Annotated in this window: 56 protein-coding genes, 1 tRNA gene and 1 other RNA gene (2 of these 58 only partly in view); 39 read left to right on the top strand and 19 right to left on the bottom strand. The window is 70.9% G+C overall.

Annotation, left to right across the window (positions count from 1 at the left end):
• From B0I33_RS30580 to B0I33_RS25280, 10 genes are all read left to right on the top strand, one after another.
• Positions 1-192, top strand: partial view of a hypothetical protein gene (locus B0I33_RS30580; protein WP_245901046.1) — the 3' end only. The gene continues 285 nt to the left of window position 1, outside the view; the window shows 192 of its 477 coding nt (coding positions 286-477); the start codon falls outside the window, past its left edge; its stop codon occupies positions 190-192.
• A 27-nt stretch (positions 193-219) separates the two neighbouring features.
• Complete coding sequence (locus tag B0I33_RS25240) at positions 220-555, top strand: hypothetical protein (RefSeq protein WP_106181361.1); 336 nt, start codon at positions 220-222, stop codon at positions 553-555.
• A gap of 373 nt (positions 556-928) precedes the next feature.
• Complete coding sequence (locus tag B0I33_RS25245; RefSeq protein WP_245901048.1) at positions 929-2,107, top strand: GAF domain-containing sensor histidine kinase; 1,179 nt, start codon at positions 929-931, stop codon at positions 2,105-2,107.
• Positions 2,104-2,724, top strand: a complete 621-nt coding sequence (locus B0I33_RS25250; RefSeq protein ID WP_106181362.1) for a response regulator — start codon at positions 2,104-2,106, stop codon at positions 2,722-2,724. The genes B0I33_RS25245 and B0I33_RS25250 overlap by 4 nt, the downstream gene beginning before the upstream one ends.
• Positions 2,725-2,899: 175 nt before the next feature.
• Positions 2,900-3,712, top strand: coding sequence for an ABC transporter ATP-binding protein (locus B0I33_RS25255; RefSeq protein WP_106181363.1), 813 nt, complete (start codon positions 2,900-2,902; stop codon positions 3,710-3,712).
• Positions 3,709-4,491 carry an ABC transporter ATP-binding protein gene (locus B0I33_RS25260; protein ID WP_106181364.1) on the top strand — a complete coding sequence of 261 codons (783 nt, stop codon included), beginning with the start codon at positions 3,709-3,711 and terminating at the stop codon, positions 4,489-4,491. Before B0I33_RS25255 ends, B0I33_RS25260 begins: the two co-directional genes overlap by 4 nt.
• Entirely contained in the window at positions 4,491-5,369 is an 879-nt protein-coding gene (locus B0I33_RS25265) for a branched-chain amino acid ABC transporter permease (protein ID WP_106181365.1), read from the top strand. The genes B0I33_RS25260 and B0I33_RS25265 overlap by 1 nt, the downstream gene beginning before the upstream one ends.
• A gap of 88 nt (positions 5,370-5,457) precedes the next feature.
• Entirely contained in the window at positions 5,458-6,543 is a 1,086-nt protein-coding gene (locus tag B0I33_RS25270; protein WP_106181451.1) for a branched-chain amino acid ABC transporter permease, read from the top strand.
• Between the two features lie 3 nt (positions 6,544-6,546).
• Positions 6,547-7,797 (top strand): ABC transporter substrate-binding protein, encoded by a 1,251-nt coding sequence (locus B0I33_RS25275; RefSeq protein ID WP_106181366.1) that lies wholly within the window; start codon positions 6,547-6,549, stop codon positions 7,795-7,797.
• Between the two features lie 166 nt (positions 7,798-7,963).
• Positions 7,964-9,085, top strand: a complete 1,122-nt coding sequence (locus B0I33_RS25280; protein WP_106181367.1) for a 5-methyltetrahydropteroyltriglutamate--homocysteine S-methyltransferase — start codon at positions 7,964-7,966, stop codon at positions 9,083-9,085.
• 73 nt (positions 9,086-9,158) lie between these two features.
• Here the strand turns inward: B0I33_RS25280 and B0I33_RS25285 are convergent, their stop codons facing one another.
• Positions 9,159-9,797: a potassium channel family protein gene (locus B0I33_RS25285; RefSeq protein WP_106181368.1), complete on the bottom strand. Its 639-nt coding sequence runs from the start codon at positions 9,795-9,797 to the stop codon at positions 9,159-9,161.
• Between the two features lie 19 nt (positions 9,798-9,816).
• Positions 9,817-11,085, bottom strand: a complete 1,269-nt coding sequence (locus B0I33_RS25290; RefSeq protein WP_245901063.1) for a TrkH family potassium uptake protein — start codon at positions 11,083-11,085, stop codon at positions 9,817-9,819.
• 191 nt (positions 11,086-11,276) lie between these two features.
• Between B0I33_RS25290 and B0I33_RS25295 the strand changes: the two genes are divergently transcribed.
• Entirely contained in the window at positions 11,277-12,086 is an 810-nt protein-coding gene (locus tag B0I33_RS25295) for an IclR family transcriptional regulator (RefSeq protein WP_106181370.1), read from the top strand.
• A gap of 101 nt (positions 12,087-12,187) precedes the next feature.
• Positions 12,188-13,372 carry a 4-hydroxybenzoate 3-monooxygenase gene (locus B0I33_RS25300; RefSeq protein ID WP_106181371.1) on the top strand — a complete coding sequence of 395 codons (1,185 nt, stop codon included), beginning with the start codon at positions 12,188-12,190 and terminating at the stop codon, positions 13,370-13,372.
• Between the two features lie 58 nt (positions 13,373-13,430).
• Here B0I33_RS25300 and gndA read toward each other — a convergent pair whose 3' ends face one another.
• A complete protein-coding gene (gndA, locus tag B0I33_RS25305) occupies positions 13,431-14,870 on the bottom strand; it encodes an NADP-dependent phosphogluconate dehydrogenase (RefSeq protein ID WP_106181372.1) in 1,440 nt (479 codons plus the stop codon).
• Between the two features lie 65 nt (positions 14,871-14,935).
• Here gndA and B0I33_RS25310 point away from each other — a divergent pair, with 65 nt between their 5' ends.
• Positions 14,936-15,793 carry a helix-turn-helix domain-containing protein gene (locus B0I33_RS25310; RefSeq protein ID WP_106181373.1) on the top strand — a complete coding sequence of 286 codons (858 nt, stop codon included), beginning with the start codon at positions 14,936-14,938 and terminating at the stop codon, positions 15,791-15,793.
• Between the two features lie 3 nt (positions 15,794-15,796).
• Here B0I33_RS25310 and B0I33_RS30080 read toward each other — a convergent pair whose 3' ends face one another.
• Positions 15,797-16,054 carry a hypothetical protein gene (locus tag B0I33_RS30080; protein WP_181193447.1) on the bottom strand — a complete coding sequence of 86 codons (258 nt, stop codon included), beginning with the start codon at positions 16,052-16,054 and terminating at the stop codon, positions 15,797-15,799.
• A 209-nt stretch (positions 16,055-16,263) separates the two neighbouring features.
• Between B0I33_RS30080 and B0I33_RS25320 the strand changes: the two genes are divergently transcribed.
• The 3 genes from B0I33_RS25320 (at position 16,264) to B0I33_RS25330 (ending at position 18,863) form a co-directional block, all read left to right on the top strand.
• Positions 16,264-16,515 (top strand): DUF397 domain-containing protein, encoded by a 252-nt coding sequence (locus B0I33_RS25320; protein WP_106181375.1) that lies wholly within the window; start codon positions 16,264-16,266, stop codon positions 16,513-16,515.
• A 175-nt stretch (positions 16,516-16,690) separates the two neighbouring features.
• Positions 16,691-16,783, top strand: an RNA gene (gene ffs, locus B0I33_RS25325) — signal recognition particle sRNA small type.
• 55 nt (positions 16,784-16,838) lie between these two features.
• Positions 16,839-18,863: a DNA polymerase III subunit gamma and tau gene (locus B0I33_RS25330; protein WP_106181452.1), complete on the top strand. Its 2,025-nt coding sequence runs from the start codon at positions 16,839-16,841 to the stop codon at positions 18,861-18,863.
• 28 nt (positions 18,864-18,891) lie between these two features.
• On the opposite strand, the gene B0I33_RS25335 is transcribed toward B0I33_RS25330, so the two are convergent.
• Positions 18,892-19,749: an N-acetylmuramoyl-L-alanine amidase gene (locus tag B0I33_RS25335; protein ID WP_245901050.1), complete on the bottom strand. Its 858-nt coding sequence runs from the start codon at positions 19,747-19,749 to the stop codon at positions 18,892-18,894.
• A 76-nt stretch (positions 19,750-19,825) separates the two neighbouring features.
• On the opposite strand from B0I33_RS25335, the gene B0I33_RS25340 reads away from it, so the two are divergent.
• The 7 genes from B0I33_RS25340 (at position 19,826) to B0I33_RS25370 (ending at position 27,722) form a co-directional block, all read left to right on the top strand.
• Positions 19,826-20,185, top strand: coding sequence for a YbaB/EbfC family nucleoid-associated protein (locus tag B0I33_RS25340; protein WP_106181376.1), 360 nt, complete (start codon positions 19,826-19,828; stop codon positions 20,183-20,185).
• A 1-nt stretch (position 20,186) separates the two neighbouring features.
• Complete coding sequence (recR, locus tag B0I33_RS25345; protein WP_106181377.1) at positions 20,187-20,783, top strand: recombination mediator RecR; 597 nt, start codon at positions 20,187-20,189, stop codon at positions 20,781-20,783.
• Positions 20,784-20,790: 7 nt separating this feature from the next.
• On the top strand, positions 20,791-21,348 hold the full coding sequence (locus B0I33_RS25350) for a uridine kinase family protein (protein WP_425440520.1): 558 nt from the start codon (positions 20,791-20,793) through the stop codon (positions 21,346-21,348).
• A 126-nt stretch (positions 21,349-21,474) separates the two neighbouring features.
• A complete protein-coding gene (locus B0I33_RS25355) occupies positions 21,475-23,112 on the top strand; it encodes an ABC transporter substrate-binding protein (protein WP_106181378.1) in 1,638 nt (545 codons plus the stop codon).
• Positions 23,113-23,240: 128 nt separating this feature from the next.
• Complete coding sequence (locus tag B0I33_RS25360) at positions 23,241-24,257, top strand: ABC transporter permease (protein ID WP_281259456.1); 1,017 nt, start codon at positions 23,241-23,243, stop codon at positions 24,255-24,257.
• A 13-nt stretch (positions 24,258-24,270) separates the two neighbouring features.
• Positions 24,271-26,364, top strand: coding sequence for a dipeptide/oligopeptide/nickel ABC transporter permease/ATP-binding protein (locus B0I33_RS25365; RefSeq protein WP_106181379.1), 2,094 nt, complete (start codon positions 24,271-24,273; stop codon positions 26,362-26,364).
• Positions 26,364-27,722, top strand: coding sequence for an ABC transporter ATP-binding protein (locus B0I33_RS25370; RefSeq protein WP_106181380.1), 1,359 nt, complete (start codon positions 26,364-26,366; stop codon positions 27,720-27,722). The genes B0I33_RS25365 and B0I33_RS25370 overlap by 1 nt, the downstream gene beginning before the upstream one ends.
• On the opposite strand, the gene B0I33_RS25375 is transcribed toward B0I33_RS25370, so the two are convergent.
• On the bottom strand, positions 27,709-28,644 hold the full coding sequence (locus B0I33_RS25375; protein WP_106181381.1) for an EamA family transporter: 936 nt from the start codon (positions 28,642-28,644) through the stop codon (positions 27,709-27,711). The genes B0I33_RS25370 and B0I33_RS25375 overlap by 14 nt on opposite strands.
• An 80-nt stretch (positions 28,645-28,724) precedes the next feature.
• Here B0I33_RS25375 and B0I33_RS25380 point away from each other — a divergent pair, with 80 nt between their 5' ends.
• The gene (locus tag B0I33_RS25380) at positions 28,725-29,633 is read left to right on the top strand and encodes a LysR family transcriptional regulator (protein ID WP_106181382.1); all 909 of its coding nucleotides are present in this window, start codon (positions 28,725-28,727) and stop codon (positions 29,631-29,633) included.
• 31 nt (positions 29,634-29,664) lie between these two features.
• Complete coding sequence (locus B0I33_RS25385) at positions 29,665-30,582, top strand: SDR family oxidoreductase (RefSeq protein WP_106181383.1); 918 nt, start codon at positions 29,665-29,667, stop codon at positions 30,580-30,582.
• Positions 30,583-30,646: 64 nt separating this feature from the next.
• Here B0I33_RS25385 and B0I33_RS25390 read toward each other — a convergent pair whose 3' ends face one another.
• The 3 genes from B0I33_RS25390 to leuA all read right to left on the bottom strand — a co-directional run bounded on the left by B0I33_RS25390 (position 30,647) and on the right by leuA (position 34,093).
• Positions 30,647-31,639: a helix-turn-helix transcriptional regulator gene (locus B0I33_RS25390; protein WP_106181384.1), complete on the bottom strand. Its 993-nt coding sequence runs from the start codon at positions 31,637-31,639 to the stop codon at positions 30,647-30,649.
• The gene (locus tag B0I33_RS25395; RefSeq protein WP_106181385.1) at positions 31,587-32,195 is read right to left on the bottom strand and encodes a DedA family protein; all 609 of its coding nucleotides are present in this window, start codon (positions 32,193-32,195) and stop codon (positions 31,587-31,589) included. Before B0I33_RS25395 ends, B0I33_RS25390 begins: the two co-directional genes overlap by 53 nt.
• Before the next feature lie 107 nt (positions 32,196-32,302).
• Positions 32,303-34,093 (bottom strand): 2-isopropylmalate synthase, encoded by a 1,791-nt coding sequence (leuA, locus tag B0I33_RS25400; protein WP_106181386.1) that lies wholly within the window; start codon positions 34,091-34,093, stop codon positions 32,303-32,305.
• Positions 34,094-34,402: 309 nt separating this feature from the next.
• Here leuA and B0I33_RS25405 point away from each other — a divergent pair, with 309 nt between their 5' ends.
• Positions 34,403-34,786, top strand: a complete 384-nt coding sequence (locus B0I33_RS25405; RefSeq protein ID WP_425440521.1) for a hypothetical protein — start codon at positions 34,403-34,405, stop codon at positions 34,784-34,786.
• An 11-nt stretch (positions 34,787-34,797) separates the two neighbouring features.
• On the opposite strand, the gene B0I33_RS25410 is transcribed toward B0I33_RS25405, so the two are convergent.
• Positions 34,798-35,391 carry a nitroreductase family protein gene (locus B0I33_RS25410; RefSeq protein WP_106181388.1) on the bottom strand — a complete coding sequence of 198 codons (594 nt, stop codon included), beginning with the start codon at positions 35,389-35,391 and terminating at the stop codon, positions 34,798-34,800.
• Between the two features lie 179 nt (positions 35,392-35,570).
• Between B0I33_RS25410 and B0I33_RS25415 the strand changes: the two genes are divergently transcribed.
• The 3 genes from B0I33_RS25415 (at position 35,571) to B0I33_RS25425 (ending at position 38,372) form a co-directional block, all read left to right on the top strand.
• Complete coding sequence (locus B0I33_RS25415; protein ID WP_106181389.1) at positions 35,571-36,833, top strand: aspartate kinase; 1,263 nt, start codon at positions 35,571-35,573, stop codon at positions 36,831-36,833.
• A complete protein-coding gene (locus B0I33_RS25420) occupies positions 36,833-37,906 on the top strand; it encodes an aspartate-semialdehyde dehydrogenase (protein ID WP_106181390.1) in 1,074 nt (357 codons plus the stop codon). Before B0I33_RS25415 ends, B0I33_RS25420 begins: the two co-directional genes overlap by 1 nt.
• Before the next feature lie 85 nt (positions 37,907-37,991).
• Positions 37,992-38,372: a hypothetical protein gene (locus tag B0I33_RS25425; protein WP_106181391.1), complete on the top strand. Its 381-nt coding sequence runs from the start codon at positions 37,992-37,994 to the stop codon at positions 38,370-38,372.
• Between the two features lie 61 nt (positions 38,373-38,433).
• On the opposite strand, the gene B0I33_RS25430 is transcribed toward B0I33_RS25425, so the two are convergent.
• Positions 38,434-39,627, bottom strand: coding sequence for an MFS transporter (locus B0I33_RS25430; RefSeq protein WP_106181392.1), 1,194 nt, complete (start codon positions 39,625-39,627; stop codon positions 38,434-38,436).
• Between the two features lie 298 nt (positions 39,628-39,925).
• On the bottom strand, positions 39,926-40,423 hold the full coding sequence (locus B0I33_RS25435; RefSeq protein ID WP_106181393.1) for a DUF6226 family protein: 498 nt from the start codon (positions 40,421-40,423) through the stop codon (positions 39,926-39,928).
• Positions 40,424-40,949: 526 nt separating this feature from the next.
• On the opposite strand from B0I33_RS25435, the gene B0I33_RS25440 reads away from it, so the two are divergent.
• Complete coding sequence (locus B0I33_RS25440) at positions 40,950-41,477, top strand: hypothetical protein (protein ID WP_106181394.1); 528 nt, start codon at positions 40,950-40,952, stop codon at positions 41,475-41,477.
• A gap of 63 nt (positions 41,478-41,540) precedes the next feature.
• Here the strand turns inward: B0I33_RS25440 and B0I33_RS25445 are convergent, their stop codons facing one another.
• Complete coding sequence (locus B0I33_RS25445) at positions 41,541-42,602, bottom strand: alpha/beta hydrolase (protein WP_106181395.1); 1,062 nt, start codon at positions 42,600-42,602, stop codon at positions 41,541-41,543.
• 125 nt (positions 42,603-42,727) lie between these two features.
• Here B0I33_RS25445 and B0I33_RS25450 point away from each other — a divergent pair, with 125 nt between their 5' ends.
• The 3 genes from B0I33_RS25450 to B0I33_RS25460 all read left to right on the top strand — a co-directional run bounded on the left by B0I33_RS25450 (position 42,728) and on the right by B0I33_RS25460 (position 44,305).
• Positions 42,728-43,303: an NADPH-dependent FMN reductase gene (locus B0I33_RS25450; protein WP_106181396.1), complete on the top strand. Its 576-nt coding sequence runs from the start codon at positions 42,728-42,730 to the stop codon at positions 43,301-43,303.
• 61 nt (positions 43,304-43,364) lie between these two features.
• Positions 43,365-43,790 (top strand): organic hydroperoxide resistance protein, encoded by a 426-nt coding sequence (locus B0I33_RS25455; protein ID WP_106181397.1) that lies wholly within the window; start codon positions 43,365-43,367, stop codon positions 43,788-43,790.
• A 32-nt stretch (positions 43,791-43,822) separates the two neighbouring features.
• The gene (locus B0I33_RS25460; protein WP_106181398.1) at positions 43,823-44,305 is read left to right on the top strand and encodes a Dps family protein; all 483 of its coding nucleotides are present in this window, start codon (positions 43,823-43,825) and stop codon (positions 44,303-44,305) included.
• Positions 44,306-44,355: 50 nt separating this feature from the next.
• Here the strand turns inward: B0I33_RS25460 and B0I33_RS25465 are convergent, their stop codons facing one another.
• A complete protein-coding gene (locus B0I33_RS25465; RefSeq protein ID WP_106181399.1) occupies positions 44,356-46,203 on the bottom strand; it encodes a prolyl oligopeptidase family serine peptidase in 1,848 nt (615 codons plus the stop codon).
• Between the two features lie 34 nt (positions 46,204-46,237).
• Here B0I33_RS25465 and B0I33_RS25470 point away from each other — a divergent pair, with 34 nt between their 5' ends.
• Positions 46,238-46,969, top strand: a complete 732-nt coding sequence (locus B0I33_RS25470) for a class I SAM-dependent methyltransferase (protein WP_106181400.1) — start codon at positions 46,238-46,240, stop codon at positions 46,967-46,969.
• Positions 46,970-47,065: 96 nt separating this feature from the next.
• Here B0I33_RS25470 and B0I33_RS25475 read toward each other — a convergent pair.
• From B0I33_RS25475 to B0I33_RS25485, 3 genes are all read right to left on the bottom strand, one after another.
• Positions 47,066-47,139, bottom strand: a tRNA-Pro gene (locus B0I33_RS25475).
• Positions 47,140-47,168: 29 nt separating this feature from the next.
• Positions 47,169-48,107, bottom strand: coding sequence for a metallophosphoesterase (locus tag B0I33_RS25480; protein WP_106181456.1), 939 nt, complete (start codon positions 48,105-48,107; stop codon positions 47,169-47,171).
• A 240-nt stretch (positions 48,108-48,347) separates the two neighbouring features.
• Complete coding sequence (locus B0I33_RS25485; RefSeq protein WP_106181401.1) at positions 48,348-50,504, bottom strand: transglycosylase domain-containing protein; 2,157 nt, start codon at positions 50,502-50,504, stop codon at positions 48,348-48,350.
• Between the two features lie 304 nt (positions 50,505-50,808).
• On the opposite strand from B0I33_RS25485, the gene B0I33_RS25490 reads away from it, so the two are divergent.
• Positions 50,809-51,105: a WhiB family transcriptional regulator gene (locus tag B0I33_RS25490; RefSeq protein ID WP_106181402.1), complete on the top strand. Its 297-nt coding sequence runs from the start codon at positions 50,809-50,811 to the stop codon at positions 51,103-51,105.
• On the opposite strand, the gene bagB is transcribed toward B0I33_RS25490, so the two are convergent.
• Positions 51,078-52,244 (bottom strand): ATPase BagB, encoded by a 1,167-nt coding sequence (gene bagB, locus B0I33_RS25495; RefSeq protein WP_106181403.1) that lies wholly within the window; start codon positions 52,242-52,244, stop codon positions 51,078-51,080. The genes B0I33_RS25490 and bagB overlap by 28 nt on opposite strands.
• Positions 52,241-53,242 carry an ATPase BagA gene (gene bagA, locus B0I33_RS25500; RefSeq protein ID WP_106181404.1) on the bottom strand — a complete coding sequence of 334 codons (1,002 nt, stop codon included), beginning with the start codon at positions 53,240-53,242 and terminating at the stop codon, positions 52,241-52,243. The genes bagB and bagA overlap by 4 nt, the downstream gene beginning before the upstream one ends.
• A 169-nt stretch (positions 53,243-53,411) precedes the next feature.
• On the opposite strand from bagA, the gene sp36 reads away from it, so the two are divergent.
• The 4 genes in view from sp36 to B0I33_RS25520 are tightly spaced (at most 39 nt apart) and all read left to right on the top strand, a layout consistent with a single transcriptional unit that may run on beyond the window.
• On the top strand, positions 53,412-53,573 hold the full coding sequence (sp36, locus tag B0I33_RS25505) for a Sp36 family protein (RefSeq protein WP_003068074.1): 162 nt from the start codon (positions 53,412-53,414) through the stop codon (positions 53,571-53,573).
• A gap of 10 nt (positions 53,574-53,583) precedes the next feature.
• Positions 53,584-54,069 carry a RidA family protein gene (locus tag B0I33_RS25510; protein ID WP_245901052.1) on the top strand — a complete coding sequence of 162 codons (486 nt, stop codon included), beginning with the start codon at positions 53,584-53,586 and terminating at the stop codon, positions 54,067-54,069.
• Positions 54,069-54,701: a hypothetical protein gene (locus B0I33_RS25515; RefSeq protein WP_106181406.1), complete on the top strand. Its 633-nt coding sequence runs from the start codon at positions 54,069-54,071 to the stop codon at positions 54,699-54,701. The genes B0I33_RS25510 and B0I33_RS25515 overlap by 1 nt, the downstream gene beginning before the upstream one ends.
• A 39-nt stretch (positions 54,702-54,740) precedes the next feature.
• A protein-coding gene (locus B0I33_RS25520) for a hypothetical protein (RefSeq protein WP_106181407.1) crosses the window boundary here: on the top strand, positions 54,741-55,506 show its 5' portion. The gene runs 365 nt beyond the window's last position; the window shows 766 of its 1,131 coding nt (coding positions 1-766); its start codon is at positions 54,741-54,743; its stop codon lies beyond the right edge, outside the window.

Genomic DNA, 55,506 nt, shown 5'->3' on the forward strand with positions numbered 1-55,506 from the left:
GTGACTGAGCCGCCGACCGTGCCGCTGCCCGTGTGGCCGCACGATGCCGAACCGACTGAGCGGCTGCCCGCGACCGGGCCGATCTGGCCCGCACAAGACCTTGACGAGCCGGACATGACCTGGCGGCTGCGACCGCCGGAGCGCGAACCCGCGTTCCTGGCCGGAGTGGCACGGGCCCTGAGACGGCTCTGAACAGCACACGCGAGAAAGGAGAGGACAGTGGCAGCGGCCGAGGAGATGGTGCGGCGCGTCAACCACGCGGTGAACGTCGATGCGGAGCGGCTCTACGCCGGCAAGGACGCGGACGAGCAGCATGCGCGGCAGGTGCTGCGTCAGCGGGGTTTCCACCTGCTGGAGCTGGGGCTGTGCGAGGCGGCCGAGGGCGGCGTCGATACTCGCGGTATCGACGCGGCCGTCCGGTCCGCGTTCGGCCTTCCCGCCCGCCTGAGGGCTTCCGGCGGTGACGAACCTGCGGAAGGTGAGACCATGGCCAAGACGTCGGACGACCGCCAGATCTGCACATGCCCGGCTTGCCACGGGTCCGGCACCCAGTAGGTGAAGCGCGCGGGGCATGGAGACCGTCGAGTGGTCGGGTCAGATCGTGGGACGACCATCGTGACCGATGAGCGGGACGACGGGCAGCCGCGCGGGCCGATCAGCACGCTGTGCCACGACTGCGGTGGCGAGGGCCTCAAGTGGGTGCCGACGCTCGTGGTCACGACGGGCAGGCGATGACGAAGATGGCGGCGAAGCCCTGCCCCACCTGCGAACGCTACCGCGGCCGCGGGCGGCTGCCCGGCTTCGCTCCCCCCATTTAGCGCCTGCTGACGGCGCGCGGGGCCGCCGGCCCGGCGGTGTGGCCGCTACCCGCACGGCCCTCTCCAGCAGGGGATACCGCGTGCGGCGCCCGATGTGCCAGAGTTGGCCCGTGGCCGCCGAACAGCGGAGCGCAACGGAGCGAGCCGTCGAGCACGTCAACGCGCTCGACGCGTTGCTGCGCGAGCGCGACGGCCTGCTCACCGTGCTCGACCGGGTGGTCGCCCTGCACGGGACCGCCCGGCTCATCCGCGAGAGTGTCGGCACCGACTCCGGCTTCGTGGCCGACATCGACGGTCCCGAGCAGGCGGTGATCCGCTGGCTGTCCGGTACCAGGACCAGCGAGCTGCAGAACCTCATCGTGCCGGTCGGGCAGGGCATCGGCGGCCGGGTGCTCGCGCTCGGCAAGCCGGTCCGGGTCAGCGACTACGTCAGCTCCCCCGCCATCACGCACCAGTTCGACGCGCAGGTGCGCGGCGAGGGACTGGGCGCGATGCTGGCCGTGCCGATCATCAGCAGGCACGGCGGCGACGAGCGGACGGTCGCCATCGCCTACGCCGCCATGCGGCACACCGCGGACTTCGGCGACGACGCCGTGCGGCGTCTGGAACACATCGCCGAGCAGGCCGCCACCGCGTTGCACATCGCGGGCTGCGCGGAGTCGGCGAGGGAGGACGCGGTCACCGCCGAGCGGCAGCGCATGCAGAGCGCCCTGCACGATTCGGTCGGCGCGCTGCTGTTCTCGATCGGGGTCCAGGTCCGCGACCTGCACGAGGCGATCCGCGACAACCCCGCGCTCGACAGCAGGCTCCGGCGGCTGGAGTCGGACGTGTCCGCCGCCTCCAGCGCGCTGCGGGAGTCCTTGCTCGCGCTGTCCGAGACCACGCCCGAACGCGCGCTGCCGGTGGAGCTCGCCGAGCACACGCGCTCGTTCGAGGCCCGGTGCGGCGTGCCCGCCCGGTTCGTCCAGCTCGCGGACGTGCCGCCGATGGACGTCGAGCGCACCCGGCTGCTCGTCGCCGTCGTCCGGGAGGGACTGCTCAACGTGGAGAAGCACGCCCGCGCCTACTCGGTGGTGGTCAGCCTGGGACCGTGCGACGGCGGGGTGCAGGTGGTCGTCGCCGACGACGGCAACGGCGAGCCGGACGGGACCGGGCCGAGCACGGGGATGGGCGTGCGCACGCTCGCGGAGCGGGCCGCCCGGCTGGGTGGCCGGGTCAGCCTGGTCCGCGACGAGGACGGCGGCTGCACCCTGCGGGCCTGGGTGCCGGATGTCGAGCACCCGGCATGAGTGCGAAGGTCATGGTCGTCGACGACCATCCGGTCGTCCGGGACGGCGTGATGATGCTGCTGCGGTCCGACCCGAACCTGCGCATCATCGGCTCGGTCGAGTCCGGGCGCGCGGCCATCGAGCAGGTGTCGGTCTGGCGGCCCGACATCGTGCTGCTCGACCTGCGACTGCCCGACATGCTCGCGCCCGAGGTGATCTCCGGGCTGCGGCAGGAGTACCCGGCCGCCCGGATCGTCGTCTTCACCGCGCACGGTGACCACCAGGGCGTCGTGGCGGCGCTGGAGGCCGGTGCCAACGGCTGCCTGCTCAAGGACGTCGCGGGCACCGACCTCGTCTCGGCGATGCGAAGGGTGCTGCGCGGGGAGCGGGTGGTGGACCCGCGGATCCTGCCGGACGACGGGCAGCGCTCCGACGCGCTCGCGCGCAGCGGGCTCACCCGGCGCGAGTACGAGGTGCTGCGGCTGGCGGCGCAGGGCAGGACGAATCCCGAGATCGCCGAGGCCACCGGGCTGACCAGGAACACGGTCAAGACCTACCTGCAGTCGGCGCTGCACAAGCTCGGCGCCCGCAACCGGGTCGAGGCGATCGGCAAGGCGAGCGAGGCGGGCCTGCTCTGACCGCGCCGTGACCGGCCAACGCGGTCGGCGCACTGGTCGTCACTCACCGGCTACCTCTCCAAGTGGGGGTGGCCCGCGTGCGTGCGGCGACTCAAGATAGCCGCCACTGGCAGTGACGCCAGTCACACGACCGAGGAGGTTGAGTGCGCACGGTTGGGTCATCCAAGGACACGCTGTGTTGACGGTCCGGAACCTGCACGTACGGTACGGCCGCTCGGTGGCCGCCCTGCACGGCATCGACCTCGACGTTCCCGACGACGGCGTGCTCGCCGTGCTCGGCAGCAACGGCGCGGGAAAGTCCACCCTGCTCCGCACGATCTCGGGCACGCTCCGGCTGCACCGGGGCACCGTCTCCGGCGGCGAGGTGCGCTACGGCGAGCGCCGCATCGACAGGCTGGACCCCGCGGCGATCGTGGGACTCGGCGTGGTCGGCGTGCCCGAAGGCAGGCAGATCTTCGCCAGGATGTCCGTCGACGAGAACCTGCGGGCAGGCGGCATCGGCGCCCGCTCCGCCGAAGACCGGGCGCGGGCGCGGGAGCGGGTGCACGAGCTGTTCCCCGTGCTCGCCGAGCGCGCGAGGCAGCGCGCGGGCCTGCTCTCCGGTGGCGAGCAGCAGATGCTGGCCATCGGCAGGGCCCTGATGGCCGGACCGAAGCTGCTGCTGCTCGACGAACCCTCGCTGGGACTGGCTCCGAAGATCGTCGAGCGCATCGCCGGGATCATCCGGGAGATCCACCAGCAGGGCACCGCCGTGGTCCTCGTCGAGCAGAACGCCGTGATGGCCCTGCAGGTGGCCGACCAGGCGGTGGTGCTGGAGACCGGCACGGTGGCGCTGGCCGGTTCCGCCGCGGAGCTCTCCGCCAGCGAGGAGGTGCAGCGGCTCTACCTCGGCGGCCACGCCGAGTCGGACACCGCGGCCGAGGAGGAGGCCGCCCTCGCCCGCAGGCAGCGGGTCGGTGCCAGGGGCCTGTCGAGGTGGACCGGATGACCCCCGCCGAGCTGCGCGTCGAGAACGTCACCCTGCGCTTCGGCGGCCTGCGGGCGCTCGACTCCGTGTCCTTCGACGTCCAGCCGGGCTCGCTGCACGCGCTGATCGGCCCCAACGGCGCGGGCAAGTCGAGTTGCTTCAACGTGATCTGCGGGCTGTACCGGGCCAGCGAGGGACGGGTGTTCTTCGGCGACGTCGAGCTGACCCGCCAGCGCCCCAACCGGCTCGCCCGGCTCGGCATCGGCCGGTCGTTCCAGAACGCCGCGTTGTCGTCGCATTCGACCGTGCTCGACAACGTCATGCTCGGCAGGTTCGCCCTGACCAGGGGTGGCTTCCTGGAGTGCGGGCTGCGGCTGCCGTGGATCACCCGCACCGAGCGCAGGCACGCCGAGCGGGCCGCCGAGATCTGCGAGTTCCTCGGCATCGGCGACGTGCTGCACACCCCGGTCGGCGCGTTGCCGTACGGCGCGGTGAAGCGGGTCGACATCGCCCGCGCGCTCGCCGTCGAACCCGCGCTGCTGCTGCTGGACGAGCCCGCGGCGGGCATGAACGCGGCCGAGACCGCCGAACTCGCGCACACCATCCACGAGATCCGCGCCGAACTGGGCATCTCGATCCTGCTGGTGGAGCACGACATGGGACTCGTGATGGGCATCGCCGACCGGGTCAGCGTGCTCGACTTCGGCCGGCTGATCGCCGACGGCACGCCCGCCGAGGTGCAGGCCGACCCCGAGGTCGTGCGGGCGTACCTCGGTACCGACCACAAGGAGAACGCGTAGTGGAGACGTTCGTTCAGCTGGTGGTGAACGGCTTCGGCAAGGGCGCCGTGTTCGCGTTGCTGGCACTGGGTTTCGTGGTGATCTTCAAGGCCACGGAGGTGGTGAACTTCGCCCACGGCTCCCTCGTGCTGTTCGGTGGTTACCTCGTCGTGGCCACGCGGGAGACGCTCGGCTGGGCCGGGGCGGCCGTGCTCGGTGTGGTCAGCGCCGGAGTGCTGGCCCTGCTTGTGGAACGGTTGCTGCTGTCGAGATCCCGGCTCGCCGATCCGTTCAGCCTCGCCCTGCTCACCATCGGTGTCGACGTGATCATCACCGAAGAGATCGTGCGCAGGCTCGGTGTCTCGCTGCCGTTCATCGGCGACGCGTGGGACGCGCAGCCGGTGCAGGTGGGCGGGGTGACGCTGTTCCGCACGCACCTGGTGGCGATGGTCGTCGCGACCGTGCTGATCACCGCGTTCTTCATCGCCTTCCGGTACTCCAACTGGGGCGTGGCCATGCGGGCGCAGGCGGAGAACAAGGAGGCGGCCGCCCTCGTGGGCATCCGCAGCTCGCGGGTCACGGCGACCGCGTGGCTCGTCGCGGGCCTGCTCGCGGGCGTGGCGGTGCTGTTCATCGCCACCCAGGACTTCTCGGGTGCCGGGTTGTCCCGGGGCACCCATTCGATCGCGCTGGCTGCCTTCCCCGCGGCGATCCTCGGCGGGCTCGACTCCACCGCGGGCGCGATCGTCGGGGGGCTCACCGTGGGCCTGGTGGACGCCCTCTCCACGCACTACGTGTCGTTCGCCTTCGCCAAGAGCGCCGTGTTCCTCGTGATGCTGGTCGTGCTGGTCGTCCGGCCGTCGGGGTTGTTCGGGACGAGGGAGAGTACCCGTGTCTGAGTCCAGCACGACGAGCGCGACGACCGTCGCGGAGTCCCCACCGGAGCGGCCGGACCCACGCCCGCGACCGGTGCGCGCCCGCGGTCCGATGTGGTGGGTGCGAGCCCTGCTGTGGCTGGCCCTGCTGATCGTCCTGCTCGCGCTGCCGCTGTACCTGGAAGCGCAGTGGTTGCGCGCGGGCGAGTACATGATGGTCGGTGCGGTCGGCGCCATCGGCCTGACCCTGCTCACCGGGCAGGCGGGCCAGCTGTCGCTCGCGCACGCGTTCTTCCTGCTCGCCGGTGGCACCGCGTACACCGTGCTCGCCGGTGGCCAGGAAGGCGAGCGGAACCTGGTGGGGTTCAACCTGCCGCCGCTGCTCGCGCTGCTCGGGGCCGTCGCGATCACCGCGCTGCTCGGCATCGCGTTCGCTCCGGTCGCGGGCCGGTTGCGCGGCATCTACCTCGGCGTGGCCTCGCTGGCACTGGTGTTCCTCGGGCTCTACTTCGGACAGGCCGCGGAAGGCCTCACCGGCGGGACGTCGACCGGCCGTGCCCCCGAGCCGTTCTCCCTGTTCGGTTTCGAGTTCTCGAACGAGGGCGACCTGGAGATCCTCGGCGTCCCGTTCCGGCAGTCGGAGCGGGTCTGGTACCTGTTCCTCGGGCTCCTGCTGATCGCGTTCCTGCTGGCGCTCGGGGCCGTGCGCAGCCGGGTCGGCAGGTCGTGGCGCGCCGTGCGGGACAACGAGGCCGCGGCCGCGGTGATGGGCGTGAGCGTGGCCAGGGCCAAGGCGGGAGCGTTCGCCGTCTCCTCCGCCTACGCGGGTCTCGCCGGGGTGATGACCGTGCTCTGGTTCGACATCCTCAAGCCCGACGAGAGCGAGTTCGGCACCTACGGCATCAACGTCTCCATCGCGTTCCTCGCGATGGTGATCATCGGCGGGCTCGGCTCGGTGCCGGGGGCGCTCGTGGGCGCGGTGGTCGTGAACGGGCTGCCCCAGGTGCTCGCGCTCTACTCGACGAAGCTCGGCTGGTTCACCGGGACCGGCGAGGGTGCCTTCACCCCCGTCTTGATCAGTTCGTTCGTGTACGGCGCGGCGATCATCCTCGTCGTGCTGTTCGAGCCCGGCGGCCTGGCGGCGATCGGCCGCAGGATCGCGGGCCGCCTGAGCAACCCAGCGCGTGGAAGGGAATGAGACATGAGGCGATGGACAGTGGTCGCGTGCGCGTCGGCACTCGTGCTGGCGTCCTGCGGCACCAAGGGCGGGGGCGGAGACGAAGGGGGCGAGGGCGCCGGGGGCGTGCGGACCGGCGTCGGGGTCACGGACTCCACGATCACCCTCGGCGTGATGACCGACCAGACGGGCCCGTTCAAGAACCTGTCGACCGGGATCACCCACGGCAACGAGCTGTGGGTGGAGGACGTCAACGCCCAGGGCGGCGTCTGCGACCGGGAGATCAAGCTGGAGATCGTCGACCACGGCTACAAGGCGGACACCGCGAAGACCCTGTACCCGCAGCTGGAACCGAAGGTGCTCGGCATGGTGCAGCTGGTCGGCTCCCCGGTGACGGCGGCGCTGAACAGTGACCTCGAGGGCGACGAGATGACCACCACGCCCGCGTCGTGGTCGTCCGAACTGCTCGACAACCCGTACCTGATGATCGTCGGCACCACCTACGACGTGGAGATGATCGACGGGCTGTCGTACCTGCAGGAGCAGGGCATGATCGCCGACGGCGACACGGTCGGGCACATCTACATCGACGGCGAGTACGGCTTCAACGGCCTGCGCGGCGCGCGGTACTACGCCAAGCAGCACAACCTGAAGCTGCGCGAGGTCAAGATCACCTCCAGCGACAACGACCTCACCAACGTCGTCACCGGCCTGCGTGGCCAGGGGGTGAAGGCCATCCTGCTGACCACCACCCCGACCCAGACGGGTTCGGTCGCGGCGGCCAACAAGGCACTCGGGCTGAACGTCCCGATCCTCGGCAACAACCCGACGTTCGACCCGCTGCTGCACAACAGCCCGGCCGCGGGCGCGCTCGACAACCTGTACGTCGTGGCGAGCAGCGTGCCGTTCTCCGCCGACATCCCCAAGATGCAGGAGGTGGCCAGGAAGTACGAGGAGGCTGGCTTCACGGAGCCGCCGAACGCCGGTGTCCCGTACGGCTACGCGGTGGCCGAAGTGTGGGGCACGGTGCTGCGGAAGGCGTGTGACAACGGCGACCTCACGCGGTCGGGAGTGCACGAGGCGCTGCAGCAGACGACATCCGCCGAGACCGGTGACCTCGTGGCGCCGCTGGACTTCTCGAAGCCCGGCGCGCCCGCGACGCGGCAGGTCTACGTCGCGCAGCCGGACAAGTCGGTGCCCGGTGGCATGAAGTACGTCAAGGAGCTGTTCGTGTCCGAGGACGCGAAGACCTACCAGGCCCCGCACGAGGGCTGAGCGATCCGCGGGTCACCTGTGGGCAGTGAAGGCCACCTCCAGTGCGTTGAACGCACTGAAGGTGGCCTTCACTGCCGCGGGGCACGAGCGCAAGCCCCTTTTCAGTGTTTGGAAGGATTTCGCCCGCGTATTGATGGTGCTCAGCGCGACATGTGAGTATTCGGCAATGAGTCAGCGTTCGACACCTCCGTTCCGCGCAGACCACGTAGGCAGCCTGCTCCGGCCCGCCGAGCTCCGTGCGGCCAGGGAGAAGGCCGCACAGGGCACGATCACTCCCGGCGAGCTGCGGGAGGTGGAGGACAGGGCCATCCGCGGCGTCGTCGAGCTGCAGCGCAAGGCCGGCCTGCGGTCCGCCACCGACGGCGAGTTCCGCCGGGCGTCGTGGCACATGGACTTCATCTACCAGCTCGGTGGCGTGTCGCAGAGCGACGAGCGGCTGCACGTCAAGTTCCACAACGCCGCGGGCGACCTGGAGTTCAGCCCGCCCGGATTGCAGGTCGACGGGAAGGTGCGGCTGAACAAGACCATCTTCGGCGACCACTTCGCGTACCTGAAGTCCGTTGTGGACAGCGGCGTCACTCCCAAGCAGACGATCCCGTCGCCGAGCATGGTCTACTACCGGGGCGGCCGGGCCGCCGTCGACGAGCAGGTGTATCCCGACCTCGAGGACTTCTTCACCGACCTCGCCGCCGCGTACGCCGACCAGATCAAGGGCATGGGTGCGCTCGGCTGCACCTACCTCCAGCTCGACGACACCAGCCTTGCCTACCTCAACGACCCGAAGCAGCGCGAGCTGGTGGCGCGCATGGGCGGCGACCCGGAGACGCTGCACCTGCGCAACATCAAGACGATGAACGCCGCGATCGAGGCCAAGCCGGAGGGCATGGCGATCACCACGCACCTGTGCCGGGGCAACTTCCGCTCGTCGTGGGCCGCCGAGGGCAGCTACGACTTCGTCGCGGAGGCACTGTTCAACGAGCTGAACGTGGACGGCTTCTTCCTGGAGTTCGACGACGAGCGCTCCGGCGGCTTCGAGCCGCTGCGGTTCGTGCCGAAGGGCAAGTACGTGGTGCTCGGGCTCGTCACCACCAAGCGGGGCGAGCTGGAACCGATGGAGACGCTGGAGCGGCGCATCGAGCAGGCCGCCAAGTACGTCGACATCGACCAGCTGTGCCTCTCCCCGCAGTGCGGGTTCTCCTCGACCGAGGAGGGCAACGACCTCACCGAGGAGCAGCAGGTCCGCAAGCTCGAACGCATCGTCGAGACGGCAGCCAAGGTCTGGGGCTGATCCGCGCACGTCCGCATGTCATGAGTGGCTCGTTACTGACGAATTTCGCCAGTAACGAGCCACGCATGACTCCTCAGGTGAGGTCGGCGAACTCCTCGACGTCCTCGCGACGGCCCGCCACGACGAGGATGTCGTCGGGGTGCACCACGGTCTCCGCGGTGGCGTAGGTGAAGCCCTGTCCGGCGCGCTTGATCCCCACCACCGTGACGCCGTACTTGCCGCGCAACTTCGTCTCGCCGAGTGCCTTGCCGATGGCCTCCACGGGCGCGGTCGTCTTGACGATCGCGTAGTCGTCCTCGAACTCTATGTAGTCCAGCATGCGGCCGGTCACGAGGTGGGCCACCCGCTCACCCATCTCGTGCTCCGGCAGCACGACGTGGTGCGCGCCCACACGCTCCAGGATCCGGCCGTGCTGCCTGCTGACCGCCTTCGCCCAGATGTTGGGCACGCCCAGTTCCGAAAGCAGCGACGTGGTGAGGATGCTCGCCTCGATGTCGCTGCCGATGCCGACCACGGCCCTGCGGAAGTCGGGCACGCCGAGCTGCCGCAGTGCCTCCGGGTCGGTGGTGTCGGCCGCGACCGTGTGCGTGAACGCGTCGGCGAACCGTTGCACCCTCTTGGGATCGCGGTCGATGCCGAGCACCTCGCTGCCACCCCTGGTCAGTTCGGTCGCCAGCGAGCTGCCGAACCGGCCGAGCCCGATCACGACCACGCGATGAGTCCTGTTGCGACTAGCCAACGATCGGCCTCTCTTCCGGTAGTTCGTAACGCCGGGTGCGCTCGCGCAGCGCGAGCGCCGACGCGAGCGTGATGGGGCCGAGCCTGCCGAGGAACATCAGCGCCGTCAGCACGAGCTCGCCCGCCGTCGACACGTTCGCGGTGATCCCTGTGGACAGTCCCACGGTCCCGAACGCCGACACCGCCTCGAACAGGACGGCCTCGAGACCGAACGGGGTGAAGGTCAGCAGGAGCAGCGTTCCCGTCACCACGGCCCCGACGCTGAGCAGGGCCACCGACAACGCCTGTCGCTGGGTGCTCGCGGTCAGCCTGCGCCCCATGACGTGCACGGTCGGCTCGCCGCGGATCTCGGCGAGGATCACGAACGCGAGCAGGGCGAACGTCGTCACCTTGATACCGCCCGCGGTGCCCGCGCTGCCCCCGCCGATGAACATCAGCATGTCGTTGACGAACAGGGCGCCCGACTCCATCTGCCCGATGTCGAGGCTGTTGAAGCCCGCCGTGCGGGGCATCACCCCGTGCGTGAGCCCGGCGAGCAGCTTGCCGCCGATGCCGAGCCCGCCCAGCGTCTCGGGGTTGTTCCACTCGGCGGCCGAGATCGCGACCGTCCCGACCACGAGCAGGGCCGTCGTGGTGAGCAGGGTGATCTTCGCGTGCAGCGACCAGCGCTTGCGGCCCCGGCGCCGCCGCCAGATCTCCACCCACACCGGGAAGCCGAGTCCACCCGCGACTACCGCGACGATGATGGGCAGGCAGATCCAGGCATCGGTGGTGAACCGCATCAGGCTGTCCGGGTACAGCGCGAACCCCGCGTTGTTGAACGCCGAGATCGCGTGGAACACGCCGAAGTAGACGGCCTGCCCGGTGTCGTAGCCGTACGCCAGCCCCAGCCTCGCGGCCAGCACCACGCTCGTGACCGCCTCGAACGCGAGGCTGATCAGCACGACACCGGCGACGACGCGCCGCACCTGGCCGAGGTCCAGCGCCTTCGTCTCGGTCTGCGCGGTCAGTTGCAGGCGCAGCCCGAACCGGCGGGCGACGAGCAACCCGAGCAGGGAGGCGATCGTCATGATGCCGAGGCCGCCGACCTGGATCAGGCCCAGGATCACCAGCTCGCCGAACGTCGACCAGTGCGACGGGGTGTCGACGACGACCAGACCCGTGACGCAGACCGCGGACGTGGCGGTGAACAGCGCCGTGACGAAGCCGGTCTGCGCACCGGGTTCCGCGGCGGCGGGCAGCAGCAACAGCAACGTGCCCATCGCGATCACGGTCGCGAACGCGGTCACCACCACCCGTGCGGGATGCCGCCAGCTGGGCAGGAGCCGACGCAGCACCACCCGCGCGACGTCAGTCGTCACCCGGGTCCCCCTGCGCTCCATGGATCACGGTTCGCCAGCGTATGCCCGTCGCGGGGTTGCGGGCGTCCCCAGCGCACAGTTGGGTGAGTGGTATGCGGCACAACGCGCAGGTGTCACCGTCGGTCACGGGACGCGTGCTCGACGTGCTCGACGCGTTCTCCGCGGACCGCCCTGTGCTCACGCTGTCCGAGCTGAGCAGGCGGGCCGGGCTGCCGTTGTCGACGGCCCACCGGCTCGTCCGCGAGCTCACCGACCGCGGCGCGCTCGAACGGGACGAGCGCGGCGGGTACCGGATCGGCCTGTGGTTGTGGGAGGTCGCCTCGCTCGCTCCGCACGGTCCCGGCCTGCGGGAGAGCGCGATGCCGTTCCTGGAGGACCTGTACGAGGCGACGCACCAGAACGTGCAGCTGGCGGTGATGGACGGCGCCGAGGTGGTCTACCTGGAGCGGATCTCCGGGCGCAACGCCGTGCGGATCCAGTCGCGGGTCGGTGGCAGGCTGCCCGTGCACGCGACGGGCGTCGGCCTGGTACTGCTGGCCTACGCGCGGCCGGAGGTGCAGGAACAGGTGCTCGCCGCGCCGCTGAAGCGGTACTCGCCGGGGACCCTCGCCACGCCGGAGTCACTGCGCAGGGCGCTGGCCGACGTGCGGCGGGACGGCTTCGCGATCAGCGACGGGCAGATCGAGCCGCACGTGATCTCGGTGGCGGCGCCGGTGTACGGGGCCGACGACACGGTGCGCGCCGCGATCTCGATCGTGGTGCCCAAGGAGGGGACCGACGCCCGGTCCCTGGTGCCCGCCGTGCGCGCGGCCGCCAGGGGCATCTCCCGCGTGCTCGGGGCACCGCGAGCCACCCGGGTGGCCCACGACGCGCACCGCGAGACCCACCGACCACGCCGCTGACTGTGGACAAAGGCTTCCATTGGCCGGAAGGGGTGGTGGCCGGGGGACGACCTCGCGACGCACCCTGGCCGGGCAACGGCGCGGACGAACGGGAGGAATCGGTGACCGACACCCAGGTAGGCATCATCGGGGCGGGACCCGCGGGACTGCTGCTGTCGTACCTGCTGCACCTGGAGGGCATCGACGCCGTGGTGCTCGAGACGCGCAGCCGCGAGTACGTCGAGCAGCGGGTCCGGGCCGGGGTGTGCGAGCAACCGACCGTCGAACTGCTCCGCGAGATCGGCGTCGGCGCCCGGCTCGAGGAGGAGGGGATGCCGCACCACGGGCTGTCCCTGCGTTTCGACGGCGAGGACCACCGCATCGCGCTCACCGAGCTCACCGGGAAGTCGATCACCGTCTACGGCCAGCAGGAGATCGTCAAGGACCTGATCGCCGCGCACGTCGGCAAGGGGCTGCCGGTGGAGTTCGAGGTGTCCGGCGTCGCACTGCACGATCTGGACACCGAGCGGCCGAGGGTGACCTACACCGACGCGGGCGGCAACGCGCGGGAGCTGACCTGCGCGGCGATCGCGGGCTGTGACGGCTTCCACGGCGTCAGCAGGCCGTCGATTCCCGGCGACGCCCTGCGCACCTACGACCACCAGTACCCGTACGCCTGGCTCGGCGTGCTCGCGCGCACGCCGCCGTCCCACGAGGAGCTGATCTACACCCGGCACGAGCGCGGGTTCGCGCTGCACAGCATGCGCTCACCCGAGATCACCCGGCTCTACCTCCAGGTCGACCCCGGCGAGCCGATCGAGAACTGGCCGGACGACCGGATCTGGACGGAACTGCGGCACCGCCTGGAGACCAGCTCGGCCGACTTCGTCCTGCGGGACGGGCCGGTCCTGGAGAAGAGCATCACGCCGATGCGCAGCTTCGTCGTCGAGCCGATGCGGTACGGCAGGTTGTTCCTCGCCGGGGACGCCGCCCACATCGTCCCGCCGACCGGCGCCAAGGGGATGAACCTGGCCGTCGCCGACGTCCGCAACCTCGCCCGCGCCCTCGCGCCGCTGGTGCGGCGGAACGACAGCGGCCTCGCCGAGTCCTACTCGGACACCTGCCTGCGGCGGGTGTGGCGGGCCGAGCACTTCTCCTGGTTCATGACGTCGATGCTGCACCGCGATCCCGCTGGCGACGAGTTCGCCGAGCGCCTGCACCTGTCGCAGCTGCGGTACGTGGCCTCGTCCACCGCCGCCGCCACCAGCCTCGCCGAGAACTACGTGGGCCTGCCCTTCGACTGGTAGCCACTCGTGAGTGAGAAACGTTGTTCTAACCACGTTTCTCACTCACGAGGCGGGGCGGTCAGGCGGGGTGCTCGGGACGGCCCTCGGTCGCCCACTCCGTGTGGAAGGTGCCCGCACGGTCGACCCGCCGGTAGGTGTGCGCGCCGAAGTAGTCCCGCTGTCCCTGCACGAGCGCGGCGGGCAGGCGCTCGGCACGCAGCCCGTCGTAGTACGCGAGCGCGGTGGAGAAGCCGGGCGTGGGGATACCGAGCCGGACGGCGGTCGAGATCACCGAGCGCCACGAGTCCTGCGCGTCCTCGACGGCCTTGCGGAAGTCGCCGCTCGTCAGCAACGTCGGCAGCGCGGGCTCGGCCTCGTAGGCCGCGCGGATGTCGTCGAGGAACTTGGCGCGGATGATGCACCCGCCGCGCCAGATCGACGCGACCGCGCCGAGGTCGACGTTCCAGCCGTACTCGGCGCTGCCCGCCTGGATCTGGTTGAAGCCCTGGGCGTAGGCCACCACCTTCGACGCGTACAGCGCGCGTTCCACGTCGTCGGCGAACCGTTCGGCCGCGGCGCCGGACAGCGGGGCGCGCCGGGGCCCGGCGAGCCCTTCCGCGGCGGCCCGGAGACCGGTGTGGCCGGAAAGCGACCGCGCGAACGTCGCCTCGGCGATGCCGGTGATCGGGATGCCGAGGTCCAGGCCGATCTGCACGGTCCAGCGCCCGGTGCCCTTCTGCTCCGCCTGGTCGGCCACCACGTCGACGAACGGCCTGCCCGTCTCGGCGTCGGTGTGTGCCAGCACCTCGGCGGTGATCTCGATGAGGTACGAGTCGAGCCGGCCGGTGTTCCACGTGCGGAACACGTCGGCGATCTGGGCGGGCTCGTAGCCGAGCGCGCCGCGCAGCAGGTCGAACGATTCCGCGATCAGCTGCATGTCGGAGTACTCGATGCCGTTGTGCACCATCTTGACGAAGTGGCCCGCGCCGTCGGGGCCGACGTGGGTGCAGCACGGCGTGCCGTCCACCTTCGCCGCGATGTCCTCGAACAGCGGGCCGAGCGACGCGTAGGACTCCTTCGAGCCGCCGGGCATGATGCTCGGGCCGTGCAATGCGCCCTCCTCGCCGCCGGAGACGCCGGTGCCGACGAAGTGCAGGCCGCGTTCGCGGAGCGCGGCCTCGCGGCGGCGGGTGTCGGCGAAGTGCGCGTTGCCCGCGTCGACGAGGACGTCACCCGGCTCGAGCAGCGGCGCGAACTCCTCGATCACGGCGTCGGTCGGTTCACCGGCCTTGACCATGATCACGATCTGCCTCGGCCGCTCCAGCGCGTCGACGAACTCCCGCGCCGAGGAGGTGGGCAGGAAGGTGCCCTCGGAGCCGAACCGCTCGACGAGATCGCGGGTGCGTTCGGTGGAACGGTTGTGCAGTGCGACCGTGTGCCCGTGCCGGGCAAGGTTCCTGGCCAGGTTCCGCCCCATCACGGCCAGACCCGTGACGCCGATGCTCGCCTTGTTCGTCATGCCCGCACCTTACGCCGAAGAGGCGATTCGAAGTCGGCGGCGGGAAGAGGTAACGTCATCACGCCATGGCCAGCACCGTTACGTCCCGCCGCAAGCAACTCGGCAACGAGTTGCGGCACGCGCGTACCTCGGCGGGCTACACCCAGCAGCAGGTGGCCGACATCCTCGGCTGCACCCAGGGCAAGGTCAACAAGATCGAGTCCGGTGCGGTGGGCGTCAAGCTGGGCGATGTCCGCGCGATGCTGGACACGTTCGGCATCGAGGGTGAGGAGGCCGATGCCTTGCTGAGCCTCGCGCGGGCGGCGGCCGGGCAGCGCGGCCACTGGTCCGGTTACCGGTCGGTCGTGCCGCACTGGTTCCGCACGTTCACCGACCTGGAACCGGCCGCGGCGGAGATCATGACGTGGCACGGAGAGCGCATCCCGGGGCCGCTGCAGTCCGAGCACTACATGCTCAAGCAGTTCACCGAGTTCGGCGCCACGGACGTGACCTCGCTGGTGCGCAACCGGCTCGACCGCAAGGCCGTGTTCGACCAGCAGCAGCCGCCGTACTACCGCTTCATCATCAGCGAGTCGGCGCTGCGGCGGGCGCCGGGCGGCAGAGCGCCCGCCGTGATGCTCGACCAGTTGGAGCACATGCTGGAGCTGGACCGCAGATCCCGCGTCTACATCCACGTGCTGCCGTTCGACGCGAAGCTGGCCGCGGTGCCGAACGACTTCACGATCATGCGCTTCCCCGACCGCACCCGCGACTTCGTCTACATCGAGCATTCCGCGGGCGGCATCTACCTCGACGACATGAAGGACTTCCAGCTGTTCGTCGACGCCTGGGACCGGCTGCGCGGCGCCGCGCTGGAGCGGCAGGAGACCCGGCAGTTCCTCAAGGAGCTCGCGGAGACCTACCGCGAGGAGTTCAACGCCTGACGGTCACGCGCGGCAGAGGGTGCGCAGCGCGAAGTGGTCCTCCAGCAGCACGAGCGGCCGCGCCTGGGACCGGGTGCCCGGACCGCGGCCGCTGCCCGGCTCCGGCTCGCCCGGCCAGCGCCGCCCCGAGCGGCGGGTGGACAGCTTGAGCAGGGCGAGGCCGAAGTTCGACCCGAGCCCTCGGGTGGCGGGCTCCACGTCGGCCGGCTCCGCGACCCCGTGGGTGGTGCTTGCCGGGGTCACGTCGAGTCGTACGGCCATGTGTGAGCTCCATCCCCAGTGATTTGCGTCCGGACCACTCCAGCGGATAGTAATAATCCTACTCTCGGATTAATCACGCTGTCGAGCCAGTTGATCGAAGTTCGCACGGATGGCGGCATCGGTCAGCTGGTTTCGAGTATGGGGCGACGAAAGTGTGCACCAGTGGGGCACGCGGTTCGCGTCCGCCAACCAGGCACGGAGGTACGGCCATGGCCGATTATGCTGCGCAAACGGATTACGACCCGGCCACGGCGGCGAGCATGTTCGACGCCGCGGGCTGGCAGAAGTCCTTTGCGAGCGAGCCCAACGGCGGCAACTGTGTCGAGGTCAACCTGGGTGCGGACAGAGTCGGCGTGCGCGACACGAAGCTCCGCGACAGCCCGGTGTTCGTCTTCGGACGGCAGGAGTGGCAGGCGTTCCTCGTCGCCGTGAAGGCGGGCCAGTTCGATCTTCCCGGGTGATCCCGGACACAGCCCGGCCCGCGTGGGCTGTGAATCGGCTCACGCGGGCCCGGGCCGGCGATCACCTCGCCGCCGCGCACGGCGGCGAGGTGATCGTGACCAGCCATCCGGGGGACGCCGGGTGGACCGGCACCCGCCCGCCGCCACGTGCTCCCGGCGGGTGCGTACACTGGGTGCCGGACCCCCGCGGCGTCCACCCTGTGAACCTCCCCAGGGCCGGAAGGCAGCAAGGATAAGCAGGCTCTGGCGGGTGCGGGGGTCCCCTTTTGCCCGTGTGGCGCTCCCCGCCGATCGGCGTCGGTGCCTGCCGGTACTCTCGCGGCGTGGCACTCGCGCTGTACCGGAAATACCGTCCGGCCACGTTCGCCGAGGTCGTCGGGCAGGAGCACGTCACCGAACCGCTGCGCACCGCACTGGCGGCCGGGCGGATCAACCACGCCTACCTGTTCTCCGGCCCCCGCGGCTGCGGCAAGACGTCCAGCGCGCGGATCATGGCGCGCTCGCTCAACTGCGCCGAGGGGCCGACGCCCGATCCGTGCGGCACGTGCGACTCGTGCCGCGCGCTCGCCCCGGAGGGGCCGGGCAGCGTCGACGTCACCGAGCTCGACGCGGCCAGTCACGGTGGTGTCGACGACGCACGTGAGCTGCGGGACCGGGCGTTCTACGCGCCCGCGGAATCGCGCTACCGCGTCTTCATCATCGACGAGGCCCACATGGTCACCACGCAGGGCTTCAACGCCCTGCTGAAGATCGTCGAGGAACCGCCGGAACACCTCATCTTCATCTTCGCCACCACCGAGCCGGACAAGGTGCTCACCACCATCCGCTCGCGCACCCACCACTACCCGTTCCGGCTGATCCCGCCGAGCGCGATGCGGGAGCTGCTGGAACGCAACGTCGAGGCGGAGGGCGTGCCCGTCGAGCCTGCGGTCTATCCGCTGGTGGTGCGGGCGGGCGGCGGCTCGGCCAGGGACACGCAGTCGGTGCTGGACCAGCTCCTGGCCGGGGCCGGTCCGGACGGCATCACCTACGACCGCGCGGTCGCGCTGCTCGGGGTCACCGACGTCGCGCTGATCGACGACATGGTCGACGCCCTCTCGGCGGACGACGCGAAGGCCGTCTTCGGCACCGTCGAGCGGCTCGCCGAGGCCGGGCACGACCCGCGCCGGTTCGCTTCCGACCTGCTCGACCGGTTGCGTGATCTCGTGCTGCTGCGCTCGGTGCCGGACGCCGCCTCCTCCGGCATGATCGACGTGCCGGACGAGCAGCTGAACCGAATGGTCGCGCAGGCCGAACGCCTCGGACTGGCCACGCTCACCCGCTATGCCGAGATCGTCCACAACGGACTACTGGAGATGCGGGGAGCCACGGCACCGCGGTTGCTGCTCGAACTGCTCTGCGCCCGGATGCTGCTGCCCGCCGTCTCGGACAGCGAGGAAGCGCTGCTGCAGCGGCTCGAGCGGCTGGAGCGCCGGGTCACCGCGGGCGGTCCCGCGCAGGCAGCGGCCGGGTCCACGGCGCCGCCGGAGCGTACCTACGAGCGGCCGAGCCGGGCTCCGCAACCGGCGGCTCCCGCACCGGCGGAGCAGCGCGAGCAGGCCGCCGCGAGTCCTGCCCCGGCTCCGGCCGCGCAGCGCCCCGGGGAGCCCGAGCCACCCGCCGCTCGGGAGGCCGAGCCGCCCGCCGCGGCGTCCTCGGTCCGGCCCGGACCGGAACCCGAACCCGAACCGGAACCCGCCGCCGAGCCCGGTCAGGTGGACGCCGCCGCACTACGCCAGTACTGGCCCCAGCTGCTGGCCACGGTGCGCAAGATCAGCCGCAGCACGGAGGCGATGCTGACCAACGCCACCGTGCACAGTGTCGAGGGCTCCACCGTGGTGCTCACGCACACGGCGGCGCCGCTGGTGCGCAGGCTCTCGGAGCCGCACAACGCGGACCGTATCGCGGCGGCGCTCGGGGAACTGCTCACCGGGGAGTGGCAGGTCCGGTGCGTGCACGCGGGAGCCGAGGGGGAGGCCGCGGCGCAGCGGGCTCGGCAGGCGCCGTCGCGTCCCGCGGCCGCCCCGGCGGCACAGCCAGCCCAGCGGCCGGAGCCGAGGCAGCCCACGCCGGAGCGGCCCCAGTCGGAGTCACCCCCGCAGGCGCAGCCGCAGCGGCGGCCCGTTCCGGCCCAGGGCGAGCCGGACATCCCGCTGCCGCCGGAGCCTGAGGACGAGGACGAGCCGCCGATGGACCAGCCGGCGGCCGAGGGTTCCGCGGCGGTCCCCCGGCCGGAACCGGCCGACCCGCACGAGCGGGCCCACAAGCTGCTGTCCGACCACCTGGGCGCCCGCCCCATCGACTCGTGAGTGTTCTCCGTGGTGAGAACCACGGTTTTCACTCACGAGCCAGGTAGGCCAGGATCCCCGTCGCGATCGCCTCGGCGTAACGCTGCCTGCCTGCCGGGCTGGACATCGCCGCGGCCTCACGGGGGTCCCGCATGTTGCCGCACTCGACCAGTACGGCTGGCCGCTCCGACAGGTTGAGCCCGGCCAGGTCGTCCCTCGGCGCGAGGCCGTCGTCGCCGAGGTAGTTCGAGGCGGGGAAGCCCGCTCCGGTGAACGCGCCGCGCAGCGCTCGGGCGAGCCGCAGGGACGGCTCGCCCTGCGCGGCGTTGAGGGGCGGTGCCGAGTAGGCGATGTGGAAGCCGCGGGCATCCGCGGCCGTGGCGCCGTCGGCGTGGATCGACACGACCGCGTCGGCACCGGCCTCGTTGCCGATCGCCGCCCTCCGGTCGACACACGGCCCCACCCCGTCGTCGCGGTCACGGGTCCGGACCACCCGGACGTCCCGCGCCGCCAGGAGGCGGCCGATCCGCCGGGCGACGTCGAAGTTGAACGCGTGCTCGGCGTATCCGGCTTCGGTGGCGGTGCCCGTGGTGTTGCACGCCTTCGTCCGGCCGCGCCCGGCGGGGACCTGCCTGTTGATCGCGCCGGGTGCGCCCGCGTTGCCGCCGTTGTGTCCGGCGTCGAGCACCACCACCGGCGGGCGGGCGGGGCGCGCCGTGGTCGAGGCGGTCGACGTGACGGCGGTGGTCGCCGCGGTGCTCGTGGCGGTGCCGGGCGCGGCCGTCGTCGTCGGCGCGCGGTCGGCCACCGTGGTGGGGACCGGTCGCGGGGCGGCGGCCGGGTCGGGCGTGCCGCAGCTCAGCAGCGACAGGCCGAGGAGCGACAGCAGGAAGCCTCGACGCAGCACGGCTCACACGGTGCCACATGCGCTGCGGCTACGCTGGGGGCACGTGCACAGGAAGCGATGAGATCGGAAGCCGAACATGGTGCAACCCGGCGGTGGAATGCCCGACATGCAGCAGATCCTGCAGCAGGCCCAGCAGATGCAGGAACAGCTCGTGTCGGCGCAGCAGGAGCTCGCGGCGACCGAGGTCACCGGCACTTCCGGCGGCGGTCTCGTGACCGCGACGGTCACCGGGGGCCTGGAGCTCAAGAACCTCACGATCGATCCCCAGGTCGTGGACCCCGACGACACCGAGACGCTCGCCGACCTCGTGGTCGCGGCCGTCCGGGACGCCACGAGCAACGCGCAGAAGCTCACCGAGGAGAAGCTGGGCCCGCTGGCAGGCGGCCTCGGCGGCGGCATGCCCGACCTCGGCAACTTCGGGCTTCCCGGGCACTAGCTTGTACGAAGGCGTCGTCCAGGACCTCATCGACGAGCTCGGGCGCCTGCCCGGGATCGGTCCGAAGAGCGCCCAGCGCATCGCGTTCCACCTGCTCGCCACCGACCCCGCGGACATCGGCAGGCTGCAGGACGTGCTCGGCAAGGTGCGGGAGGGCGTCCAGTTCTGCGAGATCTGCGGCAACGTCTCCGAGCAGGAGAAATGCCGTATCTGCCGGGACAGCAGGCGCGACACGAGCCTGCTGTGCGTGGTGGAGGAGCCCAAGGACGTCCTCGCGGTGGAGCGCACCCGGGAGTTCCGGGGCCGCTACCACGTGCTCGGCGGTTCGCTCGACCCGCTGTCCGGTGTCGGGCCCGACCAGCTCCGCATGCGGGAGCTGCTCGCCAGGCTCGGCGCGGAGGAGGTGTCCGAGGTGATCATCGCGACCGACCCGAACACCGAGGGTGAGGCCACCGCCACCTACCTCGTCCGCATGCTGCGCGACTTCCCCGGTCTCCGGGTCACCCGGCTCGCCTCCGGCCTGCCGATGGGCGGCGACCTGGAGTTCGCCGACGAGCTCACCCTGGGTCGCGCGCTGTCCGGCCGCCGCGCCCTCTGAGGTGCGAGTGGGCGCGCTGGTGGACGGCGTGCTGGCGGCCGAGCCGCGGCTGGGGGCGGTCCGGGTGCTCGCGATCGACGGGCCCTCGGGGTCGGGCAAGACGACGTTCGCCCGCGAGGTCGTGGCCGAACTCCGCGCCCGAGGTGCCCGCGTGGCGCTGGTCAGCACCGACGACTTCGCCACCTGGGACGATCCGGTGGGCTGGTGGCCCCGGCTCGCCGACGGCGTGCTGCACCCCCTCGCGCACGGCGAGCCCGGCCGGTACCGCCGCATGGACTGGACCGGTGGCCGGCCGCGGCTCGGCGGGTGGGTCGAGGTCGCCGTACCGGACGTGCTCGTGCTGGAGGGCGTCTCGGCGGGCCGCGCCTCCGTCCGGCCGCGGCTGTCCCTGCTCTGCTGGGTCGAGGACCCCGACGAGCGGGCCCGCCTGAACCGTGCCGTCGCGCGTGACGGCGAGGAGTCCCGGCCGTACCTGGCCGACTGGCAGAGGTTCGAACACGGCTGGTTCTCCGCCGACCGCACCCGCGACCATGCCGATGATGTCCGAATCGTGAATTCTCACTGAAGGTGGCGAAACTCGTCGCGCAGCGTCGCGTATCCGGATCGTGATCTCCAGAATTCGGTGTCACGGCCACTACTGACTAGGGTGCGTCCCAACGCATGGGATACGGACAACCCGAGGTGTGTGTAAATGACCAGGACACGATCCACCCGGTCGGTACTGCCGCGGCGGTTGACGCGAGCGGGCATGGCGGGCGGAATCGCCCTCACGATGGTGCTTTCCGCCTGCTCAGGTGACGGCGGCGACCAGGGCGGAGGCGGCGATGGTGGTGGCATCATCGTCGGCACCAATGACGACGTGCCTTCGCTCGACCCCGCCGAGTGCTACAGCTACATGTGCGGCACGATCATCGACAACGTCGGCGCGACGCTGGTCAGCTACAAGCCCGGCGAGACGGACCCGAGTCCGGACCTGGCCGAGTCGGAGCCGGAGATCAGCGAGGACGGCAGGACCTACACCTTCACGCTGCGGGAGGGCGTCAAGTTCCACGACGGCTCGGACCTGACCAGCGAGGACGTGAAGTTCTCGCTCAACCGCGCCAAGTGGATCGCGCACCCGGACGGCGCCAGCTTCCTGCTGGGCGGCATCGAGAGCATCGAGACCCCCGACCCGCGGACCGTGGTGTTCCAGCTCAGCGAGCCGGACATCACCTTCGGGGCCAAGCTGGCGTACAACGTGGCCACCATCGTCCCGTCGGACGGCGCCTACCAGTCGCCGGACGGCCCGCTGCCGGAGGACACCCCGCAGGAGGAGAAGGACTCCTTCCTCAACCAGGACCTGGTCGCCGCGGGCCCGTACACGCTCGAGGAGTTCCGCCAGAACGAGTCCATCCAGCTCAACAAGTTCGCGGATTACTTCGGTGACCCCGCGAGCAACGAGCGGGTTCTGGTGCGGTTCTTCGCCGAGAGTTCCCAGATGCAGGCGGCCCTGCAGTCCGGCGACATCGACGTCGCGTTCCGCCACCTCACTCCTGAGCAGCGGCAGAGCCTGCAGAACAGCGAGAACGTCAAGACCGTCGAGGGCGAGGGTGCCTCGATCAGGTACCTGGTGTTCAACATCGACCCGAAGCACCCGACGATCAGCGACGTCGACGTCCGCAAGGCGATGGCCGCCGCGATCGACCGGCAGCGTCTTGTCGACAACGTGCTCGCCGGTGGCGCCGATCCGCTGTACTCGATGGTCCCGCCGCTGTTCGAGGACGCCCACGTGCCCGCGTTCCAGGATGTCTACGAGGGCAGCGAACCGGGCAACTTCCTGGACGAGCCGGTCACCGTCGACCTGTGGCACGAGTCGAGCGGTCACTACGGCGACACCGAGACCGCGCTCGCCCAGGAGATCGCCAGGATGCTGGAGGAGAGCGGCATGTTCACGGTGAACGTGCAGAACGCCGAGTGGGCGCAGTACTCCGACAACAACGCTCCGGCCGCCACCAGCCCGTACGCGTCCTACCTGCTGGGCTGGTACCCGGACTTCCTGGATCCGGACAACTACATCCAGCCGTTCTACTCCTCGCAGGGGTACACGCAGAACTACAAGAACCAGCGGATGGACCAGCTCATCGCGGACGAGCAGACCGCCGAGCAGTCCGACTCGCCACAGCGGATGGAGACGTTCGAGCAGATCCAGCAACTGGCGGCCGAGGACGCACCGATCATTCCGCTGTACGTCGAGACGCCGTACGCCTTCGCCAGGCAGAACATCAAGGGGCTGGAGGAGACGATGGACGCCTCCCAGGTGTTCCGCTTCTACCTGCTGTCGAAGCAGTAGCGGACGCCGTGGTGTAACCCCTGTCCGGACGGACTCGGCGGCCTGCCCGGCCGCCGGGTCCGTCCCGGTCTGGAGCCCACAGCGCCCATGAGGCCCATAGAGGCCCGTAGAGGAAGGTCCTGGCAGGCGTGAAACCTGGTTCATTGGGCCGCTACATCGTTGTTCGGCTGCTGCTCGCCATTCCGATGGTGCTGATCCTGCTCACCTTGGTTTTCTTGCTGTTACGCGCGATTCCTGGTGACCCGGTGACGGCGACATTGGGCGGGCGCGCGACGCCGGCGCAGATCGAGGCGGCCCGGGAGGCGATGGGTCTGAACGACCCGTTGATCGTGCAGTATCTCGAGTACATGGGCGGCGCGTTGACCGGCGACTTCGGTACTCCGGTCACCGACCCGCGCGGCGTGGTCGAGATCGTGGCCGAGACGGCGCCGGCCACCATCGAGCTGGCCCTGGCCGGGATGCTGGTGGCCGTCACGGTCGGCATCCTGGTCGGCGGCCTCGCCGGACGACTTCGCGACACCCCGTTCGACATCGGGGGGCGGCTGTTCGGCATCATCATCTTCGCGGCCCCGGTGTTCTGGACCGGCCTGCTCGCGCAGCTGTTCTTCGCGGTCAAGCTGGGCTGGCTGCCGAGCAGCGGACGAGCGGGAGGGTTCGACCAACCGGAGTGGATCACCGGGTTCTACGTGCTCGACTCGCTGCTCACCTGGGACATGGCCGCCCTGGAGAGCACGCTCGAGCACCTGATCCTGCCCGCCGTCACCCTCGGGCTGCTCGTCGGTGGCATCTTCATCCGTCTCGTGCGGGTCAACATGATGCAGACCCTGCGCTCGGACTACGTGGAGGCAGCGCGGGCCAGAGGGTTGCGCGAGCGCAACGTGCTCTACCGGTACGGGTTCAAGACCGCGCTGATTCCGATCGTGACCATCATGGGGCTGCAGTTCGCACTGCTGCTCGGCAACGCGGTGCTGACCGAGCGGACGTTCAACTGGCCGGGCCTGGCGCAGGCGCTGGTCGACTTCATCGGGCAGCGCGACTACGCGGCGGTGCAGGGCATCGTCACGTTCATCGCGCTGGTGATCGTGGGCGTCTCGTTGCTCATCGACATCATCACCGGGCTGGTCGACCCGCGAGTGCGGTACTGAGGAGGTTGCCCGCATGAGTACGGAGAATGTGGACGCCGTCGGACCGGTCCGGAACGACCCGACACCGGGTGAGCAGAAGACGGGGGTGCGGGCGCGGCTGTCGCACGCGTGGCGGCCGTTCCGGCGGGCCAGCCGGGTGTCCAGGGTGCTGATCTTCAGCGGCCTCGGCATCGTGGTGCTGTTCCTGCTGATGGCCTTCGTCGGTCCGCTGCTCTACGAGTACGGAGGTACCCAGTACCGCGTCGAGGTGGCGCCGGGCGAGTTCGAGCCCATCAAGGCACTGCAACCGCCGTCGGGTGAGCATCCGCTCGGCACCACGCGTGACCAGTTCGACGTGCTCGCCAGGATCATCGACGGGGCCAGCCTCGCGTTCGCGGTGATGGCGCTCGCGGTGTCCATCGCGATGATCGCCGGCGTGACCCTCGGGCTGCTCAGCGGCTACCGTGGCGGACCGATCGACCGCGCGCTGGTGACCATGATGGACGCCGTCTACGCGTTCCCGGCACTGGTCCTGGCGATCATCACCGCGTTCGCGCTGTCCGCCATCATGAGCCCGGGTGTGGTGCCCGCGGCCGCCGCCGTGGGCGTGGTCTACATCCCCCAGTACTTCCGGGTGGTCCGTAACCACACGCTCTCGGTGAAGCAGGAACCCTTCGTCGAGGCCGCGCGCTCGATGGGCGCGAAGGAGCGCACCGTCCTCGGGCGGTACGTGTTCTTCAACGTGGTGCAGACGGTGCCGGTGATCCTGACCCTCAACGCCGCGGACTCGATCCTGGTCCTGGCCTCACTGGGCTTCCTCGGCTACGGCGTCCCGCCACCCACGGCCGAGTGGGGCTACGACATCTCCCGCGCCATCACTGACGTGCCGGCCGGCATCTGGTGGACGGCGCTGTGGCCGGGTCTCGCCATCGTGATCCTGGTGACGGCACTGACCCTGGTCGGTGAGGGCCTCAACGACGTCATCAACCCGCTGCTGCGCAGCAGGGGCAAGACCGGGCCGAAGATCGAGCCCGCCCCGCGGGAGGACACGCCCGCCGAGGACCACACCGCCGGCGCCGCCACCGGTGCGGCGGGCAGCGCACCGCAGGCCGCACGGCCCTCGGTGGCGGTGCGTGGCCTGCGCGTCGGGTACCGGACACCGGACGGACCACTGTGGGCGGTCGACGACGTCAGCTTCGACATTCACCCCGGCGAAAGCCTCGGCCTGGTCGGTGAGTCCGGCTGCGGCAAGTCGTCGCTCGGCCGGGCGCTGATGCGGCTGATGCCGCCGGGCGGCGTGGTGCGCGGCCGGGTCGAGGTGGCGGGCGAGGACATGGTCGGACTCTCGGAGTCCCGCCTGCGGCGCAAGCGGGGCGAGGACCTCGGCCTCGTCTTCCAGGAGCCGATGACGCGGCTCAACCCGCTGCTGAAGATCAGCGACCACTTCATCGAGATGATCCGCACCCACCAGCCGGACGTGTCGAAGGCGGAGGCACTCGAGCGCGCCCGCGTCGCGCTGTCCCAGATGGGCATCCCCCCGACGCGGGTGGAGTCCTATCCGCACGAGTTCTCCGGCGGTATGCGGCAGCGCGCCATGATCGCCCTGTCCATCGCGCTCGAACCGAAGGTGATCGTGGCCGACGAGCCGACGACCTCGCTGGACGTGATCGTCGAGTCGCAGATCCTGGATCTGTTCGGCCGGTTGCGTTCCGAGCAGCAGATCGGGCTGCTGCTGGTGACCCACAACCTCGGCCTCGTCGCCGAGACCTGCGACCGGGTCGCGGTGATGTACGCCGGCAAGATCGTCGAGATCGGACCGGTGGAAGAGATCTTCAACGATCCCAAGCATCCCTACACGCGAGGGCTGCTGGCTTCCACCATCTCGCTGGAGACGACCGAGCTGCATTCCATCGAGGGTTACCCGCCCAACCTGACCGATCCCCCGCCGGGTTGCCGCTTCGCTCCGCGGTGCCCGTACGTGATGGACCACTGCACCGACGCGGTGCCCCGGCTGACCGAGACCAATCCGGGCCAGCACACCGCCTGCTACCTCTATCCGGGAGCGGGCGCACCGGTCCCGGAGGGTGTGCGTGCCCCGGAAGGCAACCCACAGGAGACGGGAGTCTGATGAGCGAGGACGAGCCCACGGCCGTTGTGTCCGGCTCGGACGGCGACCGTGGCGAGCCACTGCTCTCCGTGCGTGACCTGAAGACCCACTTCGTCCAGGGTGGCAAGCTGTTCGGGCGCGGCGGCGAGACCGTGGTGAAGGCCGTTGACGGCGTCAGCTTCGATGTCCACCCCGGCGAGGTGTTCGGGCTCGTCGGGGAGAGCGGCTCCGGCAAGAGCACGCTGGGGCGGTCGATACTCAAGCTGGTGCAACCGACCTCGGGCGAGGTGCGCTACCGCGGGCGTGACCTCATGCCGTTGCGCGAACGGGAGATGCGCCCGCTGCGCCGCGAGCTCGGCCTGATCTTCCAGGACCCGAATGCCTCGCTGAACCCGGCGATGACGATCGGGCAGGGGGTCGGGCATCCGCTGCACATCCACGAGATGGTCAGCTCGCGGGCGGAGGCGCGCAAGCGGGTGATCGACATGCTGGAGCGGGTGGGCCTGCACCCGGCGGAGAGCTTCCTCGACCGCTACCCGGAGGATCTCTCCGGCGGGCAGAAGCAGCGACTGGTGATCGCGCGGACGTTGATCACCGAGCCGAAGTTCGTCGTGGCCGACGAGCCGGTCGCCGCGCTCGACATGAGCGTGCGGGCCCGGGTGCTCGAGTTGATGCTGGAACTGAAACGGGACCTCGACCTCACCTACGTCTTCATCACCCATGACCTGGCGACGGCGCGGTTCCTGTGCGACCGGATCGGCATCCTCTACCTCGGCGAGTTCGTCGAGCAGGGGCCGTCGGAACTGCTGTTCGACGATCCGCGACACCCGTACACCCGCTCGCTGCTCTCGGCGATCCCGCTGCCCGACACGCGGCGGCGGGACCGGGTCAAGGTGCTGCCGCGCGGTGAGATCCCGGACGCCTCTCGCCCGCCCGCGGGCTGCCGGTTCCATCCCCGCTGCCCCGACGCGTTCGAGGTCTGCGGTTGGCAGGGCCAGGACCTCGTCGACGCGATCGAGGACCGCTGGACGAAGGTGGACCGGGACACGGCTGACCGGGAGCTGGAGTTGCTCGGCAGGCTCGGCGACGCCGAGGTGGCGACCACGTTCGTCCGGTTCCCTTCGCGCGAGCCCGACACTGTCGCCGAATGGCTGCGCTCGGTCGGCCCGGAACTGCCCGCGAACGTGTTCTCGGCCGTCACCGGGGTCGAGGTCGAACCGGGCGGCGTCGTCGTCCGGTTCGGGCCGGGACCGGAACCGGGTGTGCAAAAGGTGGCAGGCCGGGATGTCGCCTGCCACCTGCACGGTGTCGTCGTGCGCCGTGACGGGGTGCATGTCGGCGATCCGGCGGAGGCCGAGGCAGCCGCTACGTCTCGGTGACCACCCGCTCGGCTCGTGAGTGAGAAACATGGTTTGAACCACGTTTCTCACTCACGACCCGGCGCTGGAAGGACCCCAGCAGCACACCGGCCACCACGATGGCGCTGGCCACGAGTTCCACGGCGGTCGGGCGCTCGCCGAGCACCAGGAACGCCAGCGTCATGCCCACCACCGGGACCAGCAGCGAGAACGGTGCCACGACCCCGGCCGGATGGCGTCGCAGCAGCGTGCTCCAGATGCCCGAGCCCGCGATCGTGCCGAGCAGCACGACGTAGGCGAGCCCGGCCAGCGACACCCACGCGCCGGGCTCGCCGAGCGTCGTCAACGCCCGCCACTGCTCGGCCGGGCCCTCGAACACCAGCGACAGAGCGAACATCGGCAGCGGCGGCACGACCGACATCCACAGCGTGAAGTGCAGCGGGTTCTGCGGCCTGGCCTGGCGGGAGCAGAGGTTGCCCGCCGCCCAGCTCAGCGCGCCGAGCAGGGTCAGCACCACCGGCAGCAGCGCCGCGTGCTCGGCCCGCTGCCAGGCGATCGCGCACATCCCGGTGACCGCGAGCGCGATACCCGCGACCTGCCTCGCGGTGGGCCGTTCCCGCAGGAACAGCATGCCGAGCAGCACCGTGAACGGCGCGGAGGCCTGCAGCACCAGCGAAGCCAGGCCGGTCGGCATGCCGACATCGAGACCGACGAACAGGAACGCGAACTGCAGGGTGCCGAACCCGAGGCCGTAGCCGACGAGCCAGCGCAGGCGCACACCGGGCCACGGAACCAGCAGCACCGTGGGGATCGCGATGACGAGGAAGCGGACCATGCCGGCGAACAGCGGGGGAAAGTGCGTGAGCACGGCGTGGATGGCGAGGAAGTTGCAGCCCCACAGCACCGCCGTGAGGGCGGCGAGGAGGCGGTCGCGGACGGGCACGGGTCCACTCTGCGCGAGCCGACTGTGAAGCACCAGCGAGATTGTTTTCAACAACCTTTCAGATGTGCTTCACTGTTGGCGTGGACGTCGGGCGCTTGCGCACGCTGCGGGAGTTCGCCGACCGCGGCAGCGTCACCGCGGCCGCGCGGGCGCTGCACTGCACGCCCTCGGCGGTGTCGCAGCAGTTGCGGGCGCTGCAGCAGGAGGTGGGGCTGGCACTGACCGAGCCCTCCGGCCGGGGCCTGCGGCTCACCGACGCCGGGCGCGCGCTGGTCGCTCGCGCGGACGAGGTGCTCGCGGCGGTCGACCGGGCCGACGCCGAGCTGGACGCCTATCGCAGCGCGCCCCGCGGCAGGGTGCGGCTCGCGTTGTTCCCCTCCGCGGCCCTGATGCTCCTGTCCGGGCTGCTGCACCGGTTCGCCCGGTACGACGGCCTCGACGCCGAGGTCCGCGATGTCGACATGACGCCACCGGAGGTGCCCGGGCTGCTGGCCGACTTCGACCTGGTGGTCGCCCACCGCGACGAGCACGCGGCGCCCTTCGAGGACGAGCGGCTCGAGGTGGTGCACCTGTTGCGGGAGCCGCTCGACCTCGCGCTGCCGCCGGGGCATCCGCTGGGCGCTGCCGACCGGGTCGGGCTCGCGGACGTCGCCGCGGAGCCGTGGATCAGCGTCGACGTGGGGTTTCCGGTGGACGACGTGCTGCTGTCGCTCGCGGTCCGGACCGGCATCCGCCCGAGGGTCGTGCACCGCATCAACGACTTCCGCATCATCGAGTCGCTCGTCGCCGCCGGGCACGGCGTCGCGCTGCTGCCCCGGTACACAGTGGACACCACGCGCGTGCTGCGCAGGCCGCTGGCCGGCATCCGCGCCGCTCGGCACGTGGAGGTCGTGCTCCGGCCTGGCGCGGCCACCCGGCCCGCCGTGGCCGCGGTGCTCGACGCGCTGCGCGCCGAGGTGGCGGAAGTCGGCCGGGAAACCCTGCCGTGACCTGACAGGGTTCACCACGATCGTGACCCGGATGAACCAGAGACTGACAGGCAGGGTGGCACTGGTCGCGGGCGGCACGCGCGGCGCGAGCAGGGCGATCGCGGTGGAGCTGGCCAGGGCGGGAGCGTTCGTCTACGTCACCGGGCGCACCACCGAGGAGAACCGGTCCGAGGTGGGCAGGCCGGAGACGATCGACGGAACCGTGCGGCTCATCGAGCGGGCCGGAGGCAAGGGTGTCGCGATCCGGGTCGACCACCTCCGGCCCGAGCAGGTGCGCGCGCTCGCCGAGCGGATCGACGCCGAGCAGGGCGGGCTGGACATCCTCGTGGACGGCCTCTGGGGCGGCGACGGCTACCTGGAGTGGGCGAAGCCGGTGTGGGAGCACTCGCTGGAGGCGAGCCTGCGGATGATCCGGCTCGGCATCGACGCCCACATCATCACCAGTCACCACCTGCTCCCGTTGCTGATCCGCAGGCCAGGCGGGCTCGTGGTGGAACTGACCGACGGCACCCGGGAGTACAACGCGACCTTCCGGAAGGGCACGTCGCTGGCGTTCTACGTGGCGAAGGCGGCCGCCCACCACGTCGCGCTGGCCGAGGCGGAGGAACTGCGGCCGCACGGCGGCACCGCGGTCGCGGTCACGCCGGGCTGGTTGCGGTCCGAGGCGATGCTCGACGAGTTCGGCGTCACCGAGGAGAACTGGCGGGACGCGCTGCCCGGGCAGCCGCACTTCTGCGTCTCGGAGTCGCCGACGTTCGTCGGCAGGACCGTGGCCGCGCTCGCCGCCGACGAGGACCACGGCCGGTTCACCGGCGAGACGCTGTCCAGTGGCTGGCTGGCGCAGGTGTACGGCATCGACGACGTGGACGGCAGCAGGCCGGACGCCTGGCGGTACCTCGTCGAGGTGGCGGACGCGGGCAAACCGGCCGACGCCACGGGTTACCGCTGACGCGCCCGCGAGTCCCCCGTTCCTGCGCGCGAGTGCTGCATTCGCCGCGATCCGAACGCAGCACTCACGGACCCGGGCGGGGGACTCGCGGGCCGGAGTGGCGGTCGAGCATCCGGCGGGCCAGGTCGGCGAAGGCGGTGCGCACCCGCTCGGGTTCCAGGATCTCCACGTCGGGGCCGAGCCCGAGGAGCTGACCCGCCGCGACGCCGTCACCCTCCAGATACAGTTCCACCTCGGTCCAGCCGTCCGGTCCCGGCTCGCCCGCGCGGTCGAGCGCCGCGACGGCCAGATCCGCGTCGACGACGTGGGGCAGCGTGCGCACCCCCGCGCGGCTCAGCCTGACCAGCACCCGCTCGTTGTACAGCGAACGCTCGAACCGCGCTGAGGACCTTTCCCACCAGCTCGCGAGGTCGAAGCCGGCGGGCCGATCGAACCGCTCGCCGACCTCCTCGACCGCGCGGATCCGCGACACGCGGTACGTGCGGCGGTGCTCCCCGACCGCGGCGACGAGGTACCAGATCCCGGCCTTGAGGACGAGCCCGAGCGGTTCGAGCACCCGCTCGATCGTGCCGTCGCCGCGCGCGTAGGAGACCCGCAGCCGCTGCTGTTCCCAGACCGCGCGGGCGATGTCGGCCAGGTGCTCGGCCTCGTCCTCGCGGCGAAACCAGCCGGGAGCGTCGAGGTGGAACCGTTGCGCGAGGTGCTGGGCCTGTTCCCGCAGCGGCGCGGGCAGGGTCGCCGAAACCTTGGCGTGCGCGGCCGACACGGCCGTGCCGAGCCCCAGCTCGGCCAGCGCCCTCGGCACGCCCATCGCGAAGATCGCCACCGCCTCGCGGGACGTCAGCCCGTCGAGCCGGGTGCGCCAGCCCTCGACCAGGCGCACGCCACCGTGCCTGCCCTGCTCCGTCCACAACGGAACGCCCGCGGCCTGCAGCGCCGCGAGGTCCCGGTGCATCGTCCGCTCCGAAACGCCCAGGGCACCGGCCAGTTCGGCGACGGTGGCGCTACGCCTGCTCTGCAGGGTGAAGAGCAGCGCCACCAGCCGTTCCGCTCGCATGCACCAGATCATGCCCGGTCCGGAGCCGGAACGCCGCGCCGGCCACCGACGCCAGCGCCACGGCCACGCCGAGCGAGACCACCAGGCTGACGAGCGGCTCCTCGACGATCCGGCCGCCGAGGTAGCCGAGGGCCACCGCATAGGCCGACCACAGGGTGACGCCGATCGCCGAGGCGGTGACGAACACGGTCCTCGGCCAGCGCAGGGACCCGGCGAGCAGCGCTCCGGCGGTGCCACCCGCGGGCAGCCAGCGGGCGATGACGAGCACGGGCACCGGGTTGCGCTCGATCCGGTCGGTGAGCCAGCGCAGGCTGGCCGCCGGGCCGGGGCGGGCGCGGACCCGGCGCAGGGCCCAGGCCCCGCCACGCCTGCCCGTGGCATACAGCACGAGGTCGCAGACCAGGCAGCCCACGGCCGCCACGAGCACGACCGGGACGAGCGAACCACCCTGTTCGGCGGCGGCCACTCCCAGGCCGATCAGCGCCAGCTCCGTCGGAGCGAAGGGCACGGCGGAGATGACGAAGAGCACCAGCAGCGAGACCGTCGAGGCGTCCACGACCCGTCCAACGCCCGCCAGTCTGAGAACCCCTCAGCAGCGGGCAGTGAATGGCACATCGTCTGCGTTGAACGCAGGGAATGTGCCATTCACTGCCCGCAGCCGGGTCAGCGGTGGGCGCGGTTGACGGCCGAGACGACGGCGCGCAGGGAGGCCGTGACGATCGACGGGTCGATGCCGACACCCCAGTACACCTTGTCGGCCACGGCGCACTCGATGTACGACGCGGCCTTCGCGTCGTCACCCGGGGTGAGCGTGTGCTCGCTGTAGTCCATCAGCCGCAGGTCGAAGCCCACCGCGGACAGCGCGTCGAAGAACGCCGCGATCGGGCCGTTGCCGCGGCCCCGGATGTCCTGCTCCTCGCCGTCCAGCCGGACGGTGGCCGAGATCTCGTAGCCGTCGGCGCCGTGGTCGGTGACGTGCTGGCCGACTAGCTCCAGCGGCGCGGTCGGCTCCAGGTACTCCGCGGAGAACGCCTGCCACATCGTGTCCGGGTCGACCTCGCCGCCCGCCGTGTCGGTGTGCCGCTGAATGGTCTGCGAGAACTCGATCTGCAGCCGCCGGGGCAGGTCGAGCTGGTGCTCGGTCTTCATGATGTAGGCGATGCCGCCCTTGCCGGACTGCGAGTTGACCCGGATCACGGCCTCGTAGGTGCGGCCGATGTCCTTCGGGTCGATCGGCAGGTACGGCACCTCCCACGGGTGGTCCTCGAACGGCACCCCGGCCTTCTCGGCCTGCGCGCGCAGCGCGTCGAAGCCCTTGTTGATCGCGTCCTGGTGGCTGCCGGAGAAGGCGGTGAACACCAGGTCGCCCGCCCACGGGCTGCGTTCGTGCACCGGCAGCTGGTTGCAGTACTCGACCGTGCGCTTGATCTCGTCCATGTCCGAGAAGTCGAGCTGCGGGTCGACGCCCTGGCTGAACAGGTTCATCGCCAGCGCGGCCAGGTCGACGTTGCCGGTGCGCTCGCCGTTGCCGAACAGGCAGCCCTCGATCCGGTCGGCGCCGGCCTGGTAACCCAGCTCGGCCGCGGCGATGCCGGTGCCCCGGTCGTTGTGCGGGTGCAGCGAGAGGATCACGGAGTCCCTGCGCTCCAGGTTCCGGCTCATCCACTCGATCGAGTCCGCGTAGACGTTCGGAGTGGCCATCTCCACCGTCGCGGGCAGGTTCAGGATCACCGGCCGCTGCGGCGTGGGCTGCCAGATGTCGGTGACCGCGTTGCACACCTCGGCGGCGTAGGACAGCTCGGTGCCGGTGTAGGACTCCGGCGAGTACTGGAACCGGAAGTCCGTGTCGGAGTACTTGTTCGCGTACTCGACCACCAGCTCGGCGGCTTGCAGCGCGATCTTCTTGATGCCCTCGCGCTCCTCGCGGAACACGACGCGGCGCTGGAGGATCGAGGTCGAGTTGTAGATGTGCACGATGGCCCCGGGCGCGCCCTCCAGCGCGGCGAACGTCCGCTCGATCAGCTCGGGGCGGCACTGCGTCAGCACCTGGATGCGGACGTCGGCCGGGATCGCGTCCTCCTCGATGATCTCCCGGACGAAGTCGAAGTCGGTCTGGCTCGCGGCCGGGAAGCCGACCTCGATCTCCTTGAAGCCCATGCGCACGAGCAGTTCGAAGAACTTGCGCTTACGGGCGGGCGACATCGGGTCGATCAGCGCCTGGTTGCCGTCCCGCAGGTCGACGGCGCACCACAGCGGTGCCCGTTCGATCCGCTTGTCGGGCCAGGTCCGGTCGGGCAGCGTGATGTCCTCGACCAGGCGGTACCACGGTTGGTAGCGGTGGAAGGGCATCGAACTGCCGCGCTGCGGGTTCCACGCGGGCTGGTCGGCCGGTGCGGGCCGGGACGGTGTTCGGATGCGGCTGGACGGGCTCACGGAGGAATCGGGCGTGCTCATGCTGAAGGGGCTCCTGCTCGCTGTGCGGGTATCGGACGGCGGACGACCGGCGGCACCACGCATCCCCGCGACGGGGAGCCGGTCTGATCAGGCCCCGTCGCGGCAGCGAAGCAGAAGGGCACGTGCCACGCGGCCAGCTTAACCACGACGGTCTCGGGTTGAAAAGCCGGGGCCGTGGCCGAACCGTTACCCGCGGCCCCCTGGCCGGGGGTTACTGACGCGTAGCGTTCCGCGAACGAAAGTGCCAGACTTCGGGGCATGGGTGAGCACGCCGAGAGGAATGACCGGGACGAGGGCGCCACGCAGGCGATGCCGCCGGTCCACGCCTCGTCCACCTACGGCAGCGCGGCCGAGGAGCCGGAGCCGAGGCGGAAGCGCCGCACCGACTGGGTCGCGGTCAAGGACCAGGTCGTCGGGCTGCTGGCCGCGGTCGTCCGCTGGGCCGGCCTGTTCTTCGCGGCCCTGCTGGTGCTGCACGTGATCTTCGTGATCGGTGAGGCCAACCCCGACAACGGCATCGTGTCGTTCGTGCAGAGCTGGGCGGACTGGCTCTCCCTCGGGTTCCAGGACCTGTTCACGCCCGAAGACGCCAAGCTGAAGGTGCTGGTCAACTACGGCATCGCCGCACTGTTCTGGCTGATCGTCTCCGCGGTGGTGGCCAGGATCATCCGGCGGGTCGGCGGCAGCGCCTGACGGCCCCGGCTTCAGAAGGCCGGGTTGCCCCAGTCGCCGGTGAAGGCGAACTCCGCGAGCGGGAGCCGCGTGCGGGGCGCCGTCTCCCGCTGGACACTGCGCTCGTCCCCGAGCACCTCGGGGTCGCCGAGCACGCCGACGGCGATCGCGATCACCGGGCGCACGCCGTCGGGCAGGGTGAACGCGGCCCGCACGGCATCGTGGTCGAAGCCCGCCATCTGGTGGACCACGAGTCCTTCGGCCACCGCCTGCAGCGCCAGGTTCTCGCCGGCCAGCCCGAGGCCGTACTCGGCGTAGGGCACCTCGCCCTTCTCGTTGTGCGTGACGGCCAGCCCGACCAGCAGCGCCCCGGCGCGATGGGCCCAGGACTGGTTGCGCTCGGTGAGCGTGCCGAGGATGCGCTGGAAGGTGTCGTCGCCCCGGCGGCCGACGAGGTAGCGGGCGGGCTGGGTGTTGCCGAAGGAGGGAGCCCAGCGCGCGGCTTCCAGCAGCGCGCGCAACTGGTCGGGGTGGACCTCGGCTGAGGAGTCCAGCGCTCGCGGGCTCCACCGCCGCGCGATCAGCTCGTGGATCGGGACGCTCGTCTCGGCTTCCTTGTCGCTCATCGGGCGCCGAGTATACGGCCTGGCCTCGGCAGATGATCTCGGGGAAAAAGTGGTCGGCGCCACAGCGCGAGGTGTTCGCGGAAGGTGCCCCCGGTAGGCTACGTGCGAAAAGAAGGGAGCGGGGCCCTTCCGACGACACTGGGAGGCACCCCTGCCCCGGTCGAGGAGGTTCGGGCAAATTGGCGCTCGTAGTCCAGAAGTACGGCGGTTCGTCGCTGGAGAGCGCTGACCGGATCAAGCGCGTGGCCGAGCGGATCGTGGCCACGAAGAAGGCAGGCAACGAGGTCGTGGTGGTGTGCTCGGCGATGGGCGACACCACCGACGAGTTGCTCGATCTCGCGGAACAGGTGAACCCGGTTCCCCCGGAACGCGAGATGGACATGCTGCTCACCGCGGGTGAGCGCATCTCCAACGCGCTTGTAGCGATGGCGATCTCGGCGCAGGGTGCCGAGGCGTGGTCGTTCACCGGTTCGCAAGCAGGCGTCGTCACCACGTCGGTTCACGGCAACGCACGGATCATCGACGTCACGCCGAGCCGCGTGACGGAGGCGCTCGAGCAGGGTTACATCGCGCTCGTCGCCGGGTTCCAGGGCGTCGCCCAGGACACCAAGGACATCACCACGCTCGGCCGTGGTGGCTCCGACACCACCGCGGTCGCGCTCGCCGCGGCGCTGAACGCGGACGTGTGCGAGATCTACTCCGATGTGGACGGTGTGTACACCGCGGACCCGCGGATCGTGCCCAACGCACGCAAGCTCGACACGGTGCCCTACGAGGAGATGCTCGAGCTCGCCGCGAGCGGCTCGAAGATCCTGCACCTGCGCTCGGTCGAGTACGCCCGCCGTTATGGCGTGCCGATCCGCGTCCGCTCGTCCTACAGTGACAAGCCGGGCACCACCGTGGCCGGCTCTATCGAGGAGATCCCCGTGGAACAAGCGTTGATCACCGGTGTCGCGCACGACCGGTCGGAGGCCAAGATCACGGTCACCGGCGTGCCGGACCACGCCGGTGCGGCAGGCCGCATCTTCCGCACGGTCGCGGACGCCGAGATCGACATCGACATGGTCCTGCAGAACATCTCCAACACGGCGGGGCGCACGGACATCACGTTCACGCTCTCGAAGGCGAACGGCCCGAAGGCGGTCGCCGAGCTGGAGAAGATCAAGGACGAGCTCGACTTCACGGCGGTGCTCTACGACGACCACGTCGGCAAGGTGTCGCTGGTCGGCGCGGGCATGCGCTCGCACCCTGGTGTCACGGCGAGCTTCTGTGAGGCGCTCGCCAAGGCCGGCGTGAACATCGAGATCATCAACACCTCGGAGATCCGGATCTCGGTGCTGATCCGGGACGCGCAGCTCGACGACGCCGTGCGCGCGATCCACGAGGCATTCGAGCTCGGCGGCGACGAGGAGGCCGTCGTCTACGCAGGGAGCGGACGCTGATGAGCAACGGACCCACACTCGCCCTGGTCGGTGCGACCGGTGCCGTCGGCACCGTCATGATCGACATCATCAACGGCAGGGAGTCGGTGCCGTGGGGGGAGATCCGGTTGATCGCCTCCCCGCGCTCGGCCGGCAAGAAGATCACGGTGCGGGGCGAGGAGCTCACGGTGATCGCCCTCTCGCCCGAGGCCTTCGACGGCGTGGACGTCGCCATGTTCGACGTGCCCGACGAGGTGTCCGCCGAGTGGGCGCCGATCGCGGCCGAGCGCGGCGCCGTCGCCGTGGACAACTCCGGTGCGTTCCGCATGGACGACGACGTGCCGCTGGTGGTGCCCGAGGTGAACGCCGACAAGGTGGCGGACCGGCCGAGGGGCATCATCGCCAACCCGAACTGCACCACGCTGTCGATGATGGCCGCACTCGGTGCGCTGCACCGGGAATTCGGCCTCAAGGAGCTGGTCGTGGCCTCGTACCAGGCGGCCTCCGGCGCCGGGCAGGACGGTGTCGACCGCCTGTACGCGGAGCTGGATGCCGTGTCGGGCAAGGGCCTCGGCGCGAAGGCGGGCGACGTGCGCGCGGCGCTCGAGGCGGGCGGACTGTCCCTTGCGGACACCCCGTTCGCCGGCACTCCGTTGGCGCTCAACGTGGTGCCTTCGGCCGGTTCCTACAAGGGTGACGGCTGGTTCTCCGAGGAGCTGAAGGTGCGCAACGAGTCGCGCAAGATCCTCGGGATCCCGGACCTGAAGGTGTCGGCGACCTGCGTGCGCGTTCCGGTGGTGACCACGCACTCGCTGGCGGTGCACGCCACGTTCGAGCGTGAGGTCACGGTCGAGGCCGCGCACAAGGTGTTCGAGGCGCAGCCGTCCGTTGTCCTCGTTGACGACCCCGAGAACGGCAGGTTCCCCTCCCCGGCCGAGGTCGTCGGCAACGACCCCACCTACGTGGGCCGGGTCCGGCAGGCGCTGGACTTCCCGAACACCCTCGACTTCTTCGTGTGTGGCGACAACCTCCGCAAGGGGGCCGCGCTCAACACGTACGAGGTCGCGGAGCAGCTGGCCCCCGAGTTCTCCTGAGGGCAGTGAAGGCCACCTTCAGTGCGTTCGACGCAGTGGAGGTGGCCTTCACTGCGAGCTGGTGCGGCACGGTAGGTTTCGGACCATGTGGAAGAGAAGCGCACTGGCCGCGCTCGGAATCCTGGGTACCGTGGCGCTCGCCGGCTGCGACGACGTGAACTCCGCGATCGACCAGGCCGACCGCGCCGCCGACCGCGCGTCCGTGTGCACGGAGGCGCTCGGCCTGGTGAACCTGAACCCGAACGTCGACCCCCAGCAGTTGCAGGCCGAGGCCGAGGAGAAGGCCAACCGGCTGCGCGAGCTCGGTCAGCAGGCGGCCGACCAGGAGGTGCAGCAGTCGCTGCAGCAGCTCGCCGACTCCTACGTCGAGCTGGAGCAGAAGCAGGCCACCGCCGCGGGCGAGTTCAACCAGTGGCTGCAGAACAGCATGAAGCAGCTCGACGAGCTGCGGCAGGCCTGCCTCTGACCGGACGCCGTCGCGGCCGGAACGCGGCACTCGCGGTCCTGGGCGAAGGACTCGCGGGCGGCTATCCGGTCGCGGCGGGGACCGGTTCCCGTACCCGGCGGCGTTGTAGCGCGAGCCCGACGGCGGCGAACAGCAGGCCACCCGCACCGGCCGCCGCGAAACCCCAGCCCGGCGCGGAGTGGTCCATCACGAAGCCCACGACCGGGGCGCCGAGGGCGAGCCCGATCCGCGTCGCCGAGTCCTGCAGCCCCATCGCCTCGCCGCGGACGCCGGGCGGCGCCAGCGCGCTGACCGCCTCGGTGGTGGCGGCGAGCGTGGGCGCGCAGGCCAGGTTCATCGGCACGAGCGCGAGCGCGAGCAGCCACCACGGCTGGTCCACCAGCCCGACGGGCAGCACCAGCACCGACAGCAGCACCATCAGCGGCAGCTGGGACAGCGACCGCGGGACGGCGCCGTGGACCAGCCCGCCCACCGCCGACGCCACCGCCATCACGGCGATCACCACCCCGGTCCACTCGACCTCGCCGGAGGCGCGCAACGCGGCGAGCGCCGCGATCTCCGTGCCCATCAGCACGAACGTCGCGCCCACCGCGATGAACAGCGCGGCCACCAGCGGCGCGGTGAGCCAGGTCCGGATCGGCTGCCGGGCCGTCCTCGGCGCGGCCGACTCCGCCGCGGTCCGCACCGGCGGGTTCGCCGCGTACAGCACGGCCGCCACCGCACCGAACGCGATGCCGATCGACGTCAGGGCGACGGTGGACGACAGCTGGGTGCTGACGAGGATGCCCAGCGCGGGGCCGATCATGAAAGACGTCTCGAGTGACATCATGTCCATCGAGTACGCCGTGCGCCGCTGCGGCGGCGGCACGAGTGCGGTGAGCACCTGCCGCGCGAGCGAGCCCGCCGGAACGGTGAGCATGCCCGCCGGAAGCGCCACCACGAGCAGCGCCTCGTAGGGCAAGTGCGGCGTGCTGAGCCAGTACGCACACGACGCCAGCCCGCACAGCGCCACCGCGGGGCGCAGCCCGTGCCGGTCGATCAACCTCCCGATCAGCGGCGCCCCGAGCGCGCTGCCGATCGTCGTCGCCGTGCCGATCAGGCCCGCGGCACCGTAGCCGCGCCCGAGCTCACTCACGACGTGCAGCGTCAGCGTGATGCCCATCGCCGTCATCGGCAGGCGGGCGACGAACATCAGCAGGATCGACGCCGGAACGCCGGGCAGGCGCAGGACGCGGAGGTAGGGCTGGAGCGGCACGCTCCGAGCCAACCGCAGGTTGGTACGTCCGTGCAACTTTTTTGTGCTGGCTCCCCGGCGCCACCCCCATGACCGGGCCGAGCCCGGCAGCGGCACCACCGTGGGCGACCCGATCAGCGGTCCGGCGCACTCGGTCTTCCCGATCAACGTGCCGTTCGTGCTGCCCGGGATCGCCGCTCTCGCGCCGCGCCCGGAACCCGCGCGTGGGTGCGCGCCTGCCGCTCGGCCGGCCTCGCCTGGGCCGCCGTGCTCGTGACGGTCCCGTCGCTCGCGTGGATGGGTGCCGTGTTCGCCGCCGTTACCGGGTCCGCCGGGGCCATGGTGCCCACCGCCGTTCCCCGCCGGGCAGGCGTTCGCGTAGCGCGGCGCGTTCGGCGCGGCGCAGACGGGTCCGGCTGGAACCCTTCTCGTCACCGGCCCGGTACCAGCGCTCGTGCCACCAGCCGCCGTCGCGGACCAGGCGCTCGCCGAACGTGCCCGCCGTCAGCGCGGTCACGTGGGTTCGCAGTTCCGCGGCACATTCCTCGACGGTTTCCGCGCAGGCGTCGCACCGGCAGTGCGGCAGGGTCAGCTCCGTGCCACCGAGCCGGACACGGAGTGCGGGACGTCCGTCGAACACCATCGTCAGCGGCGCGGCGTCCCGGTCGGCGGGCACGAGGCGCACCGCGGGTGCGGGTCCGCCCCGCCCGTCGGGCTCGGTGGTCGTCTCGGTCGTGACGGCGTAGTCGCGGGCCAGCTCGGCGAGCACCGCGCGGCCGATCGCGTGCAGCGCGGCGTAGCGTCCCGGGTCGCTCACACCCCCATCCTCCCTGGGGAGGGGGAGCGAGGGAGCTTTACTACCGTCAGACGGCAGTAAAGCTCCCTCGCTCCCGGTGCGGCGACAAGGTCGAGGAGGCGTTCCGGAAGGAGGCCCGGGGCCCACCGCGGAACACGGCGCGGCCCGGCTGGTGGCCCGGGGCCGCGTTGTGCTGTGGACAGAGTGTTCGTTGCGACAAACGTGGGCGAATTACGCCGTTGTGGTTTAACTGTCGTACTGACACCACGGGGTGATCAGGGGAATCAATCACCGATTACCTCCCTGTGGGTTACCCAGATGGACCATCGGGTGATGTGACTACACAACGCAGTAGCCGTACTTTCGAACGTTGATCTTCCGGGCGAAAGGTAACCGGTCCGCGTTCATCAATTGTGGGTCATTCGAGCGAATCGAATTCGGCACGTGAGGATCGGAAATCAGCCCGGCGTGGTGATCGTCTGGTGAAGGCCCGACACGGTTGGTATCCAGTTTGCCGTTGGGTCTTTCGAAGGCCGGGAGGTATTAAATGAAAGGCAGGATTGCCCGCGCCATCGCGGCGGCCGCCGCCGGCGTCATGCTGGCGGTGACCGGATCCGGGATGGCCGCGGCGAGCGTGGTCGAGGGCGGCAAGGGGTCCTCGAGCACGGAAGCCGCGGGCACGAAGGTGCTCGAACTACGGGACGAACTGACGAGGAAGGCCTACGCCGGTGACGTCGCCGGCACCCAGGACACCCTCGCCAGGCTCGATCCGCTGCTGGCCGACCTGGCGGCCGGACAGCAGTACTCCATCCAGGCGGAGTCCCAGCAGCGGGCCGACGTCGCGCACCAGCACGCGCGGGAGGCGGCGAGGCTGCTCGCCGACCCGTCGGCGACCCCGAGGCAGGTGCCGAGCGTTCCGCTGCCGGAGATCCCCGACCTGCCCCCGCCGCTCGACGTGGTCAGCAACCTGCTGAAGAGCCTGCTGTCCGCGGTGACCGGGCTGCTGGCCGGTCTGCTCGGCGGTGGCGTGCCCGAGCTGCCCGTTCCGGAGACTCCGGAGGTGCCCGCGCCCTGACCGGTCGCGAAGAGGGGGAGCGGAATCCGGCGGCGACAATGCGCCGCCGGATTCCGCCGCGTCTTATTGCTCCCGCGATTTCCGGCTGAGTCCCATTCGCAGGGCGCCGGCGGCCTCGGCGGTGGCTTCGGTAAACCGCCTGCCGACGCCGAGGAAATTGATGTAACCGTGAATGAGGTCGTGCTGCCTGCTCAGTGCGACCGGGACTCCCGCCTCCGCCAGCCGCCGTGCGTAGGCCTCGCCTTCGTCGCGCAGGGGGTCGAAGCCCGCCGTCGCGACGTAGGCGGGAGGCAGTCCCTCCAGGTGCTCGGCCAGCAGCGGCGACATCCGGGGATCGGCACGGTCGACACCGTCGGGCGCGTAGTGGTCGAGGAACCACGTCATGTGCTCGTCGGTGAGGAAGAACCCGTCGCCGAACAGCTCACGGGAGCGCCGCCGCACCGTGGCGTCGACCCCGGGGTAGAACAGCAGCTGGAACGCGGGTGCCGGGCCACCGCGCCGCGTGGTCACCTGCGCCGTGACGGCCGCGAGGTTGCCACCCGCGCTGTCTCCGCCCACCGCGATCCGATCCGGATCCGCTCCCAGCTCGGCCGCCTTCGCGTGGGCGTAGTCGAAGGCCAGCACCGCGTCCTCGGTCGCGGCGGGGAACGGGTGCTCCGGCGCGAGGCGATACTCGACCGACAGCACCCGCACCCCGGCCCGGGCCGCGAGGAAGCGGGCGGTGTTGTCGTGGCTCGCGCGGGTGCCGATCACCCAGCCGCCGCCGTGGTAGAAGACCAGCAGCCCCGAGCCGTCGGGCAGGCCCTCGGGGGTGTACAGGGTCGAGGGGAGCGTGCCGTACTCGGCCGGGATCGGCACCTCACGCGTGTGCACCGGCTGGATGGGCCTGCCGCTCACCAGGTGCCGCGACTCGTCGAGCGCCGCACGCGACGCCTCGACCGACGACCCGACCAGCGCGGTGCCGCTGAGCTGCTGCATGCGGAGAAGCAGTTGCGCGTCGAGCGCGAGCTCCTGCCCGTCGATGCGGATCGGCCTGCCCGCGATCGCCCTGCGCACCGGCCTGGGCAGCGCGTAAAGGAGCTGGGCGGCCGCGGCCTGCACCCGGACCCGCAACGGTATCGACATGTCTCCTCCTCGTGGCCGGTGTCCAGGACAGAGGTTACTAACGAGTAGCCGTCCGGCCAACTGTGACGGATGTCCCCGCACCCCGAGATGGCTCTCGACCTAACTGGAAGGTTTAGCCTCGTGGAGTGACTTCCACAGCTGCGATCAAGGTCCTCGGTCTCGGTGGCTCCCTGCGTGACGGCTCGCAGTCGGAGCGGGCGCTGCGCATCGCGCTCGCCGGAGCCGCCGAGGCGGGCGCGGAGACCAGGGCCGTGACCGGCGGCGACCTCGCGCTGCCGTTCTACGACGCGGCCGAGGACCGCCGGTCCGCCGACGCCGCGGCGCTGATCGAGCAGGTGCGCACCGCCGACGGGCTGATCGTCGTGTCACCCGGTTACCACGGCGCGATGTCCGGCCTGGTGAAGAACGCCCTGGACTACGTCGAGGACCTGCGCTCGGACACCCGCCCCTACCTGCACGGCCGCGGTGTCGGGCTGATCGCCGTGGCCCATGGCTGGCAGGCCGCCGTCACCACGCTCGCGCAGCTGCGCCAGGTCACGCACGCCCTGCGCGGGTGGCCCACACCGCTCGGCGGGGCCGTCAACACCGCCGAGGTCAAGTTCGACGACGCGGGTGGCGCGTCGGAGGAGAAGGTCTTCCACAACCTTCGCCTGATCGGGCGACAGGTCGTGGAGTTCGGCCTGGCTCAGCGAGCGCTCTGACGCGTTTCGGGTTCTCCTGGTTCGGGTAGTCCCCTACCGAGTTTGGAGGGGTTCCCGACTGATGGCTGATGCGATCTACACCGCTACGGCGACCGCACGCGGCGACGGCCGCGACGGCGAAGTGACCTCGTCCGACGGCGTGCTGGACGAGAAGCTGGCGGTGCCCAAGGAGCTCGGTGGTCCCGGTGGCTCGTTCACCAACCCCGAGCAGCTCTTCGCCGCCGGGTACTCGGCCTGCTTCCACGGCGCGCTGCGCGCGGTCGCCGGGAAGACGGGCGTGGAACTGGGTGAGACGGAAGTCACCGTGGACGTCCACCTCGGCAAGACGGAGGCGGGCCAGTTCGCGCTCGCCGTCGACCTGACCGCCTCGCTGCCGGGCATGGAGCAGGGCAAAGCGGACGAGCTGGTGGCCCAGGCCCACCAGACGTGCCCCTACTCCAGCGCGACCAGGGGAAACATCGCCGTGACGGTCTCAGCCAGGACCTGATGGCCCGAACCGCAGCACAGAGAGGACGGATCATGGCCAACGCACCCATCACGAGCCCACTCACCGAGAGCGACAAGGAAGTCACCGCCAACGCGCTGCAGTCCACGCTGGTCGACCTGATCGACCTGTCGCTGATCGGCAAGCAGGCGCACTGGAACGTCGTGGGCAGGCAGTTCCGCAGCGTGCACCTGCAGCTGGACGAGCTGGTCAGCGCCGCGCGCGGCTTCACCGACGACGTCGCCGAGCGGGCGAACGCGATCGGGGTCTCCCCGAACGGCAAGGCGAAGACCGTCGCCGAGAGCTCCGGCGTGTCCGAGTACCCGGACAACTGGCAGTCGGCCGAGACGACGGTGGACGCGATCGTCGAGCGGCTCGAGCAGGTGATCCGCAGGTTGCGCACCCGGATCGACGAGACCGACAAGAGTGACCTGGTGACCCAGGACCTGCTCATCGAGATCGCCCAGGAGCTGGAGAAGCAGCACTGGATGTGGCAGGCCCAGCAGGCCGACCGCTGACGCCCGCTTTTCGTCCCCCAAGGCCACCTTGGGGGACGGTCTTGGGTCCCTCAGCGGAGGCCGAGGGCCCGCTGGGCGAAGTACACCTCGATGGCGGTCTGCTTGATGGTCTCCGCGATGACGAGCGAGCCGTGGCCCGCGTCGTACCGGTAGAACTCGTACGGCACGTCGCGGGCGGCGAGCCGCCGCAGGTAGTTCTCGATCTGGCGGATCGGGCAGCGCGGGTCGTTGTCCCCGGCGAGCACGAGCACCGGTGCCTTCACCGCGTCGACGTACGTGATCGGCGAGCAGTCCCGGTAGACGGCGGGCACGTCGTCCGGTGACCCGCCGAACAGCGCCCGGTCGAACGAGCGCAGCTGCTCCATCTCGTCCTCGTACGCGGCAACGTAGTCGGCGACGGGCACCGCGGCGATCCCGGCCGCCCACCGGTCCGGCTGCGTGCCCAGCGCCAGCAGGGTGAGGTAGCCACCCCACGACGCGCCGGTCACCACGCACCGCTCCGGTTCGGCGAGCCCGCTGGTCACCGCCCAGTCGTGCACGGCGGCGACGTCCTCGAGTTCGGTGAGGCCGGGCCGCCCCTCGATGGCGTCGCGCCACGCGGAGCCGTAGCCCGTCGAGCCGCGGTAGTTGACCTCGACCACGGCGAACCCGGCGTCGGCCCACACGGCACGGTAGGCCGAGAACCGGTCCTCGTCGGCGGCGTGCGGGCCGCCGTGCAGCAGGAACACCGTCGGTACCGGTCCCTCGACGCCCTGCGGCCGCGTCACCAGCGCGTGCACCCGGCCGCCGGGGCCCTCGGCATGGGCGTCCGTCACCGGCAGCGACTCGGGGGCGCGCTCGCCGGGCGGCTCCAGCAGCACGCGGTCGGTGCCGTCGGTGCCGCGGGCCCGGATGACGGGTGGCTGCGCGGCGTTCGACCACGAGTACTCGATCGTGCCCTCCGGCCGCACCCCGGCTCCGCCGATCCGGCCGGGCGGGGTGTCCAGCGACGTCAGCTCGCCGGAGGACAGGTCGTAGCGGTGCAGGGAGCTGCGTGCCTCGTGGAAGTGCACCACGAGCAGCGCGTTCGCCTCGGGGTACCAGTCGGCGACGACCTCACCGGGCAGGTCGAGCCTCAGCTCGGTCTCGGTGTCCGCCTCGACGTCCCAGATCAGCAGCTCCTCGCGGCCGTGCCGTTCGTGCAGCACGAGCAGCCGGGAGTCGCCGTGCCGGGGGGAGAAGGCGAGCGCCGCGAGGCCCTTGCCCTCGCCGTCCCACTTCTCGGCGACCGTGCCGAAGCCGTCGCACGCGAGCACCCGCACGGCGGGGTGCCGGGAGTCGCCGTGCTCGGAGTGGGAGATCGCCAGCAGGCGTTCGTCCCTGGACAGCGCCGCGACGCCGGCGTCGTGCTCGCTCGCGTAGAACCGCGTGGTCTCGCCGTCCCGGTGCGCGTACAGGGCGCTGCCGTCGTCGGTGGACACGCCGACGGCGACGACCTGGTGCCCGATCTCCAGACCGGCCGGGTAGCCGTCCGGCACCTCGGGGACGGCCGGTGCCGCCGCGGTGCCGGACCCCGCGGGGAACGGCTCCCGCACCCAGGAGCCGAACTCGTCGCCGTCGGTGTCGTCGAACCACCAGATCCACCGGCCGTCAGGCGAGAGCGTGGCGTGCAGGGTGCCGTTCGGCCGGTCGGTGACCTGCCGGTGGCTGTCGGCGGCCCGGTCCCAGGCGTAGACCTCCCAGACGCCGCTGGCGTTGGAGACGTAGAGGTTCGCGTCGGGAGCGTCGATGGCCCAGTCGGGCACCGACATGCGGGGCGCGTGGAACCGCGCACGCCAGCGGGTTTCGGCTGCCGCGTCGGTGAACAGCTCGTCGGGGACCTTGGCCTCGGGGTGCGGAGCGGCTTCCTGTGTGGTCACCCCTCGATCCTGCCAGGTCCGTAGGGTTAGGGGTGTGCTGGAGGGTTACGCGCCGGAGGCTGCGGGCTTCGTGCTGCCGTTGCTGAGATCCGGGATGCGGGTGCTCGACGTCGGCTGCCAAGGGGGAACGGCGACCCTGAGCCTCGGCACGGCCGTGCACCCCGTCCATGCCGTCGGCGTCGACCGCGACCACGGGCGGCTCGCCGCCGCGCGGCAGTCGGCCCGCCGCGCCGCGGTGTCTACTGTGGATTTCCTTGCGGCGGCACCGCACGCCCTGCCGCTGCCACCGGGTTCGGTCGACCTCGCGTTCTCGCACGCCTTGCTGGAGTCGGTGTCCTCGCCGCTGGAGGTGCTCGCGGAGCTGGCCAGGGTGTTGCGGCCGGGTGGCACGCTCGCACTGTCCACGGCGGACTGGAGCAGGGCGAAGCTGCGGCCGAAGACGGCCAACGTGGACGCGGCCCTGCGCGGGGCGTACCTGCTGCAGCGCAGGGCGGGCGGGAACCCGTTCGCGGGCAGGCACGTGGCCGACTGGGTGGAGCGGGCCGGGTTCCGCGACGTGCGGGTGCGGGCCCGGTTCCACGCCGCGGTCGGCTACCGGGAGCTGGCGCACCGGGTCGAGGAGCGGCTGGCGGCGGCGGTGCAGGCGCCGGAGGGAGAGCGCGATCAGCAGCTGGCGAGCGCGGCTCGCTCCGCGTGGATGTGGGTGCGCGGCGGGGGCGGTGACTTCAGCCAGTGCTGGGTCGAGGTGCTGGCCCGTCGTGAGTGACGAACGTGGTGAGCACCACGGGGAACGCGCACGAGCCCAGTCAGCAGGAAGGGCCCTGCCCGCGGATCCGCGAGCAGGGCCCTTCCTGGCATTCCGTCGGGGTGGCGGGATTTGAACCCACGACCTCCTCGACCCGAACGAGGCACGCTACCAAGCTGCGCCACACCCCGAGGTCTTCCTTAACGGGTCGGGGAACAGTCTAACGGACGTCGCTGTGGGTCCTGCGAAGGGCCCCTCGCTGGCGCGGCACTCGCGAGCCGCGCGGCACCAGCGTCAGCAGCGTGGCCTCCGGCGGGCAGGCGAACCGGACGGGCGCGTACGGCGACGTGCCCAGCCCGGCGGACACGTGCAGCCACATGTCGGAGCCCCAGCGCGAGACGCCCCTGGCACGGGAGCGGTCCAGCGCGCAGTTGGTGACCAGCGCGCCGATGCCGGGTATCCGCAGCTGGCCGCCGTGGGTGTGGCCCGCGAGCACGAGGTCGTAGCCGTCGGCGGCGAACGGGTCGAGCACCCGCGGCTCGGGCGAGTGGGTGACGCCGATCCGCAGCGCCGCGTTCGCGTCGGCCTTGCCGGAGATGTCGGAGTACCGGTCGCGGCGCAGGTGCGGGTCGTCGACCCCGGCCGCGAAGACGAGCTGGTCGCCGACCGTGATCCGGCGCCGGACGTGGGTCAGGTCGTGCCAGCCGTGCTCGATGAACGCCGCCCGCAGGTCCCGCCAGGGCAGCCGGTGGCCGAGGATCCGCTTCTTCCGGCCCTGGGGCATCAGGTAGCGCGCGGGGTTCTTCGGCTTCGGTGCGTAGTAGTCGTTGCTGCCGAAGACGAACACGCCGGGCCGGTCGAGCAGCGGGCCGAGCGCCCGGAGCACGGCGGGCACCGCACGCGGGTGGGCCAGGTTGTCTCCCGTGTTCACCACCAGGTCGGGCTCCAGCCGGTCGAGCGCGGCGACCCAGCGCTGCTTGGACGCCTGGCCGGGGAGCATGTGCAGGTCGGAGATGTGCAGCAGCCGGATCGGACGCGCGCATTCGAGGAGTACCGGCACTTCCGCGGTCCGCAGGGTCCAGTGCCGCCGTTCGATCCCGGTGGCATAACCGATCGCGGCGGTGCCGAGCGCGGCTGTCCCCAACACGAGGCGTTTCATCGTCATCCTCAGGAGTTACCTCCACTACCCAGCGTACGCAGACGGTGAGCGCCCCGTGGCGATTCCGGCGGGCATTGCCAAATCGTGTCCTGATGTCACTCTTTCGAGTGAGTGGAATCCAGGTGGCACTCGCAGGAGAGTACGGGATCCCGCCGACACGCCGTCCCGGGCTCGTGAGTGAGGAACGTGGTTAGAACCACGTTCCTCACTCACGAGCCCGGGACGTGCGGTTTCGGCAGGTCAGCCGTTCATGCGCTCGTACTGGGGGTCGGCCGGGGGCAGCGGCCTGGCCGGCTCACCCGCCATGATGTTCTTCATCGCCCCGAACCAGGTGCGGGCCGGTGTCTTACCACCGAACATGTTGCCCTCGCCGCACGTGTAGACGTTGCCGGGGCCGCCGTCGCAGAGGCCGCCCGAGCCGCCCTTCGGCCGGAAGACCTGCGCGGCGCCGGCCAGTTGCGGGGTCGCCCCGACGAACGTGGCCGAGCCGTTGGCCTGGGTGGTCCCGGTCTTGCCGATCATCGGCCGGTCCCAGCCCACGCCCGCGGCCGCCGCGTGCGCGGTGCCGCCCGGCTCGTGGTCCTTGCTCATGCCCACCGCGAGCGTGTTGGCGAGGCCCTCCGGCACCGCCTGCTCACACGGTGCCTCCTTGATCGGCACCGGGTTGCCCTCCCGGTCGACGACATGCTTGATCGGCGTCGGCGGGCACCACGTGCCCCCGCTCATGATCGTCGCCGCGACGTTGGCCAGTTCCAGCCCGCTCAGCGGGGCGGGGCCGAGGGTGAACGAGCCGTTGCCCGGATAGTTGGGCTTCGGACCGAAGTGCTTGAGCTGGCTGACGGTCCGCCCCGGGTCGTCGGAGTCGGGGTCGACCGGCCCGCCGTACAGGTTGCTCGCCATGGTCTCGCGCATGCCGAGCTTGCTCGCCATGTTGACCACCGGCCCCATGCCTGCCCGCTCCTCCAGGATGACGAACGCCGTGTTCGGCGAGGTCTGCAGCGCCGTCTGCAGCGTCATCTCCGGCGGGTAGGTGTCGCTGGCGTTGCCAAGGCAGTACAGGTTCGAGGTTCCGTCAGCGGTGTTGGGGCACCGGTCGGCGCCGCCGATGAAGACGTTGGACACGTGGAAGCTCGGGGACGGGATCGTGTCGTAGATCCCGACGACCCGCTGCTGCATCGCGGCGGCCGCGGTGAAGATCTTGTAGCTCGACCCCGCGCCGCCGGTGTTGTAGACGCCGGAGGGCAGGGCGTAGAACGTCTCGCCCTGTTCGGGGTCGGGGCCGTAGTCGCGGTTGGCGGCCAGCGCGACCACCTCGTGCCGGTCCTTGCCGGGGCGGACGAGCGACAGCGTGTTGGCGACGTTGTCCGCGGTCTGCGAGACCTGCTGCTCGGCGGACGCCTTCGCCTGGTGGTTGGCGGCGCGGTCCATCGTCGTGCGGATGGTGTACCCGCCGGTGTACAGGTCGTCCTTGTCCATGCCGTGTTCGAGGAGGTAGTCCTCGACGTACTGGCAGAAGAACCCGTGCTCGGGCCCCGCGCCGACGCAGTTCGACGCCGGCTTGTTCGGACCCTCCGGGTTCACGCCGAGCGGCGCCTTCTTGAGCTGTTCGGCGTCCTCCTTCGAGAGCTTGCGGTTCTCGACCATCTTGTCGAACACGAAGTTGCGCCGCTCGGTGGCCTTCTCCGGGTGGTTCCACGGGTCGTACTGCGTCGGGTTGTTGACCATCCCCGCCAGCAGCGCGCCCTGCGCCACGGACAGCTTGTCCGGGGTCGTGTTGAAGTAGGCCTGCGCGGCCGCGCCCACGCCGAACACCCGCCGGGAGAACTCGACGACGTTGAGGTAGCCCGCGAGGATCTGCTCCTTGCTCATCTTCGTCTCGAGCTGGATCGCGATCCGCGCTTCCTTGAGCTTGCGCGCGATGGTCTGTTCCTGCGCCTTCTGCTGGCCGACCTCGTCGTTCCGGTAGATGACGTTGATCAGGTAGTTCTTCACGTACTGCTGGGTCAGCGTGGAGGCGCCCTGCGTGTCCCCGCCGGTGGTGTTGCTGATGGCGGCGCGGATCGTGCCCTTCCAGTCGACGCCGTGGTGGTCGTAGAAGCGGCGGTCCTCGACCGAGATCAGCGCCCACTTCATCGCGTCGGAGATCTGGTCGGGCGCGGTCGGGATGCGGTACTGGTCGTACAGCGTGGCGATCGGCTTGCCGTCCTGGTCGGTGACCGTGGTCACCAGCGGCGGCGGCACGTCCGCCAGTTCCGACGACATCGACTCGACCGTGTCGCTCGCCTGGTTGGAGACCACCCCGGCGGCACCGACGACGGGGAAGAGGATTCCGGCGACGAGCACCCCCGCCAGCAGGCAGAGGCCGAGCATCTTGAACAGACCGTCCCGCTTACGCACGAGAGCCAGGGTACGCGGGTGGCCGGAGGTCGCACGGCCCCTGGTGGGGGACGGGTATCAGGTAACAAAACGTCGCCGGGGGGTTGGCGGACGGAACCGTTGACGCCTACAGTCCGTCAACATCTCACGAGAACAGCCGACAGGCGGGCGGGCCAGCTGTTATGGGCCTCCCGCGTGGCGGCGGCGGTGCCTGGGGAGGCGCCGTGACGGAGGGACGTGAGCACAGGGAGAGACCTGCTCGCGGGGGGCGAGGCGCGTGCTTCGTTCCCTGCCTGCTGGTCGTGACAGGGCAGGAGCTGGGGGTATGGAAACCAACCAGTCTGACTGGCGGGTCAAAGCCTACTGCCGGGACACCGATCCCGACGGGCTTTTCGTACGAGGAGCGGAACAGAACAAGGCCAAGCTCGTGTGCATGGGCTGCCCCGTGCGGACCGAATGCCTCGCCGAGGCGCTCGACAACCGGATCGACTTCGGGGTCTGGGGTGGCATGACCGAGCGGGAGCGCAGGGCGCTGCTGCGACGCCGTCGCGACGTGGTGAGCTGGCGGGACCTGCTGGAGTCGGCCAAGCGCAACTACGAGCCCGCCGAGCGGGTCTCGTGATCGGTTGACCCGGCGAGCCGGTCGCCGATGTCCCGCAGCCCGGCGATGTCGTGCACATCGCTGGGCAGCGCGGGGACCCGCACCACGGGCACGGTCGGGTGCGCGCGGGTGAACCGGGCGAGCAGCCGCTCCTCGCGTTCGGCCAGCGCCACCCGGTCGGCGTGCAGGCGCAACACGGCCGTCGCGAGCGGGGCGGCCGTGCCCCCGCGCTCCAGGGACTCGGCGGCCGCCAGCGCGTCGATCGCCGACAGGTCGGCGAGCACGGGATGCGTTCGGTTGGCGACCAGCCCGGACAGCGGCATCGACTCCTCGGAAAGCCGTTCCACGAAGTAGCTGGCTTCGCGGAGCGCGTCCGGCTCGGGCGCGGCGACCACGAGGAACGACGTGCCCTGCGAGCGGAGCAGCTCCGCCGTCTTCGTGGCCCGCTCCCGGAAGCCGCCGAAGGTCGAGTCGAAGGCCTGCATGAACGCCGAGGCGTCGGCGAGCAGCTGCCCGCCGAGGATCGTCGAGACGGCCTTCGCGAACATCGAGAAGCCCGCGCTGACGACCTTGCGCAGGCCCCAGCCGCCCGCCCTGGCCGGGCTGGTCAGCAGGCGGATCATCCGGCCGTCGAGCGCGCTGGACAGCCGGGTCGGGGCGTCGAGGAAATCCAGCGCCGAGCGGCTCGGCGGGGTGTCGACGACGATCAGGTCCCACTCGCCGGTGGCGGCGAGCTGGCCCAGCTTCTCCATCGCCATGTACTCCTGCGTGCCGGAGAACGACGTGGAGATCGTCTGGTAGAAGCGGTTGGCGAGCAGTTGCTCGGCGCGCTCGGGCCCGGCGTGCACCCGCACCATGTCGTCGAAGGTGCGCCGCATGTCGAGCATCATCGCCCACAGCTCACCCTTCGGCTCGAAGCCGGCGACGCTGACCTTGCGCGGGTGGTTGCCGAGCTCCCGCAGGCCCAGTGCCTGGGCGAGCCTGCGGGCCGGGTCGATGGTCAGGACCACCGTCTGCCTGCCCCGTTCGGCCGCGCGCAGAGCCAGCGCGGCGGCCGTGGTGGTCTTGCCCACCCCGCCCGAACCGCAGCACACGACGACCCTGGTCTCCGGATCGTCGATCAGCTCGTCGACGTCGAGGACCCTCGGCTCCGCGCTCATCGGACCCCCTGCTCGACGAGCGACTCGGCGAGTTCGTACAGCGCGGCCACGTCGACGCCTCCGGTGCTCTCGGGAAGTTCCAGGGTCGGCAGGTCGGCCTCGGCGAGCTGGTCCCTGGAGCGCTGCTCGGCCGCGACCCGGATGGCGTGCTCGACGGTCTCCTCGACCAGCGCGTCGAGGGTCGTCTCCGGCAGTTGCAGCCCGGCCGCGGCGAGCCCGGCGCGCACCCGGGAGGCGTCGACCCGGCCGTCGGCCGCCGCGGTCACCGACCGCGCGGGCAGGCGCGGCGGGCGCACCCGGTTCACCAGCACGGCTCCGGGCCGCAGGTCGGCGCCGTCGAGCTCGGCGACCGCCTCCAGGGTCTCGCGCACCGGCATCTCCTCCAGCAACGTCACCAGGTGGATGGCCGTCTCGCCCGAGTGCAGCAACCGCACCACGCCCTCGGCCTGCCCCCGGATGGGCCCGGTCTTGGCCAGGTCGGTCAGGGCCCTGGTCACGTCGAGGAACTTCACCACGCGGCCGGTCGGCGGGGCGTCCACGACGACGGCGTCGTAGACGTGCCTTCCGCCGGACTCGGTGCGGCCGACGCACTCCTTGATCTTGCCGGTGAGCAGGACGTCGCGCAGTCCGGGCGCGAGCGTGGTGGCGAACTCGATCGCGCCCATGCGGCGCAGCGTCCGCCCCGCGAAACCGAGGTTGTAGAACATCTCGAAGTACTCGAGCAGCGCCGCCTCGACGTCGATGTGCAGCGCCCTGACCTCACCACCGCCGGGCGCGGCCGCGATGCGCTGCTCGGCGTAGGGCAGTGGTTCGGTGTCGAAGACCTGGGCGAAGCCCTGCCTGCCCTCGACCTCGATGAGCAGGACCCGCCTTCCCCCGCTGGCCAGTGCCAGGCCCAGCGACGCGGCGAGGGTGGTCTTGCCGGTGCCGCCCTTCCCGGTGACGAAATGGAGCCGGGTGCGGGCGAGTTCATCGGTCCAGCCAGCCAGCGTGGTCACGTTCGCAGCGTAAGCCACCCGGGTCGACCGGCCGGTACGTGCACGGCTCCCCACTGTGGCATTCGGTGCGCTCGACGCACCCGGTGCGGCATTCGGTGCGTTCAGCGCCACCAAAGCCACATTGGGGAACCGCGTTGCCAGGCCCGCGTCAGTCGTTAGGGTGTGCCGCATGAGTGCCACGAAGTGGGAGTACGCCACGGTTCCGCTGCTGATCCACGCCACGAAGCAGATCCTCGACCAGTGGGGCGAGGACGGTTGGGAGCTCGTCACGGTGCTGCCCAACCCGAGCGGGGAGCAGCACGTCGCCTACCTCAAGCGACCGAAGGGCTGAGGTCATGGCTGTGACCGAGCCGACGGGGGCGCCGGAGCCGGGGCGCTGGAGCGCGCGGCTGGTCGAACTCGGCATCGAGCTGCCCGGGGTGGCCGCGCCGGTCGCCTCCTACGTCCCCGCGGTGCGTACGGGCCCGCACGTCTACACCTCCGGCCAGCTCCCGTTCGTCTCCGGCTCGCTCGCCGCGACCGGCAAGGTCGGCGGTGAGGTGAGCCCGGAGGAGGCCAAGCGGCACGCGCGCACGGCCACCCTGAACGCGCTCGCCGCCGTGCACGACCTCGTCGGGATCGACCAGGTCCGCCGGGTGGTCAAGGTGACCGGCTACGTGGCCTCCAGCGAGGGGTTCACCGGGCAGCCCGCCGTCCTCAACGGCGCTTCGGAGCTGCTCGGCGAGGTCTTCGGGGACGCGGGTGCGCACGCGCGGGCCGCGGTCGGCGTGGCGGAGCTGCCGTTGGGGTCCCCGGTCGAGGTCGAGCTGATCGTGGAGGTGGCCTGATGGACCCGGACATCGAGTACTCGTGCCACGAGTTGCTGCTGCGGCTGGCCGGCAGGTTGCCGGACTCGCTGCTGTGGCGCTTCCGGGACTGGCTGGGCGAGGGGGCGATGGCGACGATCGCCCGCACCCTGCCGAAGGCTTTGCTGAAGCACAGGATTGACCTGGACCAGGTGGAGTATCGCCTGCTGGTCGCGGGTCTGATCCCGCACGGCGCCGACTGGCACCAGGTGAGTTCGACGCTGGGGGTAGACGCCCCGGCCGATAACCGGTACACATTCGTTACGGGTGCACCCGATTGGGTGAACTCTGTCGACTCGGTGTCCGTGGTGATTCACGCAACGTTGCGCGGTCGCCCGGACGTGGGAGAGGTACGGGAGAGCTGGCGGCACGGTCGTGACTCAGCGGAACAGGACGCCAAGCGGGTCCTGCTGATCACGGCGACCTCCGGGCTGCCGCGCCTCACGGGGGAGCTGCAGCGTGTGCTCCGTGTGCTGGGGGACGAGGCACCCGGCGTCGAGGTGCTGCCGCAGCAGATCGACCTCCCCGAGTACCACCGGGCGGCCCTCGCGAACTCCAGGTTCGTGTGCGTGGGTGCCGTGGACGCCGGTCACCACAGACTCGTACCCGCGTAGAGCTCGCTGCCGGCGGCGGGCTGGAGGGAGTAGCGCGCGATGGTGGAAGTCCACGACGGCCTGCCGAAAGACGGATTCGCGGTGCCGTTGCGGCTGCACAACGTCCTCCTCGCCATGGCGGGCCGGCTCGACGACACCGCGCTGACCGAGTCGAGAGAGCTCGTCGCCCGGTCGCACCTCGACGACTCGATCGAACTGGCCGCGGGTGCGCTGATCGCGGGCCGGATCATGGTGCGGCCCGCCGAACAGCGCGAGATCGCGCTCGTGCTGGAGATGAGCCGGTCGGACGCGACGCTCGCCGACCAGCTCACCGTCGGGGACGCCGTTCCCGGCTACACCCACCGCTTCAGCAGCGAGAACGAGCCCGAGCGCGGCGTGGCCGAGGCCCTCGACCGCACGCTCCAGGTGCTTCCCGACCTGCGCTCGGTGCACGCCGTCTGGCGCAACACGCCCGCGGGCAGCGTGCCGGGGCCGTTGCCGCAGCGCGTCGTGCTCGTGGAGATCGGCCCGGAGGGGCATCCGCCCGCGGTCGCGTTCCGCGTGGACACCGCCCTGCGCAGGGCGGGCATCCGGGCGGTCGTGGAGGTGACGGGACCCGGTGCCGAGCGCACCGACTACCACGAGGCGGCGCTGGCCGCCGCCACGCCCGTGTGGCTCGCCTCCGCGCAGCCCGACGGCGGTGCGGGCGGTGGCTCGCACGCGCTGCGGGCGGTGAGCGGCTCGTCCGCGCCGCACGCCGTCGCCGAGCTGCCGAGCGCGGGCGCGCACGCCGTCCGGGAGGACCCGGCCGAGCCCGTACCGGAAC

Source organism: Prauserella shujinwangii, from assembly GCF_003001955.1.
In the GTDB taxonomy this organism is placed as follows: Bacteria; Actinomycetota; Actinomycetes; order Mycobacteriales; family Pseudonocardiaceae; genus Qaidamihabitans; species Qaidamihabitans shujinwangii.

What these genes read in the sequence shown, in the direction of transcription:
- sp36 (WP_003068074.1), top strand. Translation starts at nt 53,412, where the DNA reads ATGAGTGCCACGAAGTGGGAGTACGCCACGGTTCCGCTGCTGATCCAC.
- B0I33_RS25480 (WP_106181456.1), bottom strand. Translation starts at nt 48,107, where the DNA reads ATGAAACGCCTCGTGTTGGGGACAGCCGCGCTCGGCACCGCCGCGATC.
- B0I33_RS25515 (WP_106181406.1), top strand. Translation starts at nt 54,069, where the DNA reads ATGGACCCGGACATCGAGTACTCGTGCCACGAGTTGCTGCTGCGGCTG.
- B0I33_RS25490 (WP_106181402.1), top strand. Translation starts at nt 50,809, where the DNA reads ATGGAAACCAACCAGTCTGACTGGCGGGTCAAAGCCTACTGCCGGGAC.
- B0I33_RS25365 (WP_106181379.1), top strand. Translation starts at nt 24,271, where the DNA reads ATGAGTACGGAGAATGTGGACGCCGTCGGACCGGTCCGGAACGACCCG.
- B0I33_RS25275 (WP_106181366.1), top strand. Translation starts at nt 6,547, where the DNA reads ATGAGGCGATGGACAGTGGTCGCGTGCGCGTCGGCACTCGTGCTGGCG.
- B0I33_RS25270 (WP_106181451.1), top strand. Translation starts at nt 5,458, where the DNA reads ATGTGGTGGGTGCGAGCCCTGCTGTGGCTGGCCCTGCTGATCGTCCTG.
- B0I33_RS25390 (WP_106181384.1), bottom strand. Translation starts at nt 31,639, where the DNA reads ATGCGAGCGGAACGGCTGGTGGCGCTGCTCTTCACCCTGCAGAGCAGG.
- B0I33_RS25340 (WP_106181376.1), top strand. Translation starts at nt 19,826, where the DNA reads ATGGTGCAACCCGGCGGTGGAATGCCCGACATGCAGCAGATCCTGCAG.
- B0I33_RS25420 (WP_106181390.1), top strand. Translation starts at nt 36,833, where the DNA reads ATGAGCAACGGACCCACACTCGCCCTGGTCGGTGCGACCGGTGCCGTC.
- B0I33_RS30080 (WP_181193447.1), bottom strand. Translation starts at nt 16,054, where the DNA reads ATGGCCGTACGACTCGACGTGACCCCGGCAAGCACCACCCACGGGGTC.
- B0I33_RS25445 (WP_106181395.1), bottom strand. Translation starts at nt 42,602, where the DNA reads ATGTCGATACCGTTGCGGGTCCGGGTGCAGGCCGCGGCCGCCCAGCTC.
- gndA (WP_106181372.1), bottom strand. Translation starts at nt 14,870, where the DNA reads ATGACGAACAAGGCGAGCATCGGCGTCACGGGTCTGGCCGTGATGGGG.
- B0I33_RS25460 (WP_106181398.1), top strand. Translation starts at nt 43,823, where the DNA reads ATGGCCAACGCACCCATCACGAGCCCACTCACCGAGAGCGACAAGGAA.
- B0I33_RS25405 (WP_425440521.1), top strand. Translation starts at nt 34,403, where the DNA reads ATGCCGCCGGTCCACGCCTCGTCCACCTACGGCAGCGCGGCCGAGGAG.
- B0I33_RS25385 (WP_106181383.1), top strand. Translation starts at nt 29,665, where the DNA reads ATGAACCAGAGACTGACAGGCAGGGTGGCACTGGTCGCGGGCGGCACG.
- leuA (WP_106181386.1), bottom strand. Translation starts at nt 34,093, where the DNA reads ATGAGCACGCCCGATTCCTCCGTGAGCCCGTCCAGCCGCATCCGAACA.
- B0I33_RS25410 (WP_106181388.1), bottom strand. Translation starts at nt 35,391, where the DNA reads ATGAGCGACAAGGAAGCCGAGACGAGCGTCCCGATCCACGAGCTGATC.
- B0I33_RS25310 (WP_106181373.1), top strand. Translation starts at nt 14,936, where the DNA reads ATGGCCAGCACCGTTACGTCCCGCCGCAAGCAACTCGGCAACGAGTTG.
- B0I33_RS25250 (WP_106181362.1), top strand. Translation starts at nt 2,104, where the DNA reads ATGAGTGCGAAGGTCATGGTCGTCGACGACCATCCGGTCGTCCGGGAC.
- bagB (WP_106181403.1), bottom strand. Translation starts at nt 52,244, where the DNA reads ATGAGCGCGGAGCCGAGGGTCCTCGACGTCGACGAGCTGATCGACGAT.
- B0I33_RS25355 (WP_106181378.1), top strand. Translation starts at nt 21,475, where the DNA reads ATGACCAGGACACGATCCACCCGGTCGGTACTGCCGCGGCGGTTGACG.
- B0I33_RS25455 (WP_106181397.1), top strand. Translation starts at nt 43,365, where the DNA reads ATGGCTGATGCGATCTACACCGCTACGGCGACCGCACGCGGCGACGGC.
- B0I33_RS25440 (WP_106181394.1), top strand. Translation starts at nt 40,950, where the DNA reads ATGAAAGGCAGGATTGCCCGCGCCATCGCGGCGGCCGCCGCCGGCGTC.
- B0I33_RS25260 (WP_106181364.1), top strand. Translation starts at nt 3,709, where the DNA reads ATGACCCCCGCCGAGCTGCGCGTCGAGAACGTCACCCTGCGCTTCGGC.
- B0I33_RS25370 (WP_106181380.1), top strand. Translation starts at nt 26,364, where the DNA reads ATGAGCGAGGACGAGCCCACGGCCGTTGTGTCCGGCTCGGACGGCGAC.
- B0I33_RS25290 (WP_245901063.1), bottom strand. Translation starts at nt 11,085, where the DNA reads ATGGGCACGTTGCTGTTGCTGCTGCCCGCCGCCGCGGAACCCGGTGCG.
- B0I33_RS25425 (WP_106181391.1), top strand. Translation starts at nt 37,992, where the DNA reads ATGTGGAAGAGAAGCGCACTGGCCGCGCTCGGAATCCTGGGTACCGTG.
- B0I33_RS25280 (WP_106181367.1), top strand. Translation starts at nt 7,964, where the DNA reads ATGAGTCAGCGTTCGACACCTCCGTTCCGCGCAGACCACGTAGGCAGC.
- B0I33_RS25295 (WP_106181370.1), top strand. Translation starts at nt 11,277, where the DNA reads ATGCGGCACAACGCGCAGGTGTCACCGTCGGTCACGGGACGCGTGCTC.
- B0I33_RS25320 (WP_106181375.1), top strand. Translation starts at nt 16,264, where the DNA reads ATGGCCGATTATGCTGCGCAAACGGATTACGACCCGGCCACGGCGGCG.